Origin of the sequence: Dyella tabacisoli, assembly GCF_003350925.1 — a bacterium.
Taxonomy (GTDB): domain Bacteria; phylum Pseudomonadota; class Gammaproteobacteria; order Xanthomonadales; family Rhodanobacteraceae; genus Dyella_C; species Dyella_C tabacisoli.
Window position 1 is genome coordinate 72,848 of record NZ_KZ857179.1, and the last position, 57,671, is coordinate 130,518.

Annotated in this window: 40 protein-coding genes; 14 read left to right on the top strand and 26 right to left on the bottom strand. The window is 61.1% G+C overall.

Annotated elements, in window-relative coordinates; translation table 11 throughout:
- Positions 1 to 21: 21 nt before the first annotated feature.
- The 4 genes from DVJ77_RS15420 to DVJ77_RS15435 all read right to left on the bottom strand — a co-directional run bounded on the left by DVJ77_RS15420 (position 22) and on the right by DVJ77_RS15435 (position 8,002).
- Positions 22 to 3,075, bottom strand: coding sequence for an autotransporter domain-containing protein (locus tag DVJ77_RS15420; RefSeq protein WP_114846414.1), 3,054 nt, complete (start codon positions 3,073 to 3,075; stop codon positions 22 to 24).
- 382 nt (positions 3,076 to 3,457) lie between these two features.
- A complete protein-coding gene (locus tag DVJ77_RS15425) occupies positions 3,458 to 6,340 on the bottom strand; it encodes a TonB-dependent receptor (protein WP_114846415.1) in 2,883 nt (960 codons plus the stop codon).
- A 79-nt stretch (positions 6,341 to 6,419) separates the two neighbouring features.
- Complete coding sequence (locus DVJ77_RS15430) at positions 6,420 to 7,433, bottom strand: FecR family protein (protein ID WP_114846416.1); 1,014 nt, start codon at positions 7,431 to 7,433, stop codon at positions 6,420 to 6,422.
- Positions 7,430 to 8,002, bottom strand: a complete 573-nt coding sequence (locus DVJ77_RS15435; protein ID WP_114846561.1) for an RNA polymerase sigma factor — start codon at positions 8,000 to 8,002, stop codon at positions 7,430 to 7,432. The genes DVJ77_RS15430 and DVJ77_RS15435 overlap by 4 nt, the downstream gene beginning before the upstream one ends.
- A 665-nt stretch (positions 8,003 to 8,667) precedes the next feature.
- Between DVJ77_RS15435 and DVJ77_RS15440 the strand changes: the two genes are divergently transcribed.
- From DVJ77_RS15440 to DVJ77_RS21165, 5 genes are all read left to right on the top strand, one after another.
- A complete protein-coding gene (locus DVJ77_RS15440) occupies positions 8,668 to 9,954 on the top strand; it encodes an HlyD family secretion protein (RefSeq protein WP_114846562.1) in 1,287 nt (428 codons plus the stop codon).
- Positions 9,947 to 12,115, top strand: a complete 2,169-nt coding sequence (locus tag DVJ77_RS15445) for a peptidase domain-containing ABC transporter (protein WP_114846417.1) — start codon at positions 9,947 to 9,949, stop codon at positions 12,113 to 12,115. The genes DVJ77_RS15440 and DVJ77_RS15445 overlap by 8 nt, the downstream gene beginning before the upstream one ends.
- A 98-nt stretch (positions 12,116 to 12,213) precedes the next feature.
- Entirely contained in the window at positions 12,214 to 12,354 is a 141-nt protein-coding gene (locus DVJ77_RS21155) for a hypothetical protein (RefSeq protein WP_162791512.1), read from the top strand.
- Between the two features lie 15 nt (positions 12,355 to 12,369).
- The gene (locus tag DVJ77_RS21160; protein ID WP_162791513.1) at positions 12,370 to 12,531 is read left to right on the top strand and encodes a hypothetical protein; all 162 of its coding nucleotides are present in this window, start codon (positions 12,370 to 12,372) and stop codon (positions 12,529 to 12,531) included.
- A 136-nt stretch (positions 12,532 to 12,667) separates the two neighbouring features.
- Positions 12,668 to 12,871 (top strand): hypothetical protein, encoded by a 204-nt coding sequence (locus DVJ77_RS21165; protein WP_162791514.1) that lies wholly within the window; start codon positions 12,668 to 12,670, stop codon positions 12,869 to 12,871.
- Positions 12,872 to 13,274: 403 nt separating this feature from the next.
- Here the strand turns inward: DVJ77_RS21165 and DVJ77_RS21170 are convergent, their stop codons facing one another.
- From DVJ77_RS21170 to DVJ77_RS15495, 11 genes are all read right to left on the bottom strand, one after another.
- Positions 13,275 to 13,568: a hypothetical protein gene (locus tag DVJ77_RS21170; protein WP_162791515.1), complete on the bottom strand. Its 294-nt coding sequence runs from the start codon at positions 13,566 to 13,568 to the stop codon at positions 13,275 to 13,277.
- An 87-nt stretch (positions 13,569 to 13,655) separates the two neighbouring features.
- Positions 13,656 to 15,233: a threonine ammonia-lyase, biosynthetic gene (gene ilvA / locus DVJ77_RS15450; RefSeq protein ID WP_114846418.1), complete on the bottom strand. Its 1,578-nt coding sequence runs from the start codon at positions 15,231 to 15,233 to the stop codon at positions 13,656 to 13,658.
- Positions 15,230 to 15,478 carry an acetolactate synthase small subunit gene (gene ilvN, locus DVJ77_RS15455; RefSeq protein ID WP_114846419.1) on the bottom strand — a complete coding sequence of 83 codons (249 nt, stop codon included), beginning with the start codon at positions 15,476 to 15,478 and terminating at the stop codon, positions 15,230 to 15,232. The genes ilvA and ilvN overlap by 4 nt, the downstream gene beginning before the upstream one ends.
- A 64-nt stretch (positions 15,479 to 15,542) precedes the next feature.
- Positions 15,543 to 17,405: a biosynthetic-type acetolactate synthase large subunit gene (gene ilvB / locus DVJ77_RS15460; protein ID WP_225428041.1), complete on the bottom strand. Its 1,863-nt coding sequence runs from the start codon at positions 17,403 to 17,405 to the stop codon at positions 15,543 to 15,545.
- Positions 17,406 to 17,500: 95 nt separating this feature from the next.
- Positions 17,501 to 18,511 carry a ketol-acid reductoisomerase gene (ilvC, locus tag DVJ77_RS15465; RefSeq protein ID WP_114846421.1) on the bottom strand — a complete coding sequence of 337 codons (1,011 nt, stop codon included), beginning with the start codon at positions 18,509 to 18,511 and terminating at the stop codon, positions 17,501 to 17,503.
- A complete protein-coding gene (gene ilvD, locus DVJ77_RS15470) occupies positions 18,508 to 20,214 on the bottom strand; it encodes a dihydroxy-acid dehydratase (protein ID WP_114846422.1) in 1,707 nt (568 codons plus the stop codon). Before ilvD ends, ilvC begins: the two co-directional genes overlap by 4 nt.
- Positions 20,215 to 20,438: 224 nt before the next feature.
- Entirely contained in the window at positions 20,439 to 21,536 is a 1,098-nt protein-coding gene (leuB, locus tag DVJ77_RS15475) for a 3-isopropylmalate dehydrogenase (RefSeq protein ID WP_114846423.1), read from the bottom strand.
- Positions 21,533 to 22,117 carry a 3-isopropylmalate dehydratase small subunit gene (leuD, locus tag DVJ77_RS15480; protein WP_114846424.1) on the bottom strand — a complete coding sequence of 195 codons (585 nt, stop codon included), beginning with the start codon at positions 22,115 to 22,117 and terminating at the stop codon, positions 21,533 to 21,535. The genes leuB and leuD overlap by 4 nt, the downstream gene beginning before the upstream one ends.
- Positions 22,114 to 23,526 (bottom strand): 3-isopropylmalate dehydratase large subunit, encoded by a 1,413-nt coding sequence (leuC, locus tag DVJ77_RS15485; RefSeq protein ID WP_114846425.1) that lies wholly within the window; start codon positions 23,524 to 23,526, stop codon positions 22,114 to 22,116. The genes leuD and leuC overlap by 4 nt, the downstream gene beginning before the upstream one ends.
- Entirely contained in the window at positions 23,523 to 24,458 is a 936-nt protein-coding gene (locus tag DVJ77_RS15490; RefSeq protein ID WP_114846426.1) for a branched-chain amino acid transaminase, read from the bottom strand. Before DVJ77_RS15490 ends, leuC begins: the two co-directional genes overlap by 4 nt.
- Positions 24,455 to 26,065 (bottom strand): 2-isopropylmalate synthase, encoded by a 1,611-nt coding sequence (locus DVJ77_RS15495; RefSeq protein WP_114846427.1) that lies wholly within the window; start codon positions 26,063 to 26,065, stop codon positions 24,455 to 24,457. The genes DVJ77_RS15490 and DVJ77_RS15495 overlap by 4 nt, the downstream gene beginning before the upstream one ends.
- Before the next feature lie 502 nt (positions 26,066 to 26,567).
- On the opposite strand from DVJ77_RS15495, the gene DVJ77_RS15500 reads away from it, so the two are divergent.
- Complete coding sequence (locus DVJ77_RS15500; protein WP_114846428.1) at positions 26,568 to 27,143, top strand: hydrolase; 576 nt, start codon at positions 26,568 to 26,570, stop codon at positions 27,141 to 27,143.
- Positions 27,144 to 27,585: 442 nt separating this feature from the next.
- Here the strand turns inward: DVJ77_RS15500 and thrC are convergent, their stop codons facing one another.
- The 5 genes from thrC to DVJ77_RS15520 all read right to left on the bottom strand — a co-directional run bounded on the left by thrC (position 27,586) and on the right by DVJ77_RS15520 (position 32,160).
- Positions 27,586 to 28,920, bottom strand: coding sequence for a threonine synthase (gene thrC, locus DVJ77_RS15505; protein WP_114846429.1), 1,335 nt, complete (start codon positions 28,918 to 28,920; stop codon positions 27,586 to 27,588).
- Positions 28,917 to 29,897 (bottom strand): homoserine kinase, encoded by a 981-nt coding sequence (locus DVJ77_RS15510; protein ID WP_114846430.1) that lies wholly within the window; start codon positions 29,895 to 29,897, stop codon positions 28,917 to 28,919. The genes thrC and DVJ77_RS15510 overlap by 4 nt, the downstream gene beginning before the upstream one ends.
- Entirely contained in the window at positions 29,894 to 31,045 is a 1,152-nt protein-coding gene (locus tag DVJ77_RS15515) for a homoserine dehydrogenase family protein (protein ID WP_380038076.1), read from the bottom strand. The genes DVJ77_RS15510 and DVJ77_RS15515 overlap by 4 nt, the downstream gene beginning before the upstream one ends.
- A 92-nt stretch (positions 31,046 to 31,137) precedes the next feature.
- The gene (locus tag DVJ77_RS21175; protein ID WP_162791516.1) at positions 31,138 to 31,287 is read right to left on the bottom strand and encodes a hypothetical protein; all 150 of its coding nucleotides are present in this window, start codon (positions 31,285 to 31,287) and stop codon (positions 31,138 to 31,140) included.
- A gap of 117 nt (positions 31,288 to 31,404) precedes the next feature.
- Positions 31,405 to 32,160: a DeoR/GlpR family DNA-binding transcription regulator gene (locus DVJ77_RS15520; protein ID WP_114846431.1), complete on the bottom strand. Its 756-nt coding sequence runs from the start codon at positions 32,158 to 32,160 to the stop codon at positions 31,405 to 31,407.
- 87 nt (positions 32,161 to 32,247) lie between these two features.
- On the opposite strand from DVJ77_RS15520, the gene DVJ77_RS15525 reads away from it, so the two are divergent.
- Entirely contained in the window at positions 32,248 to 32,832 is a 585-nt protein-coding gene (locus tag DVJ77_RS15525) for an NUDIX domain-containing protein (protein ID WP_114846432.1), read from the top strand.
- Positions 32,833 to 32,933: 101 nt separating this feature from the next.
- Here the strand turns inward: DVJ77_RS15525 and DVJ77_RS15530 are convergent, their stop codons facing one another.
- Positions 32,934 to 34,919 (bottom strand): bifunctional 2',3'-cyclic-nucleotide 2'-phosphodiesterase/3'-nucleotidase, encoded by a 1,986-nt coding sequence (locus DVJ77_RS15530; RefSeq protein ID WP_114846433.1) that lies wholly within the window; start codon positions 34,917 to 34,919, stop codon positions 32,934 to 32,936.
- Positions 34,920 to 35,871: 952 nt separating this feature from the next.
- On the opposite strand from DVJ77_RS15530, the gene DVJ77_RS15535 reads away from it, so the two are divergent.
- Positions 35,872 to 37,572, top strand: a complete 1,701-nt coding sequence (locus DVJ77_RS15535) for a pre-peptidase C-terminal domain-containing protein (protein WP_225428032.1) — start codon at positions 35,872 to 35,874, stop codon at positions 37,570 to 37,572.
- Between the two features lie 251 nt (positions 37,573 to 37,823).
- Positions 37,824 to 39,539: a sulfatase-like hydrolase/transferase gene (locus tag DVJ77_RS15540; RefSeq protein ID WP_114846434.1), complete on the top strand. Its 1,716-nt coding sequence runs from the start codon at positions 37,824 to 37,826 to the stop codon at positions 39,537 to 39,539.
- A gap of 387 nt (positions 39,540 to 39,926) precedes the next feature.
- Here DVJ77_RS15540 and DVJ77_RS15545 read toward each other — a convergent pair whose 3' ends face one another.
- The 5 genes from DVJ77_RS15545 to DVJ77_RS15565 form a co-directional block, all read right to left on the bottom strand.
- On the bottom strand, positions 39,927 to 41,885 hold the full coding sequence (locus tag DVJ77_RS15545; protein WP_114846565.1) for an alkaline phosphatase family protein: 1,959 nt from the start codon (positions 41,883 to 41,885) through the stop codon (positions 39,927 to 39,929).
- 216 nt (positions 41,886 to 42,101) lie between these two features.
- Positions 42,102 to 43,259, bottom strand: a complete 1,158-nt coding sequence (gene nagA / locus DVJ77_RS15550) for an N-acetylglucosamine-6-phosphate deacetylase (protein WP_114846435.1) — start codon at positions 43,257 to 43,259, stop codon at positions 42,102 to 42,104.
- On the bottom strand, positions 43,259 to 44,299 hold the full coding sequence (locus tag DVJ77_RS15555) for an SIS domain-containing protein (protein ID WP_380038134.1): 1,041 nt from the start codon (positions 44,297 to 44,299) through the stop codon (positions 43,259 to 43,261). The genes nagA and DVJ77_RS15555 overlap by 1 nt, the downstream gene beginning before the upstream one ends.
- Before the next feature lie 43 nt (positions 44,300 to 44,342).
- On the bottom strand, positions 44,343 to 45,428 hold the full coding sequence (locus tag DVJ77_RS15560) for a LacI family DNA-binding transcriptional regulator (RefSeq protein ID WP_114846437.1): 1,086 nt from the start codon (positions 45,426 to 45,428) through the stop codon (positions 44,343 to 44,345).
- Positions 45,429 to 45,510: 82 nt separating this feature from the next.
- The gene (locus tag DVJ77_RS15565; protein WP_114846438.1) at positions 45,511 to 46,800 is read right to left on the bottom strand and encodes a sugar MFS transporter; all 1,290 of its coding nucleotides are present in this window, start codon (positions 46,798 to 46,800) and stop codon (positions 45,511 to 45,513) included.
- 436 nt (positions 46,801 to 47,236) lie between these two features.
- Between DVJ77_RS15565 and DVJ77_RS15570 the strand changes: the two genes are divergently transcribed.
- The 5 genes from DVJ77_RS15570 (at position 47,237) to DVJ77_RS15590 (ending at position 57,658) form a co-directional block, all read left to right on the top strand.
- Positions 47,237 to 48,295, top strand: a complete 1,059-nt coding sequence (locus DVJ77_RS15570; protein WP_225428033.1) for a glucokinase — start codon at positions 47,237 to 47,239, stop codon at positions 48,293 to 48,295.
- Between the two features lie 151 nt (positions 48,296 to 48,446).
- Positions 48,447 to 51,206: a TonB-dependent receptor gene (locus DVJ77_RS15575; RefSeq protein ID WP_114846566.1), complete on the top strand. Its 2,760-nt coding sequence runs from the start codon at positions 48,447 to 48,449 to the stop codon at positions 51,204 to 51,206.
- Positions 51,207 to 51,331: 125 nt separating this feature from the next.
- Positions 51,332 to 54,070, top strand: a complete 2,739-nt coding sequence (locus DVJ77_RS15580; RefSeq protein ID WP_114846440.1) for a TonB-dependent receptor — start codon at positions 51,332 to 51,334, stop codon at positions 54,068 to 54,070.
- A 220-nt stretch (positions 54,071 to 54,290) separates the two neighbouring features.
- A complete protein-coding gene (locus DVJ77_RS15585) occupies positions 54,291 to 56,597 on the top strand; it encodes a family 20 glycosylhydrolase (RefSeq protein ID WP_114846441.1) in 2,307 nt (768 codons plus the stop codon).
- On the top strand, positions 56,594 to 57,658 hold the full coding sequence (locus tag DVJ77_RS15590; protein WP_114846442.1) for an acyltransferase family protein: 1,065 nt from the start codon (positions 56,594 to 56,596) through the stop codon (positions 57,656 to 57,658). The genes DVJ77_RS15585 and DVJ77_RS15590 overlap by 4 nt, the downstream gene beginning before the upstream one ends.
- Positions 57,659 to 57,671 lie beyond the last annotated feature (13 nt).

Sequence of the window (57,671 nt, forward strand, 5' to 3'; positions counted from 1 at the left end):
CTGGTCCGCCACGCCTGCTTATTACCAGCGATAGCGTGCGCCGAGCATCACGCCATGGTCGCGATGCCGCTTGGCGAAGTCACCGAGGTAGTCGAGCATGAACGACGTGCTCGCGCCACGGCGAGCGCTGAGCCCGAGATTGAGCAGCGCATGGTTGAGTCCTTCGCGTTGGCTGCTGACTTCGAACACGCCTTGCGGATAGCCCTGCAGGTCGGCCAGAAAGCCGTTCTCATGCGCACTGAAGCGATGCTGCAGCAACAAGCGGGCGTGAGGAGTCAGCTCGCCGTGGCTGCTCCAGTCGAAGGTCTTGTAAACCTGCAGGCCCACGCCGATGCGGCTATCGGTGACATGCTTGGCATCGACGTTAAGCCCGGCGGCACCGGCGCCCTGGTCGGCGAAATGCGTACCCGGCAAACGCACCAGATCGATGCTGGGGAAAATCGGCTGCCACACCACGTCATGGCGATCGCGCAACGTCCAGCCATGCTCCAGATGCAAGGAGTATGCGTTGCCGTCATAGCGGGCGTTGGCCTGGGCGAAGTACGGCGGCAATTCGATGGCGCGATGGGTTGAGTTGCGCAGGTGGGTGTAGCCGACGACCGCATCGAGGTAGCCGCGGTCGTAGCGATAGTCCACATAGAAGCGTGCGTCCAGTGCACGCACGCGACCGTTGAAACCGTTATCCACACCATCGGCGCGTAGCTTGCCGTAGCCGAGCGAGCCGCCGATCACCGTGCTTGCACCGACTTGCTTATCGAGACCGAGCATGACACCGACACTGTGCTGGCGCATTCCGGCGACACCGTTGCTGCCATCGAGATGCCCGCGATTACCGAACAGCCGACCCCACAGCGCAGCGCCATCGCTGTGCGATGTGCCGCCCCCGGTGGTGTCGTCGTTGGCGACCAGGTAGCTCATCATCGATGACAGGTCACCGGTTCGGCGCGGGTTGTCCAGGCCCATGCCCGCGGCGCCGGCAGCGAAGGCGACGTTGGCCGCTTGTTCCGCACTCGGGTTAGCCGCGCGCAGATGCTGGTTGAGCGCGCCACCGAAATCGCCGAGCAGGCTTAGCGAGGCCGTACGCAGACTGCCATAGCTTTCGCCGCGCAATTGCCCGGCAACGCGTGCGGCCTGCGTGCTGTTGGCGAACTCCAGCGCACCCAGCAGCGGTTGCAACCCGTTGCCCGGCATCTGTGCCGCCGCGCTCAATGCATGGCTGAGGCCGCAGTCGGCAGGTCCGCACAGGCTGGAATCGGCAAAAGGATTGTTGGCTTGCAGCCAGATACCGTTGAGCTGCTGAATCAGTTGAAAGCTGACGAGTGAACCGTCGAAGGGATGGAAGGCGGCGAGGCGCGGGTCGGCCGCGGTCGGGTCGACGTCGTAACCCGCCAACGGAACGCCATTGGCATCGGCGCGCAACAGATGCTTGAAGCTGCCATAGACAATATTGATGTCGCTGGGCGAGATCTGCGCCGCCGCCGCGCTGGCCAGTTGCTTGGGCAGATCCGCGCTGTAACCCACCAGGGCATACTTTTGGCCGGGCTGGTAGAAACCGGGGCTGACATTGAGCGCAAGTTGATCGGTTTTGCTGCGGATGCTCAATGCACTCATCGAGCTATAAGTGCCGCCGTTATAAAGGTCGAAGCGCAGCGGCGCAGGGCCATGCGCCAGGGCCGGGTTGACGTCGATGGCCAGCAACGCATTGGCATTGAGCCGGATATTGCCAGTGACATCCAGGCCGTTGCCGGTGGGGTGGATGCGCGCCAGATCGCTGACGTACACCGTAGCCCACTGCGTCGCAGCACCTAGTGTGCCGGCGCCTTCGAGCACGCCGCCGTTGCTGAAGTAGTTGTCCGAGACATTCAGTGTGCCGCCATCCAGATGAAGATTGCCGCCGTCGAGGATCAGCGCATCGGCGGCGCTATGCAGGCCACTCCCGAGAGTCCAGGTCGCCCCGTTGGTCACTTTGATGATGCCGTACGCATCGCCGACCGAAAGCACGTTGCGATCGACGAACGGCAGCGCGCTGTAGTTGTTGATCTGGGCAAAAGACTGGCTTTCGTAGGAGTTCGGATCGGTCAGGTTTTGCTGGAACTGCTGCAAGGTCTCCGTCTGCAGATAGTACGCAGCGGTGTACTGCGTCAGCAGGCGCTTCCGGTCGGCCGGCGACAGGCGGTTATAAAGTTGAACTTCGATGTCATCCAGAAAAGCCTGGTTAGTCAGCACCGGCGCGGACTGCGGCGATAAATTCGCGGTCAGAAAATTCCATGCCTCGGAGAAACTCGTCATGGTCTCGTTGAGGTATGGCCTGACTGACGGGTCGTAAGCGTTGTAGTAGTTCGGATTGATATTGCCGGAAACATTTTTGCTGACGGTCAAGGTATCCGTCGTGGCCGCGGCCGTGTGCTCGGTGATGTAGCCCAGGTTGTAGACGTTATCGTTGGGATAGGCCTTGTACTGTTTGGGATCATTGCAATTGGAATGGCACCAGAACACCGCGGGGTTCTGCTTGGCGGCGGGGTCGAACAGCCTGGCATAGGCGCTGCCATGGTCGCTGAAGGCATCGTCCTGCAACTGGGTATCGGTGTTGGCCGGATTGCCGTTGGCGATGGCCTGCAAAAAGTACTGATAGAACGGCGTGCTTCGGCTGGAATCCTGATATCCGCCATCACCGCCGGTAACGCCGTGGATACCGATGTACTGGTTCCATAGCGGTTGATCCTGGTTGGCGAAGGCGCGCGTGGCGCCGCCCACGAACATCATCGAGCACGCGGAAATGCAATAACCGGAGACTACGGTTTTGAGGTTGTTGCGGCGCGCGAAGTCGCCGATGTCATAGCCGGCATAAACCGATCCGCCATTGGAGTTGCGCATCACCAGCGTGTCGATGCTTTTGCCCTGGCTGCGCAGCCGGTCAATGACATCGGCGAGCACATACAGATCGGAATACTTCACGTCGCCGGACAGGAAAACCTGGTTTCCATTGACGTGGATGTTCATTGCCTCGGCAGTCCCGCCGCCCGCCAACGTTCCCAGTGCGGCCGCAGTCAGCGCGGCCATGACCTTCAATTTCATCAATCAACCCCTTTGAGCTTGTCTTATGTCTTGCGTCCCGGTGAAGGCGCAAACATCACGTCGCACCACAGCCAGACACACACGAGCCCGGACCGGGACGTACGACGTCGTCGGTCATGAGTGCGCGCTGGCTGATTGCACGGTGTGCGTGCCTTCCCCCTGTCACTGAAACGCAACAGACGTCGATTCACCCCACCTTGACGGGAGCGGAGGGGCAAGGCATCGAGGTCAGGGTGAGCGGTTGGGGTGAGCGGTAGGTTGGGGTGAGCAAAGCGAACCCCAACATGCCACGGTCGGGCATCGTATTGGGTGCCACGTTGGGGTTCGCTTTGCTCACCCCAACCTACGACACTGCTTGTAGGGGGAGGAGCAAGACGCCTGCTCAGGGTCGATAGGTAAAGCTGAAAAGGTAATAGCGGCCGAGTACGTCGTCGAACAACGGGTTGTAGGCCGTGCCGGGGGTGCCGTAATACACCGGCGAATGATTGAGTGCGTTATGCACGTTGAGCGCCAGCGTCCAATGCCGAAAACCGCTATAGGCCGTGTTGAGGTCGAGCAGGACAAAGGCCGGCGTGTTGCATTTGTCGGCTTGCTCTAGGTAATCGGGGCAGCTCAGATAGCTGTCGGCATAAGGTGCATAGCGATAGTGACCGGTGTAGCGAAGATTTGCCGTGGTGGTCCAATCGCGATAACGCCATTCCAAGCCGGCCAGGGCACTCCAGCGCGGCTGCGAGGCATACCCGGCGTAATGCAGCAGCGGTGTGTTGGCGACCACTTCGCGGTTCAATCGGGCCAGATAATTGACGCCGAGATTGAGCGCATAGTGACCGTAATGCGCGGTCTGCAGGCCATAGCGCAGGTCCAGGTCGATGGTGCGCGCATCGGTATGGCCGAGATTGACCAATTGCTGATTGAGCGCATACAGCTCGCCATGGCGATCACGTTGAAATAGCTGCGGATAGCTACCGGGATGCTGTACGGCATAGGTGACCGGTAGCTGGGTGATCTCGTTGTTGCGGCGAATCCGGTAGAAGTCCAGCGCGATGCCCATGTCGCTGGTCGGTGCCCAGACCATACCGAAGGTATAGCTGTGCGAGGTCTCCGGGCGCAGTTGGGTATTGTTGACCGAGTTCAAGCGCACCTCGCAGAACGAGGTGTTTTCATCGGCTGGATACGACACGTTGCAAGGCAGGATCTGGTTCGGTACCTGCATCAGGAAACCGGTCGCGGCCAGGGTTGCCGGCCGGCTCAGTTGCAGCAAGGTCGGCGCGCGATAACCCTTGGCCCAGGTGCCGCGCACGCTGAAGCTATCGGCCAGGTTCCACTTCACGCCGAACTTCGGAGAGATCGCACGGCCATAGCCCTGACTGCGATCCATGCGCCAGGCCAGGTCGACTTCCAGGCTGCGGGTCAATGGTGCGCTCAATTCCATATAGGCGGCCGAACTCCAGCGATCTTCGCGGCGCGCGGAGGGGCTTTGAAACTGGAACACCTGGTTGCTGAGCAGCAGCGGGTCAGGGGTATCGCTGAGCCGGTCGCGATAAGCCTCTACGCCAAGCGCCATCGACAGCGCACCCTGCGACCACTGCGCCAGCGGGCCGGCGAGATGCAGGCTTGCACCGGTTTGCGAGGCGTGCGCATGGCGGATCAAGGTCGGTGAAATAGCTGCCAGCAACTGCGGATTATTGTGTCCGTCGAAGCGATAGTTGCCGTTGAACAGCGCCCGCGCGAAAAGGTCGGTGCGGATCAAACCGTCGAGCCGATCCTCGCTTCGGTTGCGCTGGTCGTTGACGTGCGTGTCCCAGTCCCATTCGCCTAAGCCGCCCTTGAGGCCCAGAGTGAGATGGTTGCTGGTCGATTCGGTAACGTCGCGCACCGGCCCCAGATCGTTGACTGAATAGCCATAGACGGTTTGACCCCGGTGTCGCTTATTGTCGGGATGATTGGCCGGCAGCCACAGATCTTCTTTGACCGGTGCCATCTGCTGGCGCTGGGTGACCTGGGTCCAGCGCAGATCCGCATAGGCTTGTACGGAACCGAGATTCTGATCGAGATGGCCGAGTACCGAACGGCTGAGAAATCCGGTCTGCAAATTGGTCAGCCTGGCGGAGTCGTCGACACAGTTACCGTTGGCGTGCGGATCTTGCTGCGAGCAATCGGCGGTGTGGCGCACGCTGGCGCCATCGAGAAAGAACTCATCGCCGCCGGGCGTGGCACTGCCGTTAGTGCTGTCTTGTTTATGCGGACCCTGGGTGTTCCAGGAGCGGGCAGCGCCCAGCAAAGGCTGGCGCTGCAGATAATCCACGCTCAACAGCGCGTGGCCGTCGTGGCTGATCTGGCCGCCGAAGCTGGCGGTGAACCGGCGTTGACGGCCATCGCTGTGCCCGGATACGCCATAACTGCCGGTCAGACTGAGTCCCGTGGCGGTCTTGCGCAGAATCACATTAATGACGCCGGCCATCGCGTCCGAGCCATAGATGGCCGAGGCGCCGTCGCGCAAGATTTCCACGCGTTCGATCAGTGCCAGGGGAATGCTGTTGAGATCGTTGACCGTGGTGGAATCATCCTGCGCGAGTCCATAGCCGGCCATGCGCTGACCATCGATCAGAAACAGCGTGGCGGCCGAGCCGAGGCCACGCAGATCAACTGACGCGGCGCCGGTGGCGCCGGACAGTCCATTGTTCTGATAGACAGCGCCGTCCGTCATCGCTACCGGCGCGTTGCTGACGCGGATGCCGGGTTGCGCGCGCAACAGGTCGTACAGGGTCTGATAGCCGCTGTGCTCGATCTCTTCGTGGCTGATGATGGTGAGCGGTGAGGCGGTTTCCAGGCTGGTGCGACGGATATGGGTGCCGGTAACTTCCACTGGCATCAACTTCGTCGCGGTCTGTACGCGCTCGATCGGTGGTATCGCGGTCGACGGCAGCGGCGGAGCAGGCGCGGCGGTCTTTAGTACGTAAGTGTTGTTGTTGACGGCGATGGCGTTGAGGCCGCTGCCCTGCAGTAGCCGGCGCAAAGCCTGGTTGGCATCGAAGCGCCCCGACAAGCCGTCGCTGCGGTGGTGAGCAGTCAGCTCGGGCGCATAGAGAATCTGCGTGCCGCTCTGACTGGCGAAAGCATGCAGGCTATCGTCCAGCGAGCCCGCGGGGATGCTGTAGTTATGTGTTTCCGCCGCTGCCGCGTAGACGTGCACAGTCAGCAGCCATCCCATCAATGCGACGAGAAAGCCTGCGCCCCTGACGATGTGCTGTCCCCCAACAGACATACGGCTAGGCGAGCCGCGGTCGCAACGATGGCACCGCAGGTGGGGAGTGATTGGGTACGACTCTCAGTGGTGTGATCCTTTAGTGCATGCTGTGTTTGATGGAGATTGGATATAGCGTCAACTCGTGTTCGGCGCTGACTTCGGCGCGTAGCCCCCAGCCAGCCACCAAGGCCTTGACCAAGGCATCCTGGTCGCCCGCGTGAAAGCTGCCACTCACCTTCAGTGAGGCCAGGCTGATATCGCCAAGGCGCAATTTAGTCTGCGAATAGCGGTTCATCTCGGTCAGCAGGGCATCCAGCCGACGCTGGTGGAACATCAGCTCGCCATGGGCCCAGGCGCGCGCGGCTTCGCTATCCAATGGCTGGATATCGGTACGGCTACCGTCGTTGGCGATGCGGATCTGCTGGTCGGGTGCGAGGGTGCGGGTCTTTGCATCATCGCCGTCGCCTTGCGTGACCGCGACGACGCCTTCGAGCAGGCCGACGGTAACGGCATCGTCGTCCTTGCTGACCTGGAACGTGGTGCCGATGTCGCGAATGGTATTGCCGCCTGCGCGTACTTCAAACGGTTTGGACGTCCGCGCCACGACGAATTCGGCACGGCCACGATCGAGCACGACCAGGCGGCGTTTGTCGTCGAAGTGCGTGGTGACGGTGGAGTCGGCATCCAGGATCATGCGCGTGCCATCGGGTAGCGACAGCACTTGCGGCTTGCCCGTCGCGCTGGCGTAGCGTTGCATCGGTTGCGTATCGGTAGCCGTGCCACGCCAGTAAAACGACATGCCAAAGGCGAGCAACAAACAGGCGGCCGAGGCGATCGGCACCGTGAGCCACCACAGGCGACGGCGTTCGTGACGCTGCGCACTGCTGCGCCTGGCGGCGAGGCTTGCTGCGCGCAGCAGCGGATCGCCGGCCAGTGCGGCCGCCATTTGATGCAGCCGTTCGGTTTGCGCATAGGCCTGCGCATTCGCCGGGCTTTGCGTGCGCCAGCGCTCGAACGCCTCACGCTCGTGCGTGCCGCATTCAGGCGAATGCAGCCGGGCCAGCCAGGCCTCTGCACTATCTGGCAATGAGGCGGAGTGATGCATGTTCATGGTGTTTGTATGGCCTCCATGCCGAGTAGACCTAAACGTTTGCGCAAAAGTACGAGCGCTTTGCTGATCTGTTTCTCGACCGCTTTTACCGAAATGCCGCAGTGTTTGGCGATCTCGGGATAGCTCATCCCCTCGATCCGATTGAGCAGATAGATTTCCCGGCAGCGCGTCGGCAACCCCAGCAATGCCTTCTGCACACGTGCCAGCTCTTGCTGGGTTTCGATTTGCTGGTCATGCGCCTGATCGGCCGAAGCCAGCCCATAGGCATTCTCATCGAGGCTTACATGGTCTGCGCTGTGATGCGTCTGCGCGCGGCGTGCACGATCGTTGAGCGCATTGATCGCGATGCGGTAGAGCAGGGAGCTCCAGGATTCCGGTGCGTATTCGCGGTAGCGGATCAGGCGCACGAAGCTTTCCTGCGCAACGTCTTGAGCGTCTTCTTCACAAGACACGCGTCGCCGCAAGAAACCTACCAGTGCTCCCCGTTGCTCGCGTACGAAGCTGTCGAAGCTGGTTGCATTCGCTGGAAAACCCTCCGGCTGTTCGCCTTCGGCCGTACCTTGACCCATGCCCTGACACCATGCGCGGAAAAGCGGGATACCGGGCAGAGTATCGTAATTACTCAAGGGTGCGTCGTATGGCATAAGTTACTAATGTAACTAATAAAAAACTCCTCCCCTGTGCCGAAGCACAAGGGAGGAGGGGCTGCCCCCAATAACCGGGGGCGGTCCTCACAGGGGGGAGTGCGAGAACCTCGCGACCTGCGGTCCGTGCAGGCAACGTTCTCCACCGCCGCCGCAAAGCGTGGTGGGGAATGAAAAGCCGTCCCGATCGCCGCCGAAATATCGCGGCAGTGGCTGGAATGGCGATGAAATAGGGCCGAATGGATGGCTATAGACCTTGGCTAGAGTTGCGTCTCCCTCAACCCCTAAACGCAGCCAAGGTGGTACCCCCCTACCTGTGGATATTTGCCGGCAGGCGCCGGGATGCGGCAGCTCGGTGCGGGCGGCGGGTCGAATTATTTTGCGAATCCGGCGGGCGGGGCTGCGGGTTGGGTGACGATTGGGTCTGCTGTGCAGGGTCGTGTGCCGGCATCGCTCCATGGTGGCCAGCGCCATTTGCGGCACAGAACTTTCAGATTTTTCTCATTGACCGGCGATTCTCATTAAGCAAAGACTGGAGCCCAGCCACATTGGGATGTGGCTGAGTTCGCCTGGGGATGGGAGCGCAGTCGATGTCAGGGACGTCGTTATTCAGACAGGAAGTCATTGATGCAAAGCGTAGCGAATGGCTAGGCAGCATCATCGTCGCAGCTCCTCTGTCACGCTGGCTTCTGGTCAGTTGGGGTCTCGCGCTCGCCGCGTTGATCTTGATCTTCCTGGTCTTCGGCCAATACACGCGGCGTGAGAGTGTCGTTGGGCAGTTAGTGCCGGATGCCGGTTTGCTCAATGTCACGGCAAACAATGCAGGCACCATCGTTCAGGTGCTGGTTCGCGATGGGCAAAAGGTGCACCGGGGTGACCCGCTCATAGAGATATCCAGTGAACAGGGTAGTGCTGCTCTTGGTGATACGCATGCTTTGGTAAGCGATCAGCTCGACGAGCAGCAAGCACGACTAAAGTCTGATTTGCTGACACAGCAACAGATATCGAAGCAACAGGTCGATGCGCTGAGCGGCAAGGTGGCTTTGCTGCGCTCTCAGATCACCCAGATCGACGAGCAACTGGTCATCCAAAAACAATTGACCGCCAGTGCGCAAAACTTGTTGGAACGCATCAAGCCGTTGGCTGCTAAAAACTTTGTATCCGCGTTCCAGATACAGCAGCAGGAAACGGCGCTTTTAGATGCAAGGGCTCAGCACAAGACCCTGATGCGGCAGCAGCTTGAGCTGCGACAACAGGCAAACACGGCAGCACAGCAGCTGGCGCAGTTACCACTCGATGCCGCTACCCAGCGCAATGACACCGAGCGTAAGTTGGCCGATATCCGCCAAGCCGTGGCGCAAAACGAAATGCGGCGCGCCGTGGTTCTGCGCGCGCCGCGCGATGGCACGATTTCCACCGTATTGCTCAAACAGGGGCAGATGGTTGCCGCAGGCCAGTCTTTGCTCTCATTGCTACCTAGTGGCGCGGTGTTGCAGGCGCAGCTACTGGTGCCTAGTCGTGCCGTCGGCTTCATCGAGCCTGGCAGCCGAGTGGTGCTGCGTTATCAGGCGTTTCCTTATCAGAAGTTCGGTCAGCACTACGGGTATGTCTCGGAGATATCTCGTAGTACGCTAACCACTAGCGAAGTCACTGCATTGATCGGTGCCGATTCGCGGCGAACACAAGAGCCGCTGTATCGCGTGCAAGTGGCATTGGATAACCAATACGTTCTGGCTTACGGCAGGTCGGAGGCGCTGCGGACGGGCATGGCGCTGGATGCCGATGTGCTGATGGAGCGGCGCAGGCTGATCGAATGGGTGTTCGAGCCTCTGTATGGACTCAGTCGCCGTTTAGTCATGGATGCCGCTCATGGTTGACGATACGAAGCATGTGCCCGCGCCTGCGGCTCAGGCGCATCGATCCACTCTGCACTTCGGCTGGTCGCGGCGGTTGCCGATGCTGCTGCAGACCGAAGCGGCCGAATGTGGCCTGGCCGCACTAGCCATGGTTGCACGCTATCACGGTCATGACGTCGATCTGGCCGGCATGCGCCGTCGATTCTCGACATCACTCAAAGGAGCCACGCTGGCGCGCGTGATGGAGATGGCCGCCAAACTGGATTTCGTCTGTCGGCCACTCAAACTGGATTTGGAGCATCTGACCCAACTGAGGACTCCATGCCTGCTGCATTGGGATCTCAACCATTTTGTAGTGCTTAGGCGCGCTCACGCCCGCGGCATCGTTATCCATGATCCGGCACGAGGCATCCAGAAACTTAGCCTGAAAGAAGTGTCGGCACACTTCACCGGTATCGCCTTGGAGCTAAGCCCCTCGGCCAGCTTTGAGCCTGTGCGTGAACGTCAGGCCGTGTCGATGCGTGCGCTGACAGGCCGCGTGCGCGGGCTGGTGCCGGCCCTGTTGCAGATCCTGCTATTGGCATTGGCGCTGGAGGTGTTCGCACTCGCCGGGCCGTTCTATATGCAATGGGTCCTAGATCAAGTGCTGGTCTCGGCTGACCGCGATCTGCTTGCTCTTCTTGGCCTCGGGTTTATCGGTGTCGTGATCTTCTCGGCACTCATTACCGCCGCGCGTTCCTGGGCGGTCACTTGGTTGGGAGCCACCCTCAATGTGCAGTGGGCCAGCAACCTGTTTGCGCATCTGATGAAGCTACCGCTGGACTGGTTTGAGAAGCGCCATGTTGGCGACGTGGTGTCGCGTTTCGGCTCCATCCAGACCATTCAGAAGACGCTCACCACCCAATTCGTCGGCTCTTTGCTGGATGGCCTGATGTCGCTGGTCACCGTGATTGTGATGGCCTTCTACAGCATCTGGCTTACTGCGCTGGTGATGGGCCTGTTTGTCGCGTACGGGCTTACACGATGGGCATTTTTCAATCCGCTGCGTCGGGCCAACGAAGAGCAGATCGTGTATGGGGCGCGGCAACAAAGCGAGCTGCTGGAATCCATTCGCGGAGCTATGCCAATTAAGCTTGCAAATAAGCAAAGTGAACGGTTGACGCGCTATGCCAATGCGACAGTAGCTAGCACAAATCGCGAAATTGGCATTCAACGTTTAGGGATAGCGTTTACGTTGAGCAACCAGCTGATGTTTGGCATCGGCCGCGTGGTTCTGATCTGGATCGCCGCCGCACTGGCGCTTAAGAACGAATTCTCGGCCGGTATGCTGGTGGCCTTTATCGCCTACGCCGATCAATTCACCAGCCGCGCTGCCGGGTTGATCGACAAGTGGGTGGATTTCCGCATGCTCAAGCTGCATGCCGAGCGCGTGGCCGATATCGCCTTGACGCCGCCGGAGACCGAAGTCGAGTCGGCATGGGAGGGGCCGCGCCCCGAGGCAAGCATCGAAGTGCGCAACGTCAGCTTTCGCTATGCCGACAGCGAGCCTTGGATTTTGAAAGACTGCAGCCTTCACATCAAGGCCGGTGAGTCCGTCGCCATCGTCGGCCCATCGGGTTGCGGCAAGACCACACTAGCCAAGCTAATGCTCGGCTTGCTGCAACCGACACAAGGCGAAGTGCTGTTTGGCGGTATCGATATCCGCAAGCTTGGCTTGGACACCTATCGCCACATGGTCGGCGCTGTAATGCAAGACGATCAACTCTTCGCCGGATCGATTGCCGACAACATCAGCTTTTTCGATACGGATGCGACGCAGCAAAAAATAGGCGCAGCCGCGCAACTAGCCGCCATCCACGACGACATTGTTGCGATGCCAATGGGTTACCAAAGCCTGGTTGGAGATATGGGCTCCAGCTTGTCTGGAGGTCAGAAGCAACGGGTCATCTTGGCAAGAGCGCTATATCGGCAACCGAAGTTATTAGTGCTGGATGAAGCGACCAGTCATTTGGATATGGAGCGCGAGCGGCTGGTGAATGCCGCTGTGCAAAAGCTCGATGTGACACGGGTTGTGATTGCGCATCGGCCGGAGACTGTTGCTAGTGCTGACCAGATCATAATTTTTGATGCGGGGAAGGTAAGTCCTGCCGAACTGAAGGTGGGTCGGCAAATGGGGTCTTGAATTCACAAATGTACGAGATTTATCGGATTGCTGTTGCGGTCCGGTAAAGCCGAGGCTGAGGCGGCCAATCGTCAGCTAACCAAGAAAAGGATCATGACATGTATGAAATGACGGATATTGAAATTAGTGACGTGAGCGGCGGTCTACCCAATTCCGGGGCGGATTTCATCAATACCGTTGGACCGATAGCAGTCGATTTCATTGCAGGATTCCTAAACGGTTTCCATCGTGCGTTCTAAAAAGGAGTGTCAAAAATGGAATCTTTGTCTTTCGAGCAAGTGCAAGCCGTTAGCGGCGGAGTGACGGCGTATGAATTGGGCGATGCCATTGGCTACGGCGTTGGAAAAGGAGTGCTTATGTGTGGTGCTGTTGCTGGCATTGCATTCGTATTAATCGCCGGAATAATGGCCAGTTAAGGTGACGGAAGATAACTCAATGCCATGATGGTTGCGTCACCGTCAGCATGATTCGCGGTGACGCAACATTTTTAACGTGAGTACGCATGTTATATACGCGTAAATATCTTTTGCGAGAATTTCAGGGAGGTCAGTTGTGAGCGAAAAAAGATTCTACACGGAGCGAGCATTGCATGGCTTATCTGGCCTTGTTCTCTATTACATAGTTGTCGTCGGGTTAATGCTTGTGATTAGAGGTGCTAGAGACTCATATGCCTATGAAATATGTCTTGGCGTTGCCTCTATTGGTATAGGTGGTGCGCAATGGCAGATATTAAAGTATTTTGGTCGTAAGAAATGACATGGCGCTAAGGTGACGGGCATCGCTAGATAAGTTAGTCCAGATTTGACTTTTATTCGCCGGTTTGCGCTGCGGTTGCTGAGCTATGCCCATGAAAATCTTGTCATGTACAGGGCTAATTCGGCCGAATTGCCCGCAATGCTCAATTTTTTGGTGCCGGCCTATGTGGCTCGAATAACAAATGGTTATTTCGTGAATTCAATGAATAATAATTGACAAGCTGCGGACGAATATTTCCGACAATTTATTGCAGACGATGGCAGCTTTCTTTGTGATGGAGTCCGAGTGAAGACAGAAAATAATCGGGCCAGCTGGCCTTTTTCGATAAGACTGGCTGTTGGAAAGTCAGGCTCGCGTCGAACCCATATGATGTGGTTCGTGACGATGTTCGGCTTAGGCCTCTTCATCTGCCTTGGCAACGAACCGTGGTCGCTACATTTCGTGCTTGGTGTGATTTCTTTTGTACTTGCGTTGTGGTGCCGTCTCGCCATGCGGTGGGTCGATAGAAAGTCTCGATGGGAATAATACATATGGCTTTGATGCTAAAAGCGACCTGATAATTAATGATGGAGATTGTCATGAGAAATGGAGATAAAGCGCCTACTTTTCCCCAAAAAGTCGCCACATCGTTGTTGCAGGAATCATTTTGTGCGGAATGATTATGCTTGCTATCGGCTATGAGATAGGCAAAATCCATGCATTGAGTGACTCTTAGACTTGGATGGCCGCAATCGGCGCAAGTGCTAGTCGCTGTAGCAATAGATAGCTGCCGCTCGCGCTAGCTTCACTCACATAACAACAACCGATAAGCGGGGTTATCGCTCTCGTTCCGATACGGATAGCCGAGCGTGCCGAGAAACTGCTGAAACAGCGGACGTTCGCCGGCCGGTACCTGGATGCCGACCAGAATGCGGCCGTAGTCGGCGCCGTGATTGCGGTAGTGGAACAGGCTGATATTCCAATCGGGATGCATATGGCCGAGGAAACGGGTCAATGCGCCGGGGCGTTCGGGAAAGTCGAAGTGGTAGAGCTGTTCATTGTGGGCCAGTGGCGAGCGGCCGCCGACCATATGGCGTAGATGCAGTTTGGCTAGTTCGTCATCGGTGAGGTCGAGCGCGGCAAAACCTTGTTCGTGAAAGGCCATCGCCAGTGCGGCGTTTTCGTCGCGGTCCTGGGTTTGGATGCCGACGAAGATATGCGCCTGGGCGGCGTTGCCGATGCGGTAGTTGAATTCGGTGATATTGCGTTGGCCGAGTGCGGCGCAGAAGCGGCGAAAGCTGCCGCGTTCTTCGGGGATGGTTACCGCGAACACGGCTTCGCGCTGTTCACCGACTTCGGCGCGTTCGGCGACGAAGCGCAGGCGATCGAAGTTCATATTGGCGCCGGAGACGATGGCTGCCAGCGTAGCGTCGCGCAGGCCGTGTTCGGCGGCGTATTGCTTGAGTCCGGCCAGTGCCAGTGCGCCGGCGGGTTCGGGCACGCTGCGGGTTTCTTGAAACACATCGCGGATGGCTGCGCAGATCGCGTCGGTGTCGACCCGCAGCATGCCATCCACATACTGTCGGCAGAGCGCGAAGGTTTGTGCACCGACTTGTTTTACGGCGGTGCCGTCGGAGAACAGGCCGACTTCGTCCAGGGCGACACGTTCGCCGCTCTCCAGCGAACGTGTCATCGCATCGGAGTCGGCAGCCTGTACGCCAATCACTTGAATCTCAGGGCGCAGCATTTTGATATAGGCCGCCACGCCGGCCAGCAGGCCGCCGCCGCCGACCGGCACAAAGACGGCATGCAGCGGACCAGGATGTTGGCGCAGGATCTCCATGCCTACGGTGGCCTGCCCGGCAATCACATCGGCATCGTCGAATGGATGGACGAAGGTATAGCCATGTTCCGCATGCAGGCGCGCGGCCGTGGTTTGCGCATCGCTGTAGGAGTCGCCAGTGAGGATCACTTCCACCGACGAGCCACCCAGGCGGCGCACGGCATCCACTTTCACTTGCGGTGCCGTTACCGGCATCACGATGACCGCGCGGATGCCGAGGCGAGCGGCGGCCAGCGCCACCCCTTGCGCGTGATTACCCGCCGACGCCGCAATCACTCCGCGTGCGCGTTGGGCGGGGTTGAGTCCGGCCATCTTGTTATAGGCGCCGCGTAGCTTGAACGAGAACACCGGTTGCTGGTCTTCGCGTTTGAGCAGCACCCGGTTGCCAAGCCGGGCCGACAACAGGGGCGCATGTTCCAGCGCGGTTTCGCGCGCTACCTCGTAGACGCGTGCGGCCAGCGTGCGGCGTAGCAAGTCGTGGTCCGACAACATGGCGTCGGTTACGACAGCGCTCGTGCGTGCGGCGAGTGATGCGCTCATGCCAGCGCGGCAACGGTCGAGCGGTTGACTTCAATGACATCGACCAGTTTGCGCGTTTGCTCGATGATTTGTTGCACGGTGGTCTCCGCGCCATGCATCACCAAGGTCAATTGCGATACGGCTGGATCTTCGGTGGCGGCGACGGTGAGCGCATCGATATTGCAGTGGCGCGCGGCAAACAGGCCGGCGACGCGAACCAGGGCGCCGGACTCGTTCTGCAACAGGATGGAAAGTGTGTGTTTCATGGGTATCCCGGTTTCGCGTCGGTAGCTTCTTGTGGTTATGCCGGTCTGCTCAAAACAGGTCTGCTCAAAACATATCGGTAGCTGCTTCGCCTTCCACCGGCATCAGGCGCGAGGGAATAAAGTCACCGGTAATCATCTGGGCATACGTCGCACCCGGACCAACCATCGGATACACGCCCGCATCGGGGTCGATCATTACCTCCAGAAAAGCCGGGCCGTCGAAGGCAATAAAGCTGGCAATCGTCGCGACGAGATCCTCTGGGCGTTCCAATCGCTGCGCCCACTCAAAGCCGTCGGCCTGCGCAGCCTTGATGAAATCTTTTTTGTGCAGGCTTTTGTCCGACGAAGCAAAGCGGCCTTTGAAGAACAGCTTCTGCCATTGCCGCACCATGCCGTCGCCCTGGTTGTTGAGCACTACGACCTTCACCGGCAGGCCATAGGTGGTCACGGTTTCCAGCTCGCCGAGATTCATGCGGATGCTGGCGTCGCCATCGATGTCGATCACGATGGCGTCACGCCGCGCGAATTGCGCGCCGATAGCCGCCGGCAGGCCAAAGCCCATCGTGCCCATCGAGCCGGAGCTAAGCCAATGGCGTGGTTCGCGAAAATCAAAGTACTGCGCCGCCCACATTTGATGTTGGCCCACACCGGTGCTGATGATGGCGCGGCCTTGTGTGTGGCGGTTGATTTCCTCAATCACGGCATAGGGCTGAATCAGTGCGTTGGCACGGTCATAGTTCAGCACATGCTTGCGTTTAAGCTCGGCGATATGCGTGTGCCAGGCGTCGTAGCGTCGATGCATACGCGCCGCAACACCGTGTTGCTCGGCGTACTGATGCAGTCGCTCCAGTGTGCGGGTGAGATCGCCGCTGTGATGCCATTGCACCGGTTTGACCTTGCCGATCTCGGCCGGGTCGATGTCGATCTGCGCGATAAAGCGGGCGGCAGGTGCGAATTTGTCCGGCACGCCGGCGACACGATCATCGAAACGCGCGCCCAGCGCCAGCATGAAATCGCAATCCTCGACGGCGTAGTTGGCGTAGGCGGTGCCGTGCATGCCGAGCATATGCAGGGCGAGCGGTTCGGTCGTGTCGAACGCGCCCAGGCCCATCAGCGTGGTGGTCACCGGCAGGCCGAACGTATCGACGAAACGGCGCAGCGCGGTGGCGGCACCTGCGGCGATCACGCCGCCGCCGGCATAGATCAAGGGCCGCTTTGCCTGTTCGAGTGCGGCGAAGAAGTTCGCGCAGGCGGCATCGCTTACATATGCCTGTTCGATGGCGCGCAAGCGCGCGCGATAGCCGGGAATCGGCAATCGACCTTGGCCTTGAAAGCGCAGCGGAGCGTTTTGTACATCCTTGGGAATATCGATCACCACCGGGCCAGGGCGTCCACTGCGCGCAATCTCGAAAGCCGTGCGCAGGGTGGTTTCCAATTGCTCGGCGTCGGTAAGCAGAAAAACGTGCTTGGCGCAGGAGCTCATGATGTTGCTGACCGGTGCTTCTTGAAACGCATCGCTGCCGATGGCGGTGGTGGGCACTTGGCCGCAGATCACTACGAGCGGGATCGAGTCCGCCATCGAGTCGCGTACCGGCGTGACCATGTTGGTGGCACCGGGGCCGGAGGTGACGATGGCGACGCCGACCTGGCCCGAAGCGCGGGCATAACCGGCCGCCATAAAACCGGCGCCTTGCTCATTGGCCGGCACGATCAACGGCATCGGCTCGCCGCCGTCCGGGCCGATATGGGTGGCGTTGTAGCGAAATACGGCGTCGTACACCGGCAGGATCGCGCCGCCGGAATAGCCAAACAGCACCTTGATGCCTTCGTCGGCCAGCACCTGTACGACGACTTCGGCACCGCTCATGACTTGCTCATTGAGTGGGTGGTCGACGGTGTCGTGCTGGGGTGTTGCGATAGCTTGCATCTGCGGGGTGCTCACGGATGGCCTCTGATGATGGCTTGCGGAATTCCCTCTCCCTGGCGCTTTTATCGCTGGGAAGAGGGAGGGCTTTACAAAAATCAGCCGACTTTCTTCAACGGTGCCGCTGCCGGCGCGGCCTGTCCGGCGTTGAGCCACGGCATGCGCGCACGCAGCTTGGCGCCGACCTGCTCGATCGGATGATCGAGATCGGCCTGCTTGAGCCGCTTGTAGTTGGGCAGGCCGGCCTGGTATTCGGCGATCCAGTTGCGCGCGAAGGTGCCGTCTTGAATGTCGGTGAGCACGGCTTTCATGCGCTGCTTGGTGCTCTCATCGACGACCCGCGGGCCACTGACGTAGTCGCCGTACTGGGCGGTCTCGGAGACGAATTCCAGCATGCGCTTGAGGCCGCCTTCATAGAACAGGTCGACGATCAGTTTCAGCTCATGCATTACTTCGTAGTAAGCGATTTCGGGTTTGTAGCCGGCTTCGACCAAGGTCTCGAAACCCTTGATGACCAGCTCGCTGGCGCCGCCGCAAAGCACGGCCTGCTCGCCGAACAAATCGGTTTCGGTCTCTTCCTTGAAATCGGTTTCGATCAACATCGCGCGGCCGCCGCCGATACCGTCGGCATAGGCCTTGGCCTTCGCTTCGGCGTGGCCGCTGGTGTCTTGATAGACAGCGAACAGGCAAGGCACGCCGCGACCGATTTCATATTCGCGACGCACCAGCGCGCCGGGGCCTTTGGGTGCCACCAGCACGACGTCGATGTCGTTACGCGGCTGGATCTGTTTGAAGTGCACGTTGAAACCGTGGGCAAACAGCAGTGCCGCGCCGGCTTTGATATTCGGTTCGATGGCATCGCGATACAGCGACGGCTGCACCATGTCCGGGGTGAGTACGGCGATCAAATCAGCATCACGCACTGCTTCGGCCGGCTCGGCAACCCGAAAGCCCTCGGCGTGCGCGCGCTCCCACGAGGGGCCGCCTTTGCGCAGGCCGACGACGACATCGAGACCCGAGTCGCGCAAGTTGAGAGCGTGGGCGCGGCCTTGGCTGCCATAGCCGAGTACGGCGATACGGGCCTTGGCCAGCGTGTCGTTAGTGGTCATGCGGTGACTCCTTCGGTAGCGGTGGTTTGGGTATGTTTGGGTGTGCTGACAGCGGTGTCGGGATGGGTGGTCGCACCGTCGGAGGCGGAGCCGACCAAGCGCGCGTACTTGGCAAGTGCGCCGTGCGTGACCTTTGCCGGCGGTGCCTTCCAATGGGCGCGACGGGTGACCAGATCCGCGTCGGTGGCGATCTCGCGGCGATCGGCGTCGATGCGAATACGGTCGCCGTCGCGCAGCAGGGCAATCGGCCCGCCACGGGCGGCTTCGGGTGCGATATGGCCGACCATGAAACCGTGCGTGGCGCCGGAAAAGCGCCCGTCGGTAATCAGGGCAACGTCATCACCGAGACCACGGCCGATCAGCGCGGCGGTAACGCCGAGCATTTCGCGCATGCCGGGGCCGCCGGCCGGGCCTTCGTTGCGGATCACGATGATGTCGCCCTTGGCGATGCCGCCGCTCTGCACGGCGGCAAAGGCTTGTTCCTCGCTTTCGAAGACCCGCGCGTTGCCTTCGAAATGGCTGCTGCCTTTGCCGGCAAGTTTGAGGATGCAACCCTCTGGGGCGAGGTTGCCGTAGAGGATCGAATAACCGCCGCGTGGCTTCAGCGGTTGCGCCACCGGATGCACCACTTCCTGTTGCTCGGCCCGTGGTGCGGCGGCGGCCTCCTCGAACAGGCTGCGACCGGTGATGGTGGGGGCGTCGTCGAGCATGCCGGCGGCGATCAGCTCTTGCGCCACGCGCGCGCTGCCGCCCGCACCGAACAGCTCCACCGCGGTGTAACGGCCGCCGGGCAGCAGGTCGGCGATCACCGGCGTGTGCTTGGAGGCGGGTTCAAAATCTTCCAAGGTCCAATGCACGCCGGCCTCACGCGCAATCGCCAGCAAATGCAGTACGGCGTTGGTGGAGCCGGCGGTAGCGGCGACCATGCGCGCGGCGTTGCGCAGTGATGTGCGGGTGAGCAATTCACGCGGTGTGCGATTGGCCTGCAAGCACGCCATCACCAATTCGCCGCAGCGAAAAGCCGCGCCAGCCTTGGCCGGATGTGTCGCCGGAATATCGTTGAAGCCCATCGGCGACAGGCCCAGCGTGGTCAGCACCATCGCCATCGTATTCGCGGTGAACTGACCGCCGCAGGCACCGGCACCGGGGCAGGCATCGCGTTCTACCGAGGCCAGTTCGGCGTCGTCGATCTTGCCGGCGCCGTGGGCGCCGACTGCCTCGAACACTTGCTGGATGGTGATCGGATGGTTGTCGTGCGTGCCGTGCGCGATGCTGCCGCCGTACAAGGCCACGCCGGGAATATTCAAGCGGGCCAGCGCCATGGCTGCTGCAGGAATGGTCTTGTCGCAGCCGCACAGCACCACCATCGCATCCAGGCAATGGCCATCGACCGCCAGCTCGATCGAGTCGGTGATGACTTCGCGACTAATCAGCGAGGCGCGCATGCCCGGCGTACCCATCGCAATACCATCGGTAACCGCGATGGTGTTGAACTCGATCGGCGTGCCGCCGGCCGCACGAATGCCGGCGGCGGTGTGTTCGGCCAGCTCGCGCAAGTTGAGATTGCATGGGCTGACGTTGGACCAGGTATGCACTACGGCAACCAGGGGCCTGGCGATGGCGTCGTCGTCCAGCCCGGTGGCGCGCAGCATGGCGCGGGCCGGCGCGCGGTCGGGGCCGGTTTTAATGAGATCACTGCGCATGAGCGGTTCCGGTGGCGTAACGGACAAGTGATGTCCCCCCTGCGTGCGGGAGAGTGGAGGGAAGCGATGAGGCGAGGGGGTGGGCGCTCATCGCTTGCAGCTCCGTGGACACGCAGGGGGGAGCAAACGGGTTGAGGAGGCGTGGGATGTGTTGCGAGGTTTGACCCCCTCCCAGCCTCCCCCTACTAGCAGCAGGGGGAGGGGCTTATGGCGGGCGGGTGTGTTCAGCCGCATGCGCGCGCTCCGCTAAAAAAAGCTTCGGCGGTATCCGCATGTGCTTCGAATGCGGCCAGCACGGCGTCGCGTATCTGGGTGGTGCTGGCCTGTCCGCCGATATCGCGGGTGTGCGGGCCGTGGGTCAGCACATGATCGACCGCAGCCTCGATCGCCACGGCTTCGGCCTCCAACTGCAGCGAATGACGCAACAGCATCGCGGCCGAGAGAATGGCGCCGGTGGGGTTGGCTACGTTTTGCCCGGCGATGTCGGGTGCCGAGCCATGAATCGGCTCGTACAGACCGTTGCTGCCTTCACCCAGCGAGGCCGAAGGCAGCAGGCCCAGCGAGCCGGCCAGCGCGGCGGCTTCGTCGGTGAGAATGTCGCCGAACAAGTTTTCGGTGACCACGACGTCATAGCGCGAAGGCTGGGTGAGCAGCAGCATCGCCATTGAATCGACCAGTTGGTGTTCCAGTTTCACATCGGGGTAATCGGCGGCGATCCGTTGCACGGTGCTGCGCCACAGCCGCGAGGTTTCCAGCACATTGGCCTTGTCCACCGAGGTGACATGCCGACGCCGATCACGAGCCAGGTCGAAGGCACGGCGTACCACGCGCTCGACTTCGGCGACGGTGTATTTGCACTCGTCGGTTGCGGTATCGGCGGTGCGTGTCTTGGCACCGAAATACGCACCGCCGGTGAGCTCGCGCACGAACAGCACGTCGACGTTTTTCAGCTTTTCGTTCTTCAACGGCGACAACGCCGCCAACGCGGGATGCACCTGCAATGGACGCAGATTCGCATACACGCCTAGTGCGGCGCGCAAGGCCAACAACCCTTGCTCCGGCCGTACCGGCGCATTCGGGTCCGACCATTTCGGACCGCCTACCGCACCGAGCAAGACCGCATCGGCCTGCTGGCAAGCCGCCAGGGCAGCAGCCGGTAACGGTTCGCCGAAAGCATCGATGGCACAGCCGCCAATGGCTTGTTCTTCAAAGCTGAATTCATGGCTATAACGCGCGGCTACCGCTTGCAGCACGGCAACTGCCGCGGCGGTGACTTCCGGGCCGACACCATCGCCGGGCAGGGTGACGATGTGAGCTTTCATGCAGCCTCCTGGTGAGTTTTTTCGTAAACGCCGATGGCTTCGGCGTGCTGTAGCAGGTATCCAAGCTGATCCACGCCGTTGAGCAGGCAGTGGCGTGCGAATGGCTCCAACTGAAACTGGATGCGGCCGCCGTCGGGCAGGGCGATGTACTGCTCGCGCACGTCGATGGTCAGTTCGATGCCGGGGTGATCGAGCAGCCAGCGGTGCTCGGCGTGGTCGATCAGAATCGCCAGCAGGCCGTTCTTCAACGCGTTGTTGCGGAAGATGTCCGCAATCTCGCTGCACAGTACGGCCTGGATGCCGTAGTCCAGCAACGCCCATGGCGCATGCTCGCGCGAAGAGCCACAACCGAAATTGCTGCCGGCGACCAGGATCGAGCAACCGCGCGCTTGCGCCTGATTGAGCGGAAAGGCCGGGTTATCGCTGCCGTCGGCCTGATAACGCCAATCGTGAAAACACAGCTTGCCCAGACCTGCGCGTTCGGTGGTGGTGAGAAAACGCGCAGGAATGATGCGGTCGGTGTCGATGTTTTCGTCCGCCAGTACGGCGGTGCGGGAGTGGATACGGGTGATCGGCTTCATGCGGCGGCCTCCGTCAGGTACTCGCGCGCATCGGCAATCACTCCAGCCAATGCCGAGGCCGCTGCCGTGGCCGGACTCGCCAACACCGTGCGCGCGCCTTTGCCCTGGCGTCCTTCGAAATTGCGATTGGAAGTACTCACTACCAACTGCCCCGGCTGAGCCAGATCGCCGTTCATCGCGATGCACATCGAGCAACCCGATACGCGCCACTCGGCGCCGGCTTCGGTGAACACCCGATGCAGGCCTTCGCGCTCCGCGTCGCGGCGGATCGCTTCGGAGCCCGGCACCACCAACATGCGTACGCCGGTCGCTACATGCCGGCCGCGCAACACTTGCGCGGCCTCGCGCAGATCGCTCAAGCGCGAGTTGGTGCAACTGCCGACGAAGACCACGTCGACCGCCATGCCGCGCATCGGTTGGCCCGGCGTCGCCTGCATGTAATCCAGTGCGCGATGCTCCTGCGCGTTGCGTGCGGCAGGCACTGGGGCATCCATCGCGATCGCCATGCCAGGATGAGTGCCATAGGTGACGGTAGGGCGCACCTGGCTGGCGTCGACCCGCACTTCGCGGTCATACGTTGCGCCGGCATCGCTGCGCAGCGCGCGCCAACCCGCCACGGCCGCATCCCATGCAGCGGCCTGCGGCACGCGCGGCCGACCTTCAAGCCAGGCGAAGGTCGTGTCGTCGGGTGCGATCAAGCCGGCGCGCGCACCGGCTTCGATCGACATATTGCAGACGGTCATGCGCTCGTCCATCGACATCGCCTCGATCGCCGCGCCGCGATATTCGATGACGTAGCCGGTGCCGCCGTCCACGCCGATCTGGCCGATGATGTGCAAGATCAGGTCTTTCGCGCTGATGCCATGCGGTAACTGCCCGTCTACATGGATCGCCAATGTCTTGGGCTTACGCTGCAACAGACATTGCGTGGCCATCACGTGACCGACTTCGGTGGTGCCGATGCCAAAGGCCAGCGCGCCGAATGCACCATGGGTCGAGGTATGGCTGTCGCCGCAGACAATCGTCATGCCCGGCTGGGTGGCGCCCAGCTCGGGGCCAATCACATGGACGATGCCGCGGTCGGCGCTATCCCAACCATGCAACTCGACCCCGAATTCGCGGCAATTTGCTTCCAGCGTTGCGACCTGCGCTTTCGCTTCCGCATTCGCATACGGACGTTCACCGTCGATACTTGCCGGCAGAGTCGGCGTGGAGTGATCCAGCGTGGCCAGCGTGCGATCCGGGCGACGCAATTTCAGGCCGCGTTCGCGCAGTTCGGTGAAGGCCTGCGGCGAAGTGACTTCATGCACCAGGTGCAGGTCGACATAGAGGATCGCCGGGGTGTCGGCGCTCTCCGGCACAACGACATGCGCGTCCCATAATTTTTCGAACAGCGTGCGGGCGCTCATGCGGCCTCCTTTGCGGCCGTATGCACCGGTGTCAGCCAGCCGTGGCGGTCATCGGTGCGGCCATCGAACAAACCGAAAAAGGCTTGCCGCAAGGTTTGCGTGATCGGGCCGGGCTTGCCGGCACCGACCGGTTTGCGATCGACCGAACGCACCGGAGTTATTTCCGCGGCGGTGCCGGTCATGAATACTTCGTCGGCGCTGTACAACGCTTCGCGTGGCAGCTCGCGTTCTTCCACCGGGATGCCTAAATCGGCCGCCAGCATCATCACGGTTTCGCGCGTGATGCCGGCGAGGATGCCGGCGCTGGCCGGTGGAGTCAGCAGCTTGCCGCGCTTGACCACAAACACATTTTCGCCGGCGCCTTCGCTGAGCAAACCGTTGTGGCCCAGCGCGATGCCCTCGTCGTAACCGCCGCGCCGTGCCTCCAGCCCGATCAACTGGCTGTTGAGGTAATTGCCGCCAGCCTTGGCCCAGCTCGGTACGGTGTTCGGCGCGGGGCGCTGCCATGAGGACACGCACACATCCGCACCGCGCTCGGCCGCCTCGCCCAGATACGCGCCCCAATCGAGCGCCATGATCGCCACATCCACCGGCGCCCCGTTTTTCTGCAACACGCCCAGTCCACCGGCGCCGCGAAATACGATGGGTCGCACATAGGCCGACTTCATCCGATTCACGCGAATCAACTCAAGGCAGGCAGCATTGATGGCTTCTTCGCTGTAGCCGATCTCGATCTCGTAGACCTTGGCGGATTCGAACAAGCGACGGGTGTGATCGGCCAAGCGGAAATACGCCGGGCCTTGCGGGGTTGCATACACGCGTTCGCCCTCGAACACCGAGGAGCCGTAATGCAGCGCATGCGTGCTGACGTGGACGGTGGCCTCGGTCCAAGGCTTGATGTGGCCGTTGTGCCAGAGGAAGGGCGTGCTCATGCAGAAACTCCTTGCGGCTGTGGTGCGGCGGCGCCGATGGCCGCCGGTGTCTGTCGTTCGATGCGGTTGACGATGGCGAGCGCGGCCAGTGCGGTGGCTTCGACGATGTCGGTGCTGACACCGTTGCCGCGCCAGTCACGCTCGGCATGGCGTGCGGTGAGTTGGGCCTGGCCTTGGGCGTCGCCGCCTTCGCTGACTGCGCGAACTTGAAAGTGGGTGAGTTCGAGGCTGGCGCCGGTGGCGCGTTCGATCGCGCGCAGCACGGCGTCTACCGGGCCGTCGCCGATGGCGGCTTCGCCGACTTCGCGGCCGTCGTCGTGCGCTAGTTTCACCGAGGCTGATGCGCTGCTGCCCGAGTGCGAATGCGTTTGCAGTTGCATGATTCGCCATGGGCCGATGGCGTCGGGGTCATGACCCAGCGCGATCGCTTCCAGATCCTCGTCGTGTATTTCGCGCTTCTTGTCGGCCAAGGCTTTGAAGCGCGCGAAGATGCCATCCATGGCGCTCTCCTCCACCTCGTGGCCCAGCGCTTGCAGGCGTGAACGCAGCGCATGACGGCCGGAATGTTTGCCCAGCACCAACTTGGTTTCGGCAATGCCGACATCTTGCGGGCGCATGATTTCGTAGGTGCCGCGATGCTTGAGCATGCCGTGCTGGTGGATGCCCGACTCATGCGCGAAGGCATTCTCGCCAACCACCGCTTTATTGCGCGCCACGCTCTGGCCGGTCAGTTGGGTCAACAGGCGCGAGGTCGGATACAGCTTGCGCGTGTCGATGCGCGTATCGACGCCGAAATGCGGCGCGCGCACTTTCAGCGCCATCACGATTTCTTCCAGCGAAGCATTGCCGGCACGCTCGCCGATGCCGTTGATGGTGCATTCGACCTGGCGTACGCCGGCACTCACCGCAGCCAGGCTATTGGCCACCGCCATGCCCAGATCGTCGTGACAATGGGTGGAGAAGATCACCCGCTCGGCGCCTTTGACGTGCCGGCGCAGATAACCAAACAGTTCGGCCATTTCCGACGGCGTGGTATAGCCCACGGTGTCGGGCACGTTCAGTGTGGTGGCGCCGGCAGCAACGGCCGCGTTGAACACTTCGACCAGGTACTCCGGCTCGGTGCGGGTGGCGTCTTCGGCCGAAAATTCCACCTCGTGGCACAGCTTGCGTGCCCGCTCGATCGATGCCGCCGCGGTGTCGATCACCTGTGCCTGGCTCATGCCCAGCTTGTGCTCGCGATGCAGCGGGCTGGTGGAAAGAAACAGGTGGATACGCGAGTGACGGGCCGATTCCAGTGCGCGCCCGGTGGTGTCGATATCACCGACGACGCAGCGCGAGAGGCCACAGACAGTGGGTGTTTTCAACGTGCGGGCGATTTCCGCGACGGCGTTGAAATCATCCGGCGAGGCCTGCGGAAAGCCCGCCTCGATGATGTCCACGCCCAGCGCCTCCAACGCATGTGCCAAGCGCAGCTTGGCGCGGCGATCCATCGAGAAGCCGGGCGCTTGTTCGCCATCACGCAAGGTGGTGTCGAAGATGCGTACGCGATCGGCTGCGGCGCTATTCGCGCTTACGCCGTCGTCGGATTGAGTGTCGCTGGGTTTCATGTTGGCTCCGCTTGAGGCGTAGCCGAGGACATAAAAAAACCCCGCATCCGTTTCCGGGTGCGGGGTTCTTTAGGAGTATTCAGGTTTGTTTCTAGTTACCTGTACACATGCCCTCAGCCCGCACCTCCGTTAGTAATAAGGAGTACGAGTACGAGGGAAATAAGAAGCTGGCTGCGCAGTTGCAGCAGGCCGGCAACCGTCTGAAGACGGTTCCTTTCGGCGATGCGGCTATGGCTGTTGCGCTGCGTCATGCAGTCGAACGTACGGTGGCTGGTGAGGCTTGTCAACAGTTACTTTTGAAATTCTTTGTTGTTGACGATTCCGTCACGTCCAGACGTCCAGATGTCCAGACTCATTTCAGTTTGCGGCGACCAGCCATGAGCGGGGTTAGACAAATGTGGCCTCAGCACGCATCGCAGCTTGGTTTGCGGGGTTGTTCGCGAGGCCATGGAAGACGCATTATTTCGTGAGGACATCCTCACATGACTGGTTGGAGATTTTGATGGAAAAGCTCGATCCCCGTACAACGGCCTTGGTGCTGATTGACCTGCAGATGGGTATTGCCGGCTTTGCCGGCGGCCCGCGCACGGCCACCGAGGTGTTTGAACGAGCCGGCGCCATGGCCGCGCGTTTCCGCGCCGTGGGTGCGCCGGTGATCTTGGTGCGGGTCGGCTATGCCGATGACTACGCCGACGCACTGCGCCAGCCAACAGATCGTTCGTCACCCTTCCCACCCGGCGGCCTGCCGGCGAACTGGTGGGATTTCCCCGAGCAGCTTGCCGTTGCCGACAGCGACATCCAAATCATCAAGCGGCAATGGAATGCATTCCACGGCACCGAGTTGGACTTGCAACTACGCCGACGCGGTATCAAGTGCATCGTGCTGGCCGGCATCACCACCAACAACGGCGTAGAGTCCACCGCCCGCACAGGTTGGGAGCAGAGCTACACGCAAGTGCTGGTCGAAGACGCGATGAGTGCGGTCAACGCCGAGATGCATCGCTTCTCAGTGGAAAATATTTTGCCAAGACTGGGTTTCGTGCGCTCGACCGAGCAAGTGCTCGAAAGCCTGAGCTGACCCATTCTCGCCTCAGTCTGCCCCCTCCCCTGCTAGCAGGGGAGGGTTGGGGAGGGGTTCAATCTTGCGGCAAGGTTGGACCCCCTCCCAGCCTCCCCCTGCAAGTCCCGAAAAGGGGACTCCCTTCGGTCGCAGGGGAGGGGCAAAAGCAACGCGCGCAGCTTTTGACGTTGCTCTTGATCTTGATCTTGCTTTTGCTCTTGGGGCCCCTGTGCGTCGGTGAGGGTCGGACGACAAGGCCCGCAGGGGCATCGACAGGGATGTCGATGCCTTTTCGCCAGGGCAGGAAGCCCTGTCGAAAAGCCCGGCCGACCCTCACGTACCCGAAGGGCGACTCACCGGGGTGCTCTTTCTTTTGGTTACTTTTCTTTGAGCAAGCAAAGAAAAGTGACTCGACCACCGGCAGGTGGCCGAAAGCCCGCCGCAGGCGAACCAGCCCGCCTCACCCAACCCCCCGCCGCCGCACCCCCAAAAACTCCCCAGCCCCCAACAACCAATCCCGCAACGCCCCCTCATCAGCCATCAACGGCTCCGCAAAAGCCGCACGCTCCAACATAGCAAGCAGCGAAGGCGGCACCGCCGGCGCATAACCAATCAACGGCTCCAACACCGTCTCGAACTTCGCCGGGTGCGCCGTAGCCACCACCACCCATGGCGCGCCATCGAGCGGCTCGCGGTCGAGCAAATGCATCGCCGTAGCCGTATGCGGACAGAACAGCTCATGCTGATCGCGGGCGTGCTGCACGATGGTGCTGCGGATGGTCGCGTCATCCACGCTATGCGCCTGCAAGGCCGCACGCAGTTCGTCCTCGTGCGGCAAGGTCCAGTGCAATCGTTCGAAGTTGCTGGGGGCACCCACATCCATCGCATTGGCTAGAGTGGCTACGGCCTCGCGCGGGGTGTAATCGGCACCGGCAAAAAAGTCGGGCAGGGTGATGTTGGCGTTGCAGGCGAATTGGATGCGGCCGATCGGCAAGCCCATTTCGCGCACCCACAGGCAGGCCAGCGCGTTGCCGAGATTGCCGGTGGGGATGATGAAATGGGGCGCCACATGATGCTGGCGCCAGAGCTTTAGCGCAGCGTGTGCGTAGTAGCTCATCTGCGGCAACAGCCGGCCCAGGCTGATGCTGTTGGCTGATGACAACGGCAACTGCGCCTGCAGTTGCGCATCGTTGAGCGCGGCTTTGACCATGCGCTGGCAATCGTCGAACGAGCCGTCTACGCGCAGGGCTTGCACATTGTCGCCAAAGCAACCTAGCTGATGCGCCTGCCGTGGCGATACACGGCCGTCCGGGTAAAGAATTACCACGCTTACGCCGGGTTGCCGATGAAAGGCTGCCGCTACCGCGGCGCCGGTATCGCCGGACGTGGCGACCAGAATGGTCAGCGGCTGTGTACCCTGCAGTCGGCGAAAGCAGGCGGCCAGAAAACGCGCACCGAAATCTTTGAAGGCGGCGCTGGGGCCATGGAACAACTCCAGTACCGCAGCGCCGGGTCGTTGCGGCAGCGCGCGCAAGGGAGCATCGAAGTCGAAAGCCTCGGCACAGATTGCCGGCAGTGCCGCTGCGAGGGGGCTGCCGGCGAAGAACGGCGTCAACAGGGTGGTGGCGGTGTCGGCTAGATGGCCATGCGGGTCGAAGGCCGATGGATCGAGTTGCGGCAGCGCTTCGGGTACGTAGAGACCGCCATCGGGCGCCAGCCCGGCGGCGATCGCTTCATCGATGCGCACTGCCGGGTGCGCTCCGCGAGTGCTGTGGTAGAGCAAGGGCTCGATCATGCATAGGTTTCCGTGTCGATAAGATGCGCGGCCGGGCCGTCGATAGGTGATACAAGCGCATCGCTGAGTAGTTCAACTTCGGCAAATGCGGCGGCCATCGCCGTCGCTGCGGCCTGTGCATCCTCGCGGCATTCATACCAGCCGAACACGCTGGGACCACCACCGGAGATGCTGGCGCCGAGCGCGTGATGATCCAGGGCAGCCTGCTTCACTCGCGCAAAGTTGGGCACCATGGGGGCGCGGCGCGGCTCGATCAGCACGTCTTTCAGGCCTTCGCGCACCAGTGCGGCCTCGCCGCGAAAGCAACCGGCCAGGACCAGGGCGAGGTTGCCGCTTTGCGCGACCACATCGGTCAAGGCGAAGTCGCCGCTCAAGGCCGCGCGAGCCTTGCGTGTTTCCAGCACCAGGTGCGGATGGACCAGCGCGCAATGCCATGCGGCCGGCACCGGCAAACGCAACAGGCGTTCGCGGGTAGCCAGCACCAAGCCACCGAGCAGCATCGGGCCGAGGTTGTCGCCGTGATGGCTGCCGCTGGCGACGGCTTCGCCTTCCAGCGCAAAGCCATACAGCGCCTCGCGCGGCAGTGGGCGTTCCAGCAAAGCATTGGCGGCGATCAGGGCAGCGACGCACGACGCGGCCGAGCCACCCATGCCCGAGCCCAACGCAATACCTTTGTGCAACACCAGCTCAAAGCCGTGCCGCAAACCCAGTGCCTTGCGCAGTGCGAGCAGGGCGGTGCCGGCGGTGTTCTGGCGCGGATCGGTCGGCAAGGCATCGGCACAGCCATAGATGGCCGCAATGCGTACTTCCGGCTCGGCGATGCGACGTACCTCGGCTCGATCGCCTGGGCCGACTACGCTGTGCCCGAGAATGTCGAAACCCACCGCAACATTGGCGATGCTGGCGTAAGCCACGGCCTGTGCTGAAAGAACCGGTTGCGGCACCGTCATAGTCGGCTCCCTTAGTTGCGCATTCATGCTCGCACCTCCAGCCCTTCGGCGATGCGCAGCACATCGGCGAAAATGCCGGCGGCAGTTACTTCCGGTCCGGCACCGGGTCCTTGCACCAACAACGGATTGTCGCGATAGCGGCGCGTGGTGAACTGCACCACGTTGTCGGTCAAGCGGGTATGCGCGAACGGATGTCCGGTGGGCAGTACGGCCAGTTTTACACTGGCGCGGCCGTGGGCATCGAGATGAGCGTGATGGCGCAGCACGCCGCCCTGCGCGCGCGCGTCGGCCAGCCGGGCTGCCATCGACGCGTCGAGTTGATCGAGTCGCAGCATGAATTCATCCACCGGCAAGGCGGCGAGTTCGGCCGGCACCAGGCTTTGCACTTCGACGTTCTCCAGCGACAGCGGCCAACCGGCTTCACGTGCCAGGATCACCAGCTTGCGCGCGACATCCATGCCCGATAAATCATCGCGTGGATCGGGTTCGGTATAGCCCAGCGTATGCGCCTCGCGTACCAGCGCGGAAAACGGCTGGCTGCCGTCATGGCGATTGCACAGCCAGGCCAGGGTGCCGGAGAACATGCCTTCTACCGAGAGCAGCTCATCACCGGTGTCGAGCAGGTCGCGCAGTGTTTGCACCACCGGCAGGCCGGCACAAACCGTGGCCTCGTAGCGAAAACGCATGCCGCTGGCGCAGGCCGCGCGAATCGCTTGCCAACGTGTCAGTGGGCCGCTGCCGGCCAGCTTGTTCGGGGTGACGACATGTACGCCGGCAGCCAGCCAGCCGGCGTAGCGCGAAGCCACCGTGTCGTTGGCGCTGCAGTCGATCAGCAACGCATGTCGGCCGTCGATGCCGCGCACATGGTCAACGAATTCGTTCAAATCGCTTGGTCGCCACGTTTGCGCGCTGTCACTGCGGCCATTGAGCGCGGGGTCGTCGCTATCGAGCCACATCCGCTTGCTGGCGGCCACGCCGCAAAGCTTTAGTTCAAGCCCGGCGCGCGCCAGTCGTGGCTGTGTCGCACGCAGTTGATCGAGCAAGGCGCTGCCGACGCGGCCAGGGCCGATCAGGCCCACGGCCAAGGTGCGGCGGCGAGTGGTAGTCGCCGGCAGCGCCATGGCATGCGGTGGTAACGAAGAAGCTTCGAGCGATTGCGGTGCACAGACGTTCACGGTGTTGCCTCCGGTGAGGGGCCCGTGCTCGTTGGCGGTGTCGGAGTGTGCCGGCCCGCCTCATCGAGGGCGGGGCCGTTGCGTGGAAGAGACTATTCGCGCAAGGACACCCACCCCGACACGGTGGTAATCGTGGTCGTGGTGGTGGTAGTCGTGGCGAAGATGGAGCCGATGCACAGCGTCTTGCGACCGGTATGAGCCGGGGCAGAGAACAAGCGAGCTGGCGAAAGATTCGGCGACATGTGATCGACCTTAAAAGGATTGCTGCACCGCAGTCAACAGTTGCGTAGTGAAACTTTCGTGACAAACGAATCGTTGGCAGCATGCGCCAGAGCACGCCTGAAACGTCTGGTCAGGCCTTAGGCATGCACGATGGCGATACCGAGTGCGGCGAAGGGATCGGTCAGTGCCGCCGGGGTCGCTTTTTCCACCACGATGCTGCTGGCTGCGCTGGCGTCGGCAATGACATAGGCCGAGGCGGCGTGGAGTTTTTCCGCTGAGGCGAGCACCACGGTCTCCGCCGCGCGCGAGGCCAGGGCGCGTTTGACGTAGGCCTCTTCCAGGTCGCCCGTGCTCAGTCCGGCGCTTGGATGTATGCCGGTGACACCCATGAAATAGACGTCCGCGCGAATATGCCCTATCGCTTCGATAGCCGCCGCACCGACCGCCACCATCGAATGCTTGAACAAGCGCCCGCCGATCAGCACGACCTCGATGCCGGGATGTTCGGCCAATACCACGGCCACGCTGGGGCTGTGGGTGACCACGGTGGCTTGCAGTCCGGGCGGTAGCTGTTGCGCTAGCTGCACGGCCGTGGTGCCGCCATCCAGGATCACGATTTGTCCGGGCTGGATCATTTGCGCCGCGGCGCGGGCGATAGCGGTCTTCGCCGTCGTGGCGATATGTTGGCGCTGCGCGAAGTCGGCCACGGCCGGCGAGGCCGGCAAGGCGCCGCCATGCACGCGTTGCAGCAATCCCTCGGCGGCCAGTTCACGCAGATCGCGTCGCACGGTGTCTTCAGAGACGCCGAAGCCTTCGCTGAGGGTCTTGGCAATGACCTGGCCGTCGCGCTTGAGCGCGCTGAGGATGGCTTGCTTACGGTGAATGGTCAGCATGGCGTTTGCACGATATTTCTTGAAACTGCATGAGGTTGCACGATACGGTATGCGCCCGTCGATTGTCTACCTTGGGAGCAAGCCGCCATGCACGAAACCGCCGAACGGATCCGCGTGATCGAAAGCCAGGTGCTGTCCGACGACTGGTATCTATTGAAGAAAACCACCTTCGACTTTCTGCGCGCCGATGGCAGTTGGCAGCGCCAGCATCGCGAAACCTATGACCGCGGCAACGGCGCCACCTTGTTGCTCTATAACCGCCAGCAGCGCAGCGTGGTGCTGATCCGGCAATTCCGTTTTCCGGCCTTCGTCAACGGCCATCACGGCATGCTGATCGAGGCGCCGGCCGGCTTGCTCGATCAAGCCACGCCCGAGCAGCGTATCCGTGCCGAGGTAGAAGAGGAGACCGGCTATCGCCTGGGCGTGGTCAGCAAGGTATTCGAAGCCTTCATGAGCCCAGGCTCGGTGACCGAGAAACTGTTTTTCTTCATGGCGGAATACGACGCCGCCAGCAGGGTCGGTGCTGGCGGCGGTATCGCAGCGGAGGGCGAGGATATCGAGGTGCTGGAGCTGCCGTTCGAGCAGGCGATGGCGATGATCGATCGCGGCGAGATTGCCGATGGCAAGACCATCATGCTGCTGCAGTACGCGGCCCTTAACGTTTTTTGTTGATAGCTACGTCGGGGGCTTATGTTGGGGTTCGCTTGCGCTCACCCCAACCTACCCGGTCGCCACGTAGGTTGGGGTGAGCAAAGCGAACCCCAACACGTACATCAACGAACTAGCTCAATCGCATACGTTGCACTGCCATCTCCGTTATCGCGCAGTTGACGAATCATCGGCAGACCCGTATCCCGCGCCACATCCTGCTTGCCGGCGGCGCCTTTGAACACAATCGGGCCAGATGTTTTCAGCGGCGCGAAACGCCACGACGTCGTCGGTAGATTTTTGCGCTCGATGCGCTGTTGGTGCTGCAGCCACTTGGCCAGGATCTCGCGCGCGCCATCGGGTGCGCTGAGCACAATGTTGTTGCCATCGAGGCCGGGGAAGTTGCCGCCGCCGCTGGCGCGGTAGTTGTTGGTGGCGACAATGAAGAGCTGTTGCGCCGCGACGGGTTTGCCCAGGTAAGTGAGGTGGGTGATGCGCTGGCCGATGGGTTTGGATACGTCGATCGCATAGGCAATGCCGCCCTGGATCTGGTCGAAGTTGAAGCCGGGGTAGCGATCGTTGATAAGCGGCTGTTCGCCGGGCTTGCTCGGATCGATGCGGTTGAAGCGTTCGGCGGATTTTTCCAGCCAGGCCTTCAGGCCGGCGCCATCGATTTTCACGGCGGCGAGGGTATTGGGATAGAAGTACAGGTCGGCCGCGCTACGCAAAGTCAGCGGGCCGGCGGCGACATCGGTGTAATCGTCGGGGCCGCCAAAACCGGTGCGAAAGGCGGCAGCGGCGGAAAGCACCGGCAGCTTGGCCAGCTCGGGATGCAGTTTCGGTAGCTCGCTCATCACATAGTCGCGTTGGGCGGCATTGACGGCGGCCAGCGCGGTCATATTGCCTACATCGGCGAAGTAGCTGCTCAGGCGCAAGGTGCTTTCACCGATGGGCGTATTGACGTGAACGATCGCCGCCTCGTGTGCTTGCGCTACAAGTGGAGCGATAGCCGGGTCGGCCGGGACGCATTCGTTTTTCTTGGGGCAGATAGGGCGCACTTCGCTATGTGTCTGGTCCTTATCGATGACCCAGCGGCCGTTGTGCCGATCCAGGGCGAGCTTGATGACGCCGAGATCTTTGCCGAAGAAACCGGCCATCACCGCCGGCGTGCCGCGCACAAAGCCGCGCTTGGCATCGACGTCCTGCATGCCTTCGTAATGCGGGCCGGGAAATTCAGTATGCGAGTGACCAAGCAGCAAGACATCGATACCCGGCACAGCGGCAAGATGCCAGCCGCCGTTCTCCATCTCTGATGTGTAGGTATCGGTGTTCAGGCCGCCATGCAGCACGGCGACGATCAGGTCGGGATGCTGTGCCTGCAGCTCGGGCAGATAACGTTTCGCCGCCTCCATCACGCCGTTGACGGTGACTTTGCCGGCGAGGTTTTGCTTGTCCCATTCCAGGATCGGCGGCGGAGTGAAGCCGATGATGCCGATTTTCAGCGGCGTGCTGTGCGTATTGCCGTTGGGGTCGGTGACGCGGATGTTTTTCTCGACCACCGCCCAAGGTTTGAAGATCGGCTGACCATCGCGTGCGCTGTAGACATTGGACAGCACCAAGGGAAAGTGCGGACCCGTACAGCGATCGCCGCGGCCGCCGTCGACGTTCATCGGTGTACCGGTGACTTGCGACAGAAACGGCAGGCCGTAGTTGAATTCGTGATTGCCGGCGGTGCCGCCGTCGTAGCCGAGGGCATCCATGGCGCGATAAATCGCCAGCTCTTCACTGCAACTAACCGGCTTCACCTGAGCCTGATAGTCGGCCAACACGGTGCCTTGAATGGTGTCGCCGCTGTCGAACAGGAAGTTATTCGGAAACTCGGCGCGCGCACGGCGAATCAGCGTGGCGGTGCGTTCGTAACCCAGCGAGCTGTCCGGCTTGAGCTTGTAATAGTCGTAGCCGAGCACGTTGGCGTGCAGGTCGGTGGTTTCCAGAATCGCCACGTCGGCGCGGCTGCCTTCAGCAAGTGAGCTGGCCTGTTGCGAGGTGGTGGCACAGCCGGCGAGCAGGGCGGCGGCGAGTACGGTGAGGCAGGTGAGGCGAGGCGACATGGCGGTTCCATTGCGGGCTGGCAAGCCGCGCAACGTAGCAGATCGACATGACGCCGCGCCGCCGGCGACTGTATCTGCGAATGGGACGCCTTCAACCGGATGATTTACCAAAGTACGGACGACAAAGACAGGAAATATACGTCAAAGATCCGTGAAATAGCCATTTTTGAGCGGGCAATGGACAATTAAAATAGAATGTCAATAATATATATTCCTATGTTTGAAAAATGATATCGATTTAAAAGATAATAAGGGTGATTATCAATAACGAGTGATTTAAATCCTCTCTTTTTAGTGACGGTTATGTGAGGGAGGGCGGGCGTGCGTCACACAAGTTCTTGCTATTCATGACCAATTAAGTTTTATTAAAATCGACGTCCAGGGCCGGTCGAGCGCCTGTTTCGTGCGCGGATCCGCAATCGCTAGATTTTGCGACGCAAGCTTGCGGCACGGTGCCGTCGCATGCTGCAGCCGCGCTGGGCGATGCCGATTATTCGGCTTATATGCTTAGACATGTTTCAGTAATTGACTGATAAAGGTGCCTCTGCGGCCATTGTTTATAATGTGAATGATACGCATCGGCATGCTGTGCCGCCGTAAATAACCGGCAATTCAATAATCGAATAATCTTGCGCAGCCAATGTCGTCTTTATGACCGTATGGTCTGAATTGAGTTGTCTTGACTGGATTTATTTAATAGGGTCAACGAATCCGTCAATAGGAGAGGTTGACGGCTGGTTTCGTTATGGGGCTGGGCAGATTCGTCTGTCCACTCCACTCGCGCTTTAAATATTGGCCTGTAGGAAAGCAAGGGGCGGGCTTAACCGGGGGCGTTGGCGAGGCCGCAAGGTAATTCGGTGCAATAAACAGTCCTGATTATGCGGCAACGCAAAGCCTGTGGCCACGTAGCCGCATCGGGTTCTTTTGTCCTGATTTTTTATGGGGTAACAAAATGTCCGATTACACAAAGGGCGGTCTGCTGAAAACAGCGGCTGCATCCATCTTGCTTAGCTTGATTGCGGGCACTGCTCTGGCGAGCAGCGACACCGCGCAACAAACTGCCAATCCTTACTCACCAGCCTATAAACATGCTTACCGCCACGGTGCGGTGCCTACCCGCGACGCCTTGGGCAGAATGAGGCAGTACTCGGCGATGCACGGCTTGTCGGCTGCAGTGACCGGTACCGAAACGCTGAGCTTTGGCGGCGGCGTGGACGGCATCGGTGTCACCAGCGGTACCCCGAAGGTCTACCTGGTGGTCTACGGCAACCAGTGGGGCACGGCCGGCACCGATGGCAGTGGCAACACGACGTTGTCTAACGATGCCGATGGCGCCGTGCCTTACCTGCAAAAGCTGTTCAAGGGTCTGGGCACCGGCGGTGAGCTGTGGTCGGGCACGATGACCCAGTATTGCGATGGTCCTACCGTGGCCACCGGTGCTACGTCCTGCCCGTCGGGTGCGCCGTTGGTCGGTTACCCGACCGGTGGTCCGTTCGCCGGTATCTGGTACGACAACTCGGTCGCCTCGCCTGCTTCGGCTACCGGTGCACAGCTTGCGCAAGAAGCGATCAATGCCGCCCAGCATTTCGGCAATACCACGGCGGCATCCAATCGCTATGCGCAATACGTGATCCTGTCGCCGTCGGGTACCACCCCGGACGGGTTCAACACGCCCAGCGGCAGCTTCTGCGCATGGCATGACTGGAACGGCGATCAAAGCGTTACTTCGCCGGTCGGCGATATCGCCTTCACCAACATGCCGTATGTGGCAGATGCTGGTTCAAGCTGCGGCCAGGGCTTCGTCAATGGCAGCGCAGGCACCTTGGACGGCTTCTCCATCGTCGAAGGTCATGAGTACGCGGAAACCATCACCGACCAGAACCCGGCCGGCGGCTGGACCAACACCACCGGCTCGTCCTTCAACGGACAAGAGAATGGTGATGAGTGCGCATGGCTCTCCTCGGGCCAGGGCGCTTCGGCGAATGTGACCACGGGCACCGGCACCTTTGCGATGCAAAGTACCTGGTCGAACGATACCAACCAGTGCGAAATCGCTCACCCGATCGTGGGTGGCGGTGGCGGCGGTGGTGGTACCCCGACGGCTAACTTCAGCTTTGTAGCCAACGGCCTGGCGGTGAACTTCACCGATAGCTCCACCGATAGCGGCGGTACCATTACCTCGCATTCGTGGAACTTCGGCGACAGCACCTCGTCGACCGCGACCAGCCCGAGTCACACCTATGCGGCCGCTGGTACCTACAGCGTGACCGAGACGGTGACCGACAGTGCAAGCGGCAAGAGCAGCAGCAAGACGCAGTCGGTAAGCGTCAGTGGTGGTGGCGGTTCGGGCCTGCAGAATGGCGTGCCGGTGACCGGTCTGGCCGGTGCCCAAGGCCAGCAGCTTAAATACACGGTGCAGATCCCGGCAGGTGCCAAAAACCTGACCATCGCCATCTCTGGCGGTACCGGTGATGCCGACCTGTATGTGAAGTTCGGTTCAGCGCCCACGCTGACCAGCTACAACTGCCGTCCGTACCTCTATGGCAACAACGAGCATTGCACCTTCGCAACGCCCAAGACGGGTACCTACTACATCATGCTCAACGGGTATGCCGCGTTCTCGGGCGTAACCCTGAAGGCAACCTGGAACTGATCTAACGCTGACCCCTCCCCCTGCGACCGAAGGGAGTCCCCTTTCGGGACTTGCAGGGGGAGGTTGGAAGGGGGTGAAGCCAGCCGGTTTCACCCCCTTTTCCATGGCTGCGCTTGAGGCGCCGCCCTGGCGCGCAGCGCAAGCCTTAACCCTGCCGCCAGTCATGCTCCCGCCGTTGGCTGCGATTACGCCTCGCCGCCGTAGAATCGTGACCCGAGTCACACCGAGTTGGGTCAGGGGGCATCACGTACATGCAGAACCATCCGTTTCGCTCCAAGCGAAACAACGCCGCTTGCCTGGGCGCCGCCGTTTTCTTTGCGATCAGTGTGTATGCGGCGGCGATGCAAGAGCCGGCCTGGCCGCAGCGGCTGTTCATTCTGATGCTGATGCTCTGCACCTTGGGGGTGTTGGTCTTTGTATTTGCGCGTATCGCCATGGCGCTAGTGGTGGGTGGCGGCCTGTTTCTCGCGCTGAAGTTTTTGTCGGTGCTGAAATTGCGCTATCTCGATTCGCCGTTGATTGCGGCCGATTTCTACTACTACGCACGCAGCAGCCTGGTGGAGACGCTGCGGCATTACCCGCATTTGTATGCCTTGTGCCTGGGGCTGTGCGTGTCGGTGCCGTTGGTGCTGTGGTTGGCGTGGCGCTGGGACAAGCGCCTGTTCGCCCAGTGGCGCCAGCGAAATGCGTTGATCGTTCGCGTGGGCGGCACCGTGCTGGGCGCTTTCGCGTTCTGGATCTGCATGCTGCCTAGCGGGCCGTTCGCGCAGGCGCATGCCAAGGGCGTGTGGGAGAAGCTGTCCGACGATGCCCAACTCACCAATTTCTTTATCAACATGCGCGACTCGCAGGTGCAGTTGCCGCCGAGATCCAGCGAGGCTGTGGCGGAACAAAACTGGGCCGATACCGCGCATGGCCGCCCTGGCAGTTTGCCGCCGCCCTATCCAGACATCGTGCAGGTGCTGGAGGAAAGCACCTTCGACCCGTCGATCTACACTCAGTGCAGCATTGCGCAATGCCGAGTGTCGCTGTTCCAGCCCGATGCACGCACGCGTGCCGGCGGCATGCTTCGCGTGCACACCTGGGGTGGTGGCACCTGGGTAAGCGAGTTCGCCGCACTGGTCGGCATGCCGCAGGACATTTTCGGCCCCGGCGGCATGTACGCGCCCTATGTGCTGGCGCCTCACGTGGCCGATTCGCTGCCGCGCCAGTTGCAACGGCTGGGTTATCTGACGGTGGCGATCTTTCCTACCAACGGCAATTTCCTTAATGGCCGCAATGCCTATCAGGCCTACGGCGTCGACCAGGTTTACGACGCCGAGCAACTGGGTCTACAGGAGTGGGAGGAAACCGATGCGCAGATGTTCCAGGCGGCCAAACGTATTTACGATCAGGTGAAAAAACCGGGTCAGCCGGTCTTTCTGATGGTGCTGACCCTGCAGCAGCATGGCCCGCACGATATGGACCCGCTGTCGAGTTTGCCGGCGCCATTCAATCGCGGCCTGCTGCCGAAGCTGCCCACCCGTCTGGCCTTGAATCTCAGCGCCTACCTGGCCAATTTGCAGCAGTCCGACCAGGCGATGCATGGGCTGGAGAAAGATTTTCTCGATCGCGAACAGCCGACGGTGTTGCTGCACTTCGGCGATCACCAGCCATCGTTCAACAGCCTGATTCGCGATATGCCGCGCAATCTGTCACCGGAGCTGGCGCCCTACCAAAACTACCTGACGTATTTCATGCTCAAGAGCAATTTCGCCGGGCCGGCGTTGCCGCATTATCCGGCGCTGGATATCGCTTACCTGCCGAGCATGGTGTTGCAGGCGGCGGGGTTGCCGGCTGATCCGTATTTCTCTGCTGCTACGGTGCTTCGCGATCGTTGTTTAGGTGTCTATAACGATTGTGCGGTGCCGGGGTTGTTGGATAGTTATCACGGGTGGATTTTTGATCGGTTGCATGTTTATCGGTGATTGGGGCGTTGGGCTAGGTTGTTCGCCTGCGGCGGGCTTTCGGACCCCTGCCGGGGCCCGAGTCACTTTTCTTTGCTTGCTCAAAGAAAAGTAACCAAAAGAAAGAGCACCCCGGTGAGTCGCCCTTCGGGTACGTGAGGGTCGGCCGGGCTTTTCGACAGTGCATCCATGCACTGGCGAAAAGGACTCGGCATCCATGCCGAGTCCCCTGCAGGCCTTGTCGTCCGACCCTCACCGACGCACAGGGGCCCCAAGGTCAAGAGCAAGATCAAAAGCAACGTCAAAAGCAACGTCAAAGGCTGCGAGTGCTGCTTTTGCCCCTCCCCTGCGACCGAAGGGAGTCCCTTTTTCGGGACACGCAGGGGAGGGGGCTGGCTGTGACAGGTTTTAGTGGCGCTCGGGCTTGGCCAGGTCGAAATAGGTCCAGCGCTTGCCATCCGATTCGAGTTGTTTCAGTTGCAGCACGAAGCTGTAGTTGCTGGCGGGCAGGGTGCTGCCGTCGATGCGTTGGGTGGTGAGGCCGGTGGCGGCTTGGGTCGGGCGTAGTTCGGACGGCTGTACGCGATAGGCTTCGAGCGGTTGCGCCAATGCGCCGGTCAACGCTTCGTGCAGCACGCGGCCTTGCGCGCGCGGCAGTTGCAATTGCATCAAGGCGGCGATGGTGGGGGCGACGTCGACGTTGCCGCTGGGCAAGGTATCGCGGAAGCCGTTGCGGAAGCCGGGGCCGGCGGCGAGCAGGGTGTTGTGCACGTCGATGGGGCTGAAGCTGCCATGTTCGCCGCGCTCGTTACTCATGCTGGCGTATTCGGTGCCGCGAAAACCCTGCACCACGGCATCGGCATCCCAGGCATAGCTCAGAATGATGTCGGGACCGCGCGCGGCGTTTTCCAAGTGCACGTTTTCCGCCGGCAGGGTGCCGGGGATATTGCCGTAGCGCTTGGCGACAAAGATGGCGCCGATGTATTCGCGTGACTGCAGAAAGCGCACCGCGCGTTTTACCAGCGTGGCATCGTGCTCGGGCTGATAGAGATATTCCGTGCCACCGTTGGAGGCGATCACCAGCGCGCCCTTCGGCAACGTCTCGGGCAGCTTATAGCTGGGGGTGGTGTAGGCGGCGGGTTTGCCGCAGAGGTGGCCGTCATCGTCATAGCGGCTCGGTACCAGTTGCGAGCCATCGGCGCGCAGGCCGCTCATCACCGGCGCATAAATACAACCGGTGCCGTCGAACGCGGTGATACCGCCCTTGGTCAATGCGTCGGCCAGGCGCACGGCGCCCGAGGCGGAGTATCCCCAGTCGTTGTCTACGCCAGTGACGCGACCGTCGTTGAGCTGGCGCAGCGGAAACAGGTCGCGCGGGCCGGCGATATTGCTGTGGCCATGATCGGAGACCACGATGATGTTGGTGTCCTGATCCAGGCCGAGCGCTTTCAGTTTCGCTTGCAGTTGGCCCAGCAATTCGTCTTGCGCCTTCAGTGCCAGGTGGAATTCCGGCGAACCGACACCGTACATATGTTGGGTGGTATCGGGGTTGCGCAGCCACACCACGCTAAGGTCCGGGCGATGCTTGGGCAGCACCTCTTCCAGATAGACCTTCATCATCCATGCGTTGGATGCGGCCGGCGTGGTTTCGCTGCCTGCGGTGGCGTCGGAGGTCACGCCGTCTTTCAAGGTGAGCATCTTGCCCTGCTCAGTGGGCGCATCGTTGTTGTCGCGCAGGCTGAGTTGACGGCTGTCGTAGGTATTGGCCGTGCGGGCCGGCAGCGGGTAACCGTCCTGCTGCAGCTCCTTGGCAAAGCTCAACGGCAGCGCGGTGTTCTCATCCAGCAATAGGCCGCCTTCATGGTAATCCTGCAAAAAGGCCGGACCCGATTTGCCGATGACCGCCGTCTTCAGGCCAGCCTTTTGCGCGGCGGCGAACAGCGTCGGCAGTTCCAGCAGCTCATGTTTGTAGTGCGCGTCGAGGTCGCGCAGCACCTGGTAATCCTCGGTGAAGATCGGCGCTTGAAATTCCACCGCCTGGCCCTTGGCATCCAGGCCGGTGGTGCCCGGCGCCCAGAAGCGGTTGCCGTAAAAGCCGAGCGGCCCCGGAAACGCACCGGTGGCAAAGCTCGATGCATTAGCCATGGTGAAAGTCGGGTAGGTCGAGTGGTTGTCTTCGAAATAACTGCCGCCCTGGCCGAGGGCGAGCAGGTTCGGTGTGTCCTCCGCACTGATCGCATCCGGCCGCATGCCGTCCCATACGAACAGGATCACCCGATGCGCGGGCGCGGCGGCGAAGGCGGATGGAATCGAGAGGCTGGCGAGCAGCGCGGCGCCGGCGAGCAAGCGCGGAAGGGAACGAGACATGTACGAGCCTTGAGTGATGGCGCGAAGGGAACCCGCCATGCTGGGCGAGCTGTGTTGCAGTTTGAAGTAAACATTGTGGGTTTGCTGCAAGCCCGCACCCCTCCCCAGCCCTCCCCTGCGAGCAGGGGAGGGAGTCCGAATGAGGCCAGCTTTTGCTCCTCCCCCTGTTTGCAGGGGGAGGCTGGGAGGGGGTAGAGCACTAAACCAGAGAACGCCTCACGCGACCTCGTGAGCCACACCGCCGACCCACGTCTGCGTCACCACCAGCGCATCATCCAGCACGGCAAAGTCGGCGCGTTGCCCGGCGACAAGCTGGCCTTGCCTGCGCTCCAGCCCGATCCACGCAGCCGGATAACTGCTGGCCATGCGCGAGGCTTCGGCCAGAGGCAGGCCGAGCAAGTTGACGGTGTTGCGCACGGCGCTGGCCATGTCGAGGGCGGAGCCGGCGAGTACACCGTCGTCGCTTTGGCAGATGCCATTGCGGGCGACGATGGTGTGGCCGTTGAGTACGTAGTCGGGGCGGTCGGCGCCGACCGGCGGCATCGCGTCGGTAACCAGCACGCTCTTGCCGCGTGCTTTGGCGGCGATAGCTATGCGCAGCGCGACCGGATCGACATGGTGTCCGTCGACGATCAGGCCGCACCAGCTATGCGGGTCATCCAGCGCGGCGCCGACGACACCGGGTTCGCGGCTGCCCAGCGGGGTCATCGCGTTATACAGGTGGGTAAAGCCACGGACGCCGGCGTCGAGTGCGGCACGGGTCGTGGCGTAGTCGGCGGCCGTGTGGCCGGCGACGACAATCACCCCGGCGTCGTTGAGTTGGCGGATGGCATCCAGCGGTACGCGCTCAGGTGCGAGGGTCAGCATCACGACGCCGCGATTGCCGACACTGAGCGCGGCCAGATCGTCGGCGGTGGGCTGGCGGAATAAGTGGGCGTCGTGGATACCTTTGCGCGCGGCGGCGAGAAAGGGGCCTTCGACATGAATGCCGAGTACGCCGGGCACGCCTTCGGCGATCGCCGCATTCACGGCGGCCAGCGCGGCGTACATCACTTCGGCGGTATCGGTAATAAGTGTCGGCAGAAAGCCGGTGGTGCCGAATTTGCGATGCGCGGCGGCGATGCCGCGCAGGGTTTCCACCGTGGGGGAGGCGTTGAAGAGCAGGCCGCCACCGCCATTGACTTGCACATCGATAAAGCCAGGCAGCAGCAAACGGCCGTGCAGGTCGTGCTGCTGTGCGCTGGTTACGCGTGCATCGTCGGCGGCGGTAATGGCGACGATGCGTTCGCCTTGTACCAGTACGGCCAGGCCATCGCGGGGGCCGTGATCGCCAAGCACGCGGCCGTTGACGAGAGCGAGTAGTGGTGCGCCCATTACATAGTCTCCGTGACCTTGCGTAGATGCGGCGGCACGTCGGGATCATAGCCGCGAGTCAGCGCCAGTGCGCTGGCCGCGCGATAAAAACTTTGCACGACGAGCAGGGGCGTCACGATCGGCGCGATGTTGTGCGGCAGGGGCAGCGCATCGGCCGCCTTGGCGCCCGGTGCGGCCAGCCATACGCGCGCACCGCGGCTGCGGAATTCGTCCGCTACCGCGACGGTATTGTCCTGAGTGCCGTCGTCCTGGGCGAAGAACAGCACCGGGAAGCCGTCGCCGACCAGGGCCATCGGGCCGTGCTTCACCTCGGCCGCGCTGAATGCTTCGGCGTGCAGGCCGCAGGTTTCCTTGAGTTTCAGGGCGGCTTCCAGCGCGGCGCCGAAACCATAACCACGGCCGACGACGAACAGGTTTTTCGCATCGCGCAAGCCGTGGGTCAGCGCACTCCAGTCGGCATCCCAGCCACGGCGCAGATCATCGGGCAGGCGGGCAAGCACGGCATGCAGTTCGCTGTCGTTGCTCCAATGCGCGGTTAGCTGCAGGATCGCCGCCAGCGTTGCCAGATAACTCTTGGTGGCGGCCACACTGCGTTCGGGCCCGGCACGCAGCGGGATCACCGTATCGGCCAATGCGGCCAGCGGTGAATCCTCGACGTTGACGATGGCCAGCACCAGCGCGCCCGCATCTTTGGCGGCCTGCGCGCTGCGCAACAGGTCGGGGCTTTTGCCCGATTGCGAGATGGCGATGAACAAGGCGCCATCGAGATGAAGATTCGCATCGTAGATGGACGAAATCGACGGCGAGGCGGACGCGGTAATCAGCCCCAGCCGTGTCTCGAAAACATACTTCGCATAAGCGGCCGCATGGTCGGAACTGCCGCGTGCGCAGGTAACGATAAAGCGCGGCGGCTGCGCCCGCAGCCGCTGGCCCAGGACGGTGAGGGTGGCGGCGTTTTCGCTGAGTTGGCGCTCGACGACGGCGGCGGTTTCCATCGCCTCTTGGTACATCAAAGTGTCACTGGCTGCTTTCATAAAAATCTCAAGGGGAGGTGCTGTGCTTTAGGCGAGGCGCACGGCGCGCTCAGCTTTTTTTGTCGGCTGCCGAATGTCCGGGAGCCGAATGTCGCGGCGCCGAATTTCGAGGGGGCGAAGTGGAGCCGCGTACCACCAGCTCGGGCGTAAAGCCTTCGTTGCCGAGGGTATTGTCGGCACCGTTGCTTTTGCGCTGCAGTTCGTCCATCAGGCGCAGTGCGGCGTGCCTGCCTATTTCAGCGGTGGATTGACGCGCCGTCGTCAGCGCCGGCCATGCCTGCTTGGAGAACGGGTTGTCCTCGAAACCGGCGATGGATAAGTCCCACGGTACGTCCAGCCCCGCCGAACGCGCAGCGGCCAGCACGCCGGCGGCGATTTCGTCGTTGCTGCCGAAAATAGCCGTGGGCGGCTCTTTCAACGCCAGCAATTTGCGTGCGCGGCGAAAGCCGTCATCGAAAGCGTAGTTGCCCGGCAACACGAACTTCTTGTTGATGGTGATGCCGTAGTCCTTCATCGCATCCGAATAACCCTGGAAGCGTTCCGGGCTGGAACGGTGATGCGGTTCGCCCCACAAAAAACCGATGCGCGTGTGGCCGAGTTGAATCAGATGTTCGGTAATCGCATAGGCGGCATCGCGGTCATCCACATAGACACAGGGCGAACCGTCTTGCGGGTCTTCGCGCGAGGCGATAATGCGCACAAAGCAGATGTCCTGCGCCTTCAAGGTGGCGATCAGCTCATCTTGCTCGGACATCGGCGGCGCCAGTACCAGGCCGGCCAGGCGCGAACGGCTCACCAGGGTGGACAGCTCTTCGGCCAGGTCCGCCGCCGAGCTGTCGCAAGGGTGAATCTGCAGGCCGAATCCGCGTTCGCGGCAGGCCGACAGCACACCTTCTTGCATGCTGATGACGTAGTGCGCGTTCGGGTTGTCGTAAACCAGGCCGATCGCATACGCATGCGTGCTGCGCAGCCCCCGTGCCGCCGGATTCGGGCGGTAGCCGAGCGCCTCGATCGCGCGCTCCACTTTTTCCCGCGTGTCGGTGCGCACCGACGCTTCCCGGTTAATCACTCGGGAGACCGTTTTCAACGAGACGCCGGAGCGCTTGGCGACATCCTTAATAGTGGGGCTTTGCAACGATTTAAACTCCGGCGGATCAAGAGGCGGGCAGCGTACCCAATGGATCGGGGCATGCCGAACTAAATCAGTATGCGATCACTTAACTGCTGGGATGCTGGCCTACCCGATGACCGCGCAGGCCGAAGTACAGGATGTACAGGTAGCAAGGCATCATCAGCAGCAGAAATACCAATTGAAAGTTGAAGTGTTGCTTCAGATGCACATACAACTGCGGCACGATCGCGCCGCCGGCAATGCCCATGATAAGCAAGGCCGAGCCAAACTCGGTAAAGCGGCCCAGCCCCTTGATCGCCAGCGGAAAGATCGCCGGCCACATCATCGCATTGGCAAAGCCCAGCGCGGCGACGAAAGTCACCGAGATATAGCCCTGGGTGAAGTAGGCGCCGATGGTAAACAGCACGCCGAGTATGGCCGACACCGCCAGGTAGCTTTGTTGCGAAATCACCCGCGGAATCAGCGCCAGGCCCGCCAGGTAACCCGCCAGCATGGCGAACAAGGTGTATGAGGTGAAGTGTGCGGTATCGCCCTTGGACAAGCCGAAGCTTTGGCCGTAGGTACCGATCGCATCGCCGGCCATGACCTCCACGCCCACGTAGAGAAACAGGCACAGCACGCCTAGCCACAGATGTGGAAAGCTGAAAATGCTGCCCTTGGTATGGCCTATGTCCTGCTCACTGTTTGAGCCGGCGGGTTTGATCTCCGGCAGCGACGAGCGCATGACCCAGATCGCCAGCAACACCAGCAAGCCTGCCATCACCATGTAAGGCATGTGCACCTTGGCGGCAAAGGTATTGAGCAAGGCATCGCGGGCTTCGGGCGATGGCGCGGCCTTGACCTCTTGATCGAACGAGTCGATGCCGCTGAGCACAAGGGCGCCGAATACGAAAGGTGCCAACGCTCCGGCGACCTTGTTGCAAATACCCATGAAGGCAATGCGCTGTGCGGCGCTGTCGATCGGCCCGAGAATGCTGATGTACGGATTGGATGCGGTCTGCAGCAATGCGAGGCCGGCGCCAATGACGAACAGGCCGGTTAACGCGCCCGGATACACCCGCATCGTCACGAACTGGCCGAACAACACCGCGCCGATCGCCATCACAAACAAACCCAGCGCCATGCCCTTTTTCATGCCGGTGCGTTTGAGCACCCAAGACGAGGGCAGGGCAAGAATAAAGTACGAAAGATAGAACGCCATCGGCACCAGAAACGCATTCACGTCGTCCAGATCGAAAGCCAGTTTGACGAAGGTAATCAGTGGCCCGTTGAGCCAGGTGACAAAGCCAAAGATAAAAAACAGTACGCCGATAATCAGCATCGGCACCAGGCTCGATGCGCGTGACTCGGCAACGGTAAGCGTGCTGGACGACATGATGATGAAACTCCCCGCAATGCGCTGATAGTGCTGCTCAGATAAGCATGAGCTGATTGTTGTAAACGGCCGGTTGACCGAGACATCCCCGGGGCGTTTATCCGCGCTAACTAGCAACGTTGTCAATTGTTGTCCTTTGGCAGGTCACGCGTCGACCCTTTTGGCGGCCCCTCTTGTCCACTGATTTTTAGCGGTCATGGCGCATTGCGGCGGATCAATGAAAATTTTGTCTAAATCGTGATAAATGGCCGTGTTGAGCGACTTAATGGAAGTGGTTCCAGCACTGATTCGAGCGCTGTTGTTGCGGTGCGTCATCGGACGTTTCTGACCCTTCCATTTGTCCTGTTGACAACGTTGTCATACGTTCCCAGACTCCGGCTCCCAATGGGGTTGCGTTTTACAAGAACGTGACGGAGATGTGACGGGGGAAATGAGCGTGGCCGACGTGGTTAACCACAGCAGCGCAAGAAAAGCGGTATCCGTGGACGAGATCTTTCTCGCGGCGGATGTCGGCGGCACGCATGCACGCGTTGGTCTGGTGGCGCAGCGGCTGGACCACACCCATCCGGTCACCGTGCTCGAATACCAGCGCTACGCCTGTGCGGAATGGCCGAGCCTGACTGCCGTGCTGAAAGATTTCGTCGACCGGCTCGGGGTAACCGGGCGCGTCGATCAATGCGCCGTAGCCAGTGCGGGTTACGTGCTGGGCGACGCCATCGTCAACGACAATCTGCCTTGGCCGGTGTCGATTCGCGATATCCGCACCAGCCTGGGTATCGACCGGCTCGCGGTCATCAATGATTTTGAAGCGGTGGCTTATGCCACCCAGTTTCTTACCGCCGCCGATACCGTGGCCATTATCGAGACCGATGCGCCGCCGATGGTGGGGCCGGTCCTGGTCATGGGGCCGGGTACCGGCCTGGGTTCGGCGGTGCTGTTGCCCGGTCAGCCGCATGCGACGGTGCTGGCGACCGAGGCGGGGCAGATCACGCTGGCGCCGGGCAACGAGCGCGAAATTGAAATTCTGCGTTTGCTGGCGCGTGAGCGCACGTATGTCTCGTTCGAAGACGCGCTGTCCGGCCCCGGCCTGCGCAATCTCTATCAGGCGATCTGCAACTTGCGCGGGCATGCGGCCACGCTGGTCCAACCCAGCGACATTACCGATGCCGCGATAGCGCGCAGTGATGAAGCCGCCGTCGAAGCGGTAGAAGTGTTCTGCGGTCTGCTCGGCAGTTTTGTCGGCGATCTCGCTTTGCTTTACGGCGCGCGCGGCGGCGTATTTCTAGCTGGCGGCATCCTGCCGCAGATCCGCGATCTGCTGTTGAGCAGCCGTTTTACCGAGCGTTTTTTCAACAAGGGTGTGATGCGCCCTTTTTTGCAACAGGTACCCGTAAGGCTGATGGAGCACGGCCAGCTCGGGGTGATCGGCGCCGCCGGCTTGTATCTGGATGGCCGGCCATCCCCTACACGGGAGAACGCTGCGCCAAATAGCTAAGCAATGCCAGATGTTTTGGGCCTGACGTTTATAGGCAGATGTTTTCGGCCCGATGTTTTTGAGCATGACGTTTTGAATAACGGGTGCAAACCCAGCTAGCCAACCGCCAACGTTTCACCCTTGAGGGGAGACCACCATGTCACACCGCAACATGTCGTTTCATCGAACGCTACTAGCCGCCAGCATCGTCGCCGGCCTGTGTATGTCCGCTACCGCATTTGCCCAGGATAGTGCGCAAAACAGCACGACACAGGGCAGCGCGCAGACCACCGGCAAGGCCAAGACCGCCGCGCAAAAGGCCGAAGAGGCCAGGGCAACCCAACTGCAGGGCATCACCGTTACCGGTATTCGCGCCAGCCTTGAGAAGTCGCTGGACACCAAGCGCAATGCCGATGCCGTGATCGAAGCGGTTACTGCCGAGGACATCGGCAAGTTCCCGAACACCAACGTGGCCGAGGCGATGACCATGATTCCGGGCGTCACCATTGACCGTCAGTTCGGTCAGGGCGACCGCGTCAGCATCGATGGCACCGATCCCAGCCTCAACCTGACCTTTCTCAATGGCCAGCCGATTTCGCAGACGCCATGGCAGTACGGCGCGCAACCCAATCGCGGCTTTGACTTCACCATGCTGGCGCCCGAATTGGTTGGCCGCCTGGAAATCTATAAGTCGCCCGAAGCGCGTCTGACCGAAGGCAGTCTTGGCGGCACCATTTTGCTGCACACCCTGCAGCCGCTCGATCTGAAAGCGAACACGCTGCGCGGCTCGTTCGGCGTCACTTACAACGACCAGGCCAAGAAAAATCGTCCGGCCGCATCGTTGCTGTATAGCTGGAAGAACAGCGACAACACCTTCGGCATCATCACTTCGGCGCAGCATTTCGAAGAGAAGATCGATCGCCAGGGCTTCGAGATTTTCAGCTATAGCCCGGTCTCCAAATGGGCGTCCAGCCCGGCCGTGGCCGCCGGCATCGCCAATGGCTCATTGAACCCGAACGCCAAGGTGCCCGACGAGGTCAACTCGGCTTTCTTCCAGCAGGATCGCAAGCGCGACACCGTGACCCTCGGCATGCAGTTCCGGCCGACCGATCATTGGGATATCGACTTCAATAGCCTGTACGTGCGCGAGAACTTCAACAACTGGAACCAGTCGCTGTACCCGTTCACCGGCGCCACGCCCGGTAACATCACCAGCTTCAACCAGGGCGCGAACGGTGTCATCACCGGCGGTCATGTCTGCGGCAAAACCGACAGCCCGACCTGCCCGGATATCGCGCAGAACACCTTCGATAGCAACGTGCGCAAATCGGTCGTCAAGACCACCGCCTTCGATCTCAAGAGCACCTACCGGGGCGACGGCTGGAGCATCGGCGGCGCGGCTGGCTACAGCAAAGCCGACAACAAGGATATGGCGCAGGCGGTGATGGAGCCGGTGTATGGCGGCGGCTATACCTGGAATATCCGCAACGGCTTCACCTTCGACAGCCCGCAGGCCGCACGCAATCCGGCCAACTGGCATATCGGCGATACCCCAGGCCTGGGCGGCTGGCCGGGCAACTACGGCGTCTTCAATGCGCAGGCCAAGGATATCTATGGCCAGCTCGACTTCACCAAAGACTTCGACAGCATCGTCAATCAGCTCCTGGTCGGTGTTCGCTACAACCGTCACGAAGAGAGCATGGAGCAGCACGTGTACGGCGGTAACTCGCCGATCTCGCTGGCCAACCTCGGCACCGATGGTCTTACCAATATCCTTGGCTCTTTCTCGGGCGCGCTCGACGGTTCGGCCAACCATGTGCAGCCGGATTCGGGCAAAGAATGGGCCTGGGTACGTTCGACCAATAGCGGCAAGAACGATCCGGGCTCGTTCCTCAATGGCACTTGGAAGCTGATCGAAAAAACCACGGCGCTGTATGCGCAGGCCGATTTCGCCAGCGGCGCATGGCACGGCAACTTCGGTGCACGCTATGTGCACACGGTGACCGACGGCAGCGGCTACAACTACAGCGGCGTGCCGATCTATCCGCCGCCGGCCGGTTGGTGGCAGACCGCCTCGGTGACGCATAACGACGTCTTGCCGTCGTTGAACGTAGCCTACGACGTCCGCGATGACCTGCTGCTGCGTTTCGCCGCGGCCAAGGTGGTTGCCCGCGCGCCGTACAACATGCAGGTCAACAACCTGTTCCTCAATGACACCGTGCTGACCGGCAGCGGCGGCAACGCCAAGCTCAATCCGTACAAGTCGAACAACTTCTCGCTGGCGGCGGAATGGTATTTCGCACCGCAGTCAGTGCTGGCGGTGACCGGCTTCTACAAGAAGATCAGCAACTACGTGTTCGTCGACAGCGCCGTTGAGCAGCACTACAACTCGGCCAAGGACAATGACCCGGCCACCTTCTCCAAGCAGGTTGCGCAGGGTCTGTGCACGGCCGATGGCTTCTGCGGCTATTCGGTGAGCCGTCCGCGCGATACCGGCAAGGGCAAGGTCAAGGGCGTCAGCCTCAGCTATCAGCAGCCGTTTGCCGATACCGGTTTCGGTGTGACCGCCAGCTATACCTATGCCGACGCCACGCTCGACAGCGGCGGCGCGCTGCCGTACAGCTCCAAGAACTCCTACTCGCTCAGCCCGTACTACGAGAAGGGTCCATTCAGTGCCCGCATCAATTACAACTGGCGCAGCAGCTACCTCGCCGGTGGTTACATCGCCGGTGCGCCGCCGTCCACCACGGGCAGCTACGGCGAGGTCGGTGCATCGCTCGGCTACAAGCTCAACGACCATATCTTGTTCACGCTCGACGGCATGAACCTGACCAACGAGAAGTACGTGCAGTACCTGCAGACCAAGGATCTTCCGGTCAGCAACTACAGCACCGGCCGTCGTTACATGGCGACGGTTCACGTCAACCTGTAATTGCACAGCGCAACACGCGAAGCGGGCGTCCGGGGGGACGCCCGCTTCGTATCAGGGACGGTCACTGGCACGGAACGGCACATCACCAAGAACGATCGTCGTTTACCTCTGAGGGGGAGGAAATCATGAAGTTACGTAAGACATTGCTTGCGATGAGCATCATCACCGGATTGTGTTTAAGCGGATCGCTGCACTCGCAAGACAGCAACGCACAAGAAGCCAGGCAAGAGAGCAAGCAAAAAACCGACAAGGCCGACCAGGCCAAAGCCAAAGAACTGGCCGCAGTGACCGTTACCGGCATCCGCGAAAGCCTGGCCGTTTCGCTGGACACCAAGCGCAATGCCAATGCCGTCGTCGATGCGATCACCGCCGAAGACATCGGCAAATTCCCCAGTACCAACGTCGCCGAGGCGATGGCCCAGATGCCCGGCGTCACCATCGACCGCCGTTTCGGCCAGGGCGAGCGCGTCAGCATCGACGGCACCGATCCCAGTCTCAACCTATCCTTTCTAGACGGCCATCCGGTGGCGCAGACCGCATGGTTGTACGGCGAGCAGCCCAATCGCGGCTTCGATTACACCTTGCTGGCGCCGGAAATTCTCGGCCGCCTGGAGGTCTATAAATCATCGGAAGCGCGCCTGCCCGAGGGCAGCATCGGCGGCACGGTCATCATGCACACGCGCCTGCCGCTGGATATGGCGGCAAACACCGTCAGCGGTTCGGTCGGCCTTACCTATAACGACCAGGCCAGCTCAAGCAAACCCAATGCTTCGGTGCTGTATAGCTGGAAAAACGCGGCCAATGATTTCGGCATCGCCGTCTCCGGCTCGCATTACGAAGAAAAAGTAGATCGCCAAGGCATCGAAGTTTTCGGTTACCAGCCGGTGTCCGACTTTTCCGGCAATCCGGCGGTAGCGGCGCAGCTGGCCAGCGGCTCGCTCAAGCCCGGCGACCAGGTGCCGCAGGAAATCAACGCGGCTTATTTTCAGCAGCAGCGTAAGCGCAACAGCGTGACCTTGGGGCTGCAGTACAAGCCCACGCACGAGCTGGAGTTCAACCTCAACGCGCTTTACATCAAAGAGCGCTTCGACAACTTCAACCAGTCGATGTACGGCTTCACCAGCCAAACCGGCAGCACCAATATCACCAGCCTCGGCGGCGTCAGCAATGGCGTGGTGCAAAGCGGTCACTCCTGCGGCAGCGATACCGTGGGTTGTGCGGGTCCGGTACGTACCTACATCGATAACCTGGTGCGGCAGTCCACCGTGGTCACCAAGGGTCTCGACCTGAAAGGTGCTTACAAAGGCGAGGGCTGGAGCCTGACCGGCCAGGCCGGCATCAGCAAGGCCGCCGACGAAAACAATTCGCAAGCCTTTACCGAGCCGACTTTCTACGGCGGCTATAGCTGGGACATCAACAAAGGCCAGACCTTCGACAACTCGGCTGCCGCCCGCAATCCGAAGAACTGGGTGGCCGATGGCAACTGGCTCGGCAATTACGGCAAGATTCCGGCGCACGCCAAAGACGTCTACGGCCAGGTCGATTTCAGCAAGGATTTCGACGGCCCATTCAACGAGCTGTTGATTGGCGCGCGCTATGCCAAGCACAACGAAGACTTCACCGAAAATGTCTATGGCGGCGTGACGCCGGCCGATATGTCCCAGGTGGGTGGCGTCAGCTACGCCGACACCATGAATGCCTTTTCGGGCTTTGCGCCGGACATGAAGTACCACATCCAGAACAGCGCCGGTGCGATTCGTAGCTGGGTGCTCGGCAGTCCGCTCGATTACGCCAACCCCGATCCGGCGTCGTATCTGGACAACACCTGGAAGCTGTCGCAGAAATCCACCGCGCTCTACGGCCAGATGAATTTCGCCACCGACACGCTGCATGGCAATTTCGGCGTGCGCTATGTGCGCACCGAGATCCAAGGCTCCAGCTTCAACTTCCTTGGCACACCGGTATTGCCGGCACCGGCGGCCTGGTGGCAGACCAGCAAGAAAACACATAACGACTGGCTGCCCTCGTTCAACATCGCCTATGACCTGGACAAAGACGTCGTGTTGCGTTTTGCCGGGGCCAAGGTGATGGCATGGGCACCGTATAACCAGCTTCTGCACAACAGCTTCCTCAATGACGACACGCTGACCGGCACCGGCGGCAACTCCAACCTCGACCCGTACAAGTCCTACAACTTCAATCTGTCGACCGAGTGGTACTTCGCCGATCAATCGGTACTGGCCGCGTCAGTGTTCTACAAGCATGTGTTGAACTACATCGACACCGTGGCCGTGGTGGAGCGCCAGTACAACTCCATGCACACCAGTAACCCGGCCAATTACCAGACGATTTATATCAACGGCAAATTGGGCAACTGCGATACCGGCGGCTTCTGCGACTACAGCGTGTTGCGTCCGGTCAATGCCGGTGGCGCCAACATCAAGGGCTTCACGCTGAGCTATCAACAACCGTTCGGCGATAGCGGTTTCGGCATGTCCAGCAACTACACCTATTCGCTGGGCAGCAATAGCAAGAACCAGGGTTTGCCGTACAACTCTAAGCACTCGGTCAATCTCAGCCCGTACTACGAGCGCGGCCCGCTATCGGCGCGCATCACTTATGGCTGGCGCGCCAAGTACCTGGCGGGCGGCTACGTGGCCGGTGCGCCGCCGGCCACCGTGGACGACTACACCGAGCTGTCGGCCAGCCTGGGCTGGAAATTCAACGACAACTTCTCGCTATCGCTGGATGGCATGAATTTGCTCAATGAAAAGTACTTCCAGTACCTGGGCACCAAGGAAGTCGTCGCCGGCAAATACACCACCGGCCGTCGCTACATGGCCAATGTTCACTTCAAGTTCTAAGCACAGCTTTTGAAGCCGATGGCTTCTCTCCCCACGGACCTGGCACCCCTTGCCAGGTCCGTTTTTTGAGGGATAGGTAAAACAAAACCAGCCGCGTACTACCCCCTCCCCTGCTCGCAGGGGAGGGTTGGGGAGGGGTACGGACTTGCGAAAATACACGCAGTGAAAGCAGCAGCGACGCCTTATGCTTCACTTTCAACGCATCATGCCGAGATCCGATATGAGCAAGCTTCGCCTTCTTCTTTGCCTGGCCCTATGCAGTGTCACGGCCTTCGCACAGGCCGCCGATACCCGCGTGGAGCTGATCCCCATGCCGGCACAATTGACGCGTGCCGATGGCAGCTTCAGCGTCAACGAACAAACACCTATCGTGGTTCCCCCCGGCGATGCAGCGGCGCTGCACGCGGCGAACTACCTGGTCGGCCTGGCCGAGCACAGCCGTGGTTTGTCCTTGCAGGTACGTGAAAGCCCGGCAACCGGCGCCGCCATCACCCTGCAGCGCGACGCCTCGATAAACAATCGCGAGGGCTACACGCTGGATGTCACGCCGAAAGGTATCCGTATCGCCGCGCGCGATGATGCGGGGCTGTTCTATGGTGCGGTCACGTTATGGCAATTGCTGACGCCGAACGGCCGACGTGGCGAGGTGAGCGTGCCGTCGCTGCATATCCGCGACGAGCCCCGTTTTAGCTGGCGCGGCATGATGCTCGATTCTTCGCGGCATATGCAGTCGGTGGAAGAGATCGAGGGCTTGCTCGATCAAATGGCCGCGCACAAGCTCAACAGCTTTCATTGGCATCTCACCGATGACCAGGGTTGGCGTATCGAGATCAAGCGCTACCCCGAACTAACCAAGATCGGTGCCTGGCGCGATGGGTTGAACGAGCAAAGCGATCAATCGCCGCAGCGCTATGGCGGCTTCTACACCCAGGATCAGATTCGCCACATCGTGGCCTATGCCGCCGAGCGGCAAATTACCGTGGTGCCCGAGATCGACTTGCCGGGCCATGCACAAGCAGCGGTGGCTTCCTATCCCGAGCTGGGCGTGACCGGCAAGCGTCCGCCGGTATCGCCCGATTGGGGTGTTAATCCTTATCTCTATAACGTGGATGATCCCACCCTGCGTTTTGTCGAGAACGTACTCGACGAAGTGATGGATTTATTTCCATCCACCTATATCCATCTGGGCGGCGACGAGGCCGTCAAGGACCAGTGGCAGGCGTCATCGGCGATCCAGGCCAAGATGCGCGCGCTGGGTGTGAAAGACGAAAACGCCTTGCAGAGCTGGTTTATGGGGCAGCTCGGCACTTATCTAAACCAACACGGCCGCCGCTTGCTCGGCTGGGACGAAATCCTCGAAGGCGGCCTGCCGGCAAGCGCCACCGTGATGTCGTGGCGCGGCAGCAAGGGCGCCATCGATGCGGCCAGGCAAGGTCACGACGTGGTGCTGTCGGCGGCGCCGGATCTGTATTTCGACAACGTACAAAGCGACCGCGACGACGAACTCTCCGGCCGCCTGCCGCCGATCAGCCTGGCCAAGGTCTACGGTTTAGAGGCGGTGCCGAAAGAGCTTAATGCGGCGCAGGCGAAGCATGTGCTCGGCTTGCAAGCCAATGTATGGACCGAGCATCTGCCGACGATCAGCCATGTGCAGCATGCACTGTTTCCGCGTTTGGATGCGGTAGCCGAGGCTGCATGGTCGCCCGTTGCAAAGCGCAACTGGAGCAATTTTCTGTCCCGGTTGCCGGCGCAGTTCGTGCGTTACGGTCAGCAGAATATCAACGTGGCCGACAGTGCTTTCGCACCGGTGTTCGAACTTGATCGCAACGCGGCGCTGGCCAGCGGCAAGGCCCGTGTCACGCTGACCAATCAGGCCAAGTACGGCGCATTGCACTACACACTCGACGGCAGCACACCGGGCCTAAACTCGCCCCTCTATAGCAAACCGCTCGATGTGACGATGCCGGGTGTGTTGAAGGTGGCTACCTTCGCCGCGGATGGCAGCGCGCTGTCGGCATCACGGCAACGTGCGCTCGATACGGACAGCTTGCTTGGCCGCAACAGCGGCGAGTTGGTCAATTGCCCCGGCAGCGACTTCACCCTGCGCTTGCAGCCGATGCCCGATGCTACCTCGCAGGCGCCGGCTTACAACGTCAACATCTTCGACGCCTGCAGGCTGTATCGCCAGGCGCGCCTGGATGGGGTCGCCTCGATCAGCGTGCAAGCTGCGCGCCTGCCACGCAACTATGCCTTGGCGCACGAAGCCAAGCTGGTGAAATCGCACCCGGCCAGCACGCCGCATGGAGAGTTGCTGGTGCATCAAGGCAACTGCGATGGCCCGCTGTTGACCACGCTGCCATTACCCGGCGATGGCTCACGCGATTTCACCCTGGAAGGCCCGTTGTTGCCCAGGCAGGGCGTGCACGATTTATGTCTGATCTTTACCGCGCCGACCAACGGCCCCTTGTATGCCATCGATAAGGTGACGCTGATCCCAGGCCAGGTAGCGAAGGCCGCTAAACCGTGACCCGCCGCCTCGCCTCGGTCGATGCACTGCGCGGCTGTACCGTGGCCGCGATGCTGCTAGTCAACGACCCAGGCGATTGGGGCCATGTGTATGCGCCGTTGGAGCATTCGCTATGGCATGGCTGCACACCGACCGATCTGGTGTTTCCATTTTTTCTGTTCGTGGTGGGTGTCTCGATCGCGCTGGGCATGGAGCCGCGCGTCAATCAGGGCGCCAACCCGTCGGTGCTGACCCGCGCCGCGTTGATGCGCGCATTGCGCATCGTCGCGCTTGGCCTGCTTATCAATGTATTGGCTTGGCTCATCATGCCCGGCGTACATCTGCGCTTGCCGGGTGTATTGCAGCGTATCGGCCTTTGCTTCGCCGGTACGGCGCTGTTCGCCATTTACACGCGACCGCGCACGCAATGGAGCGCCATCGTTGCGATCCTGCTCGGCTATTGGGGCTTGCTCGCGCTGGGCGGTTCATTGGAGCCATGGATCAATCTGGTCAGCCGCAGCGATAGCGCTTTGTTCGGCCGCTTCGTCTATCAAATCGACCCCGCCAGCGGGCGCGGCCATGATCCCGAAGGCTTGCTTGGCGCACTGCCATCGCTGGCGACCAGTTTGCTGGGTCTATGCGCCGGTCGCTCGCTACGCGAAAACAAACTCAAGCCACTGCTGTTCGCCGGCATCGCTGCATTAGCGCTAGGCGCACTGTGGTCACTGGCGCTTCCGTTCAATAAAAACCTGTGGACCCCATCCTTTGTGTTGTGGTGCGCCGGTTGGGCCACCTTGGCGATGTTGTTGTTTCACTGGTTAATCGATCAGCGCGACTGGCCCGCGTTGGGGCGCCGCTTCGGTGTGAATGCTGTGGCCGCTTATGCAGGTTCCGAGCTGATGCAGATCCTGTTGCCGGGCCTGGGCTGGCAGGAGCCGCTGTATCAACACTTGTTCGCTGGCTGGATCACGCCGCTGGCCGGGCCGTATATCGCATCACTGACATTCGCCGTGGTCTTTGTCGCCGTGTGGTGGATGATCGTCTACGTGATGGATCGGCGACGCTGGTATATCAAGCTCTGACGATTGGCGTAGG

Bases quoted from the DNA above. Each gene is read 5' to 3' on its own strand.
- DVJ77_RS15420 (WP_114846414.1), bottom strand. From the start codon at position 3,075: ATGAAATTGAAGGTCATGGCCGCGCTGACTGCGGCCGCACTGGGAACG.
- DVJ77_RS15425 (WP_114846415.1), bottom strand. From the start codon at position 6,340: ATGTCTGTTGGGGGACAGCACATCGTCAGGGGCGCAGGCTTTCTCGTC.
- DVJ77_RS15430 (WP_114846416.1), bottom strand. From the start codon at position 7,433: ATGAACATGCATCACTCCGCCTCATTGCCAGATAGTGCAGAGGCCTGG.
- DVJ77_RS15435 (WP_114846561.1), bottom strand. From the start codon at position 8,002: ATGGGTCAAGGTACGGCCGAAGGCGAACAGCCGGAGGGTTTTCCAGCG.
- DVJ77_RS15440 (WP_114846562.1), top strand. From the start codon at position 8,668: ATGTCAGGGACGTCGTTATTCAGACAGGAAGTCATTGATGCAAAGCGT.
- DVJ77_RS15445 (WP_114846417.1), top strand. From the start codon at position 9,947: ATGGTTGACGATACGAAGCATGTGCCCGCGCCTGCGGCTCAGGCGCAT.
- DVJ77_RS21155 (WP_162791512.1), top strand. From the start codon at position 12,214: ATGTATGAAATGACGGATATTGAAATTAGTGACGTGAGCGGCGGTCTA.
- DVJ77_RS21160 (WP_162791513.1), top strand. From the start codon at position 12,370: ATGGAATCTTTGTCTTTCGAGCAAGTGCAAGCCGTTAGCGGCGGAGTG.
- DVJ77_RS21170 (WP_162791515.1), bottom strand. From the start codon at position 13,568: ATGGATTTTGCCTATCTCATAGCCGATAGCAAGCATAATCATTCCGCA.
- ilvA (WP_114846418.1), bottom strand. From the start codon at position 15,233: ATGAGCGCATCACTCGCCGCACGCACGAGCGCTGTCGTAACCGACGCC.
- ilvN (WP_114846419.1), bottom strand. From the start codon at position 15,478: ATGAAACACACACTTTCCATCCTGTTGCAGAACGAGTCCGGCGCCCTG.
- ilvB (WP_225428041.1), bottom strand. From the start codon at position 17,405: ATGCAAGCTATCGCAACACCCCAGCACGACACCGTCGACCACCCACTC.
- ilvC (WP_114846421.1), bottom strand. From the start codon at position 18,511: ATGACCACTAACGACACGCTGGCCAAGGCCCGTATCGCCGTACTCGGC.
- ilvD (WP_114846422.1), bottom strand. From the start codon at position 20,214: ATGCGCAGTGATCTCATTAAAACCGGCCCCGACCGCGCGCCGGCCCGC.
- leuB (WP_114846423.1), bottom strand. From the start codon at position 21,536: ATGAAAGCTCACATCGTCACCCTGCCCGGCGATGGTGTCGGCCCGGAA.
- leuD (WP_114846424.1), bottom strand. From the start codon at position 22,117: ATGAAGCCGATCACCCGTATCCACTCCCGCACCGCCGTACTGGCGGAC.
- leuC (WP_114846425.1), bottom strand. From the start codon at position 23,526: ATGAGCGCCCGCACGCTGTTCGAAAAATTATGGGACGCGCATGTCGTT.
- DVJ77_RS15490 (WP_114846426.1), bottom strand. From the start codon at position 24,458: ATGAGCACGCCCTTCCTCTGGCACAACGGCCACATCAAGCCTTGGACC.
- DVJ77_RS15495 (WP_114846427.1), bottom strand. From the start codon at position 26,065: ATGAAACCCAGCGACACTCAATCCGACGACGGCGTAAGCGCGAATAGC.
- DVJ77_RS15500 (WP_114846428.1), top strand. From the start codon at position 26,568: ATGGAAAAGCTCGATCCCCGTACAACGGCCTTGGTGCTGATTGACCTG.
- thrC (WP_114846429.1), bottom strand. From the start codon at position 28,920: ATGATCGAGCCCTTGCTCTACCACAGCACTCGCGGAGCGCACCCGGCA.
- DVJ77_RS15510 (WP_114846430.1), bottom strand. From the start codon at position 29,897: ATGAATGCGCAACTAAGGGAGCCGACTATGACGGTGCCGCAACCGGTT.
- DVJ77_RS21175 (WP_162791516.1), bottom strand. From the start codon at position 31,287: ATGTCGCCGAATCTTTCGCCAGCTCGCTTGTTCTCTGCCCCGGCTCAT.
- DVJ77_RS15520 (WP_114846431.1), bottom strand. From the start codon at position 32,160: ATGCTGACCATTCACCGTAAGCAAGCCATCCTCAGCGCGCTCAAGCGC.
- DVJ77_RS15525 (WP_114846432.1), top strand. From the start codon at position 32,248: ATGCACGAAACCGCCGAACGGATCCGCGTGATCGAAAGCCAGGTGCTG.
- DVJ77_RS15530 (WP_114846433.1), bottom strand. From the start codon at position 34,919: ATGTCGCCTCGCCTCACCTGCCTCACCGTACTCGCCGCCGCCCTGCTC.
- DVJ77_RS15535 (WP_225428032.1), top strand. From the start codon at position 35,872: ATGTCCGATTACACAAAGGGCGGTCTGCTGAAAACAGCGGCTGCATCC.
- DVJ77_RS15540 (WP_114846434.1), top strand. From the start codon at position 37,824: ATGCAGAACCATCCGTTTCGCTCCAAGCGAAACAACGCCGCTTGCCTG.
- DVJ77_RS15545 (WP_114846565.1), bottom strand. From the start codon at position 41,885: ATGTCTCGTTCCCTTCCGCGCTTGCTCGCCGGCGCCGCGCTGCTCGCC.
- nagA (WP_114846435.1), bottom strand. From the start codon at position 43,259: ATGGGCGCACCACTACTCGCTCTCGTCAACGGCCGCGTGCTTGGCGAT.
- DVJ77_RS15565 (WP_114846438.1), bottom strand. From the start codon at position 46,800: ATGTCGTCCAGCACGCTTACCGTTGCCGAGTCACGCGCATCGAGCCTG.
- DVJ77_RS15575 (WP_114846566.1), top strand. From the start codon at position 48,447: ATGTCGTTTCATCGAACGCTACTAGCCGCCAGCATCGTCGCCGGCCTG.
- DVJ77_RS15580 (WP_114846440.1), top strand. From the start codon at position 51,332: ATGAAGTTACGTAAGACATTGCTTGCGATGAGCATCATCACCGGATTG.
- DVJ77_RS15585 (WP_114846441.1), top strand. From the start codon at position 54,291: ATGAGCAAGCTTCGCCTTCTTCTTTGCCTGGCCCTATGCAGTGTCACG.